General features: G+C 32.9%; 65 protein-coding genes, 1 pseudogene and 1 riboswitch (2 of these 67 only partly in view). Of the genes and pseudogenes, 57 read left to right on the forward strand and 9 right to left on the reverse strand.

Features of this window, described 5'->3' with window-relative positions; genetic code table 11:
• The 5 genes from LQ679_RS03825 to LQ679_RS03845 form a co-directional block, all read left to right on the forward strand.
• A protein-coding gene (locus tag LQ679_RS03825) for a M20 family metallopeptidase (protein ID WP_037589813.1) crosses the window boundary here: on the forward strand, positions 1-249 show its final stretch. The gene continues 939 nt to the left of window position 1, outside the view; 249 of the gene's 1,188 nt are visible here — the last part of the coding sequence; its start codon lies beyond the left edge, outside the window; the stop codon is at positions 247-249.
• Positions 246-1,439: an L-aspartate--L-methionine ligase LdmS gene (gene ldmS / locus LQ679_RS03830; RefSeq protein WP_239762104.1), complete on the forward strand. Its 1,194-nt coding sequence runs from the start codon at positions 246-248 to the stop codon at positions 1,437-1,439. The genes LQ679_RS03825 and ldmS overlap by 4 nt, the downstream gene beginning before the upstream one ends.
• 110 nt (positions 1,440-1,549) lie before the next feature.
• A complete protein-coding gene (locus LQ679_RS03835) occupies positions 1,550-2,197 on the forward strand; it encodes a DUF2750 domain-containing protein (RefSeq protein ID WP_224658883.1) in 648 nt (215 codons plus the stop codon).
• A 181-nt stretch (positions 2,198-2,378) separates the two neighbouring features.
• Positions 2,379-3,143, forward strand: coding sequence for a hypothetical protein (locus tag LQ679_RS03840; protein ID WP_196307587.1), 765 nt, complete (start codon positions 2,379-2,381; stop codon positions 3,141-3,143).
• 2 nt (positions 3,144-3,145) lie between these two features.
• A complete protein-coding gene (locus LQ679_RS03845; RefSeq protein WP_196307586.1) occupies positions 3,146-3,667 on the forward strand; it encodes a hypothetical protein in 522 nt (173 codons plus the stop codon).
• 73 nt (positions 3,668-3,740) lie between these two features.
• Here LQ679_RS03845 and LQ679_RS03850 read toward each other — a convergent pair whose 3' ends face one another.
• From LQ679_RS03850 to coaW, 3 genes are read right to left on the reverse strand one after another with little or no spacing between them, the layout of a single operon-like run.
• Positions 3,741-4,511 (reverse strand): TrmB family transcriptional regulator, encoded by a 771-nt coding sequence (locus LQ679_RS03850; protein WP_107576511.1) that lies wholly within the window; start codon positions 4,509-4,511, stop codon positions 3,741-3,743.
• An 11-nt stretch (positions 4,512-4,522) separates the two neighbouring features.
• Positions 4,523-5,152 (reverse strand): pentapeptide repeat-containing protein, encoded by a 630-nt coding sequence (locus tag LQ679_RS03855; RefSeq protein WP_239762105.1) that lies wholly within the window; start codon positions 5,150-5,152, stop codon positions 4,523-4,525.
• A gap of 18 nt (positions 5,153-5,170) precedes the next feature.
• Positions 5,171-5,968, reverse strand: a complete 798-nt coding sequence (gene coaW / locus LQ679_RS03860) for a type II pantothenate kinase (protein ID WP_239762106.1) — start codon at positions 5,966-5,968, stop codon at positions 5,171-5,173.
• Between the two features lie 150 nt (positions 5,969-6,118).
• Here coaW and LQ679_RS03865 point away from each other — a divergent pair, with 150 nt between their 5' ends.
• The 4 genes from LQ679_RS03865 to LQ679_RS03880 are packed head-to-tail and all read left to right on the forward strand — an operon-like array spanning position 6,119 to position 8,835.
• A complete protein-coding gene (locus tag LQ679_RS03865; RefSeq protein ID WP_218958991.1) occupies positions 6,119-6,727 on the forward strand; it encodes a CDP-alcohol phosphatidyltransferase family protein in 609 nt (202 codons plus the stop codon).
• A complete protein-coding gene (locus LQ679_RS03870) occupies positions 6,724-7,662 on the forward strand; it encodes a phosphatidate cytidylyltransferase (RefSeq protein ID WP_025904453.1) in 939 nt (312 codons plus the stop codon). Before LQ679_RS03865 ends, LQ679_RS03870 begins: the two co-directional genes overlap by 4 nt.
• A gap of 13 nt (positions 7,663-7,675) precedes the next feature.
• The gene (locus LQ679_RS03875) at positions 7,676-8,305 is read left to right on the forward strand and encodes a lysophospholipid acyltransferase family protein (protein WP_239762107.1); all 630 of its coding nucleotides are present in this window, start codon (positions 7,676-7,678) and stop codon (positions 8,303-8,305) included.
• The gene (locus LQ679_RS03880) at positions 8,299-8,835 is read left to right on the forward strand and encodes a YqaA family protein (RefSeq protein ID WP_126477258.1); all 537 of its coding nucleotides are present in this window, start codon (positions 8,299-8,301) and stop codon (positions 8,833-8,835) included. Before LQ679_RS03875 ends, LQ679_RS03880 begins: the two co-directional genes overlap by 7 nt.
• A 68-nt stretch (positions 8,836-8,903) precedes the next feature.
• Here LQ679_RS03880 and LQ679_RS03885 read toward each other — a convergent pair whose 3' ends face one another.
• Positions 8,904-10,502, reverse strand: coding sequence for a BCCT family transporter (locus LQ679_RS03885; protein ID WP_126477259.1), 1,599 nt, complete (start codon positions 10,500-10,502; stop codon positions 8,904-8,906).
• A gap of 152 nt (positions 10,503-10,654) precedes the next feature.
• On the opposite strand from LQ679_RS03885, the gene LQ679_RS03890 reads away from it, so the two are divergent.
• The 3 genes from LQ679_RS03890 to LQ679_RS03900 all read left to right on the forward strand — a co-directional run bounded on the left by LQ679_RS03890 (position 10,655) and on the right by LQ679_RS03900 (position 13,882).
• Positions 10,655-11,515 (forward strand): GNAT family N-acetyltransferase, encoded by an 861-nt coding sequence (locus LQ679_RS03890; protein ID WP_239762133.1) that lies wholly within the window; start codon positions 10,655-10,657, stop codon positions 11,513-11,515.
• 104 nt (positions 11,516-11,619) lie between these two features.
• Entirely contained in the window at positions 11,620-12,135 is a 516-nt protein-coding gene (rpoE, locus tag LQ679_RS03895) for a DNA-directed RNA polymerase subunit delta (RefSeq protein ID WP_037589792.1), read from the forward strand.
• A gap of 145 nt (positions 12,136-12,280) precedes the next feature.
• Positions 12,281-13,882 carry a CTP synthase gene (locus tag LQ679_RS03900; protein ID WP_239762108.1) on the forward strand — a complete coding sequence of 534 codons (1,602 nt, stop codon included), beginning with the start codon at positions 12,281-12,283 and terminating at the stop codon, positions 13,880-13,882.
• A gap of 381 nt (positions 13,883-14,263) precedes the next feature.
• On the opposite strand, the gene LQ679_RS03905 is transcribed toward LQ679_RS03900, so the two are convergent.
• Entirely contained in the window at positions 14,264-14,791 is a 528-nt protein-coding gene (locus LQ679_RS03905) for a DUF2529 family protein (RefSeq protein WP_159315413.1), read from the reverse strand.
• 60 nt (positions 14,792-14,851) lie between these two features.
• Here LQ679_RS03905 and LQ679_RS03910 point away from each other — a divergent pair, with 60 nt between their 5' ends.
• The 30 genes from LQ679_RS03910 to fabZ all read left to right on the forward strand — a co-directional run bounded on the left by LQ679_RS03910 (position 14,852) and on the right by fabZ (position 39,468).
• Positions 14,852-15,205 carry a response regulator gene (locus tag LQ679_RS03910; RefSeq protein WP_025904461.1) on the forward strand — a complete coding sequence of 118 codons (354 nt, stop codon included), beginning with the start codon at positions 14,852-14,854 and terminating at the stop codon, positions 15,203-15,205.
• An 85-nt stretch (positions 15,206-15,290) separates the two neighbouring features.
• Entirely contained in the window at positions 15,291-16,148 is an 858-nt protein-coding gene (gene fdaB / locus LQ679_RS03915) for a class IIb fructose-bisphosphate aldolase FdaB (RefSeq protein ID WP_025904462.1), read from the forward strand.
• A gap of 274 nt (positions 16,149-16,422) precedes the next feature.
• Complete coding sequence (locus LQ679_RS03920) at positions 16,423-17,679, forward strand: UDP-N-acetylglucosamine 1-carboxyvinyltransferase (RefSeq protein ID WP_239748190.1); 1,257 nt, start codon at positions 16,423-16,425, stop codon at positions 17,677-17,679.
• A gap of 72 nt (positions 17,680-17,751) precedes the next feature.
• A complete protein-coding gene (locus tag LQ679_RS03925) occupies positions 17,752-18,081 on the forward strand; it encodes a winged helix-turn-helix transcriptional regulator (RefSeq protein ID WP_025904464.1) in 330 nt (109 codons plus the stop codon).
• A 170-nt stretch (positions 18,082-18,251) separates the two neighbouring features.
• Positions 18,252-19,682: an aldehyde dehydrogenase family protein gene (locus LQ679_RS03930; RefSeq protein WP_107576517.1), complete on the forward strand. Its 1,431-nt coding sequence runs from the start codon at positions 18,252-18,254 to the stop codon at positions 19,680-19,682.
• A 215-nt stretch (positions 19,683-19,897) separates the two neighbouring features.
• Positions 19,898-21,214 (forward strand): transcription termination factor Rho, encoded by a 1,317-nt coding sequence (gene rho / locus LQ679_RS03935; RefSeq protein ID WP_239762109.1) that lies wholly within the window; start codon positions 19,898-19,900, stop codon positions 21,212-21,214.
• Between the two features lie 109 nt (positions 21,215-21,323).
• Positions 21,324-21,578, forward strand: a complete 255-nt coding sequence (locus tag LQ679_RS03940) for a type B 50S ribosomal protein L31 (RefSeq protein WP_025904467.1) — start codon at positions 21,324-21,326, stop codon at positions 21,576-21,578.
• Positions 21,579-21,696: 118 nt separating this feature from the next.
• Positions 21,697-22,296, forward strand: coding sequence for a thymidine kinase (locus LQ679_RS03945; protein ID WP_025904468.1), 600 nt, complete (start codon positions 21,697-21,699; stop codon positions 22,294-22,296).
• Positions 22,289-23,365, forward strand: a complete 1,077-nt coding sequence (gene prfA / locus LQ679_RS03950; RefSeq protein WP_037589786.1) for a peptide chain release factor 1 — start codon at positions 22,289-22,291, stop codon at positions 23,363-23,365. Before LQ679_RS03945 ends, prfA begins: the two co-directional genes overlap by 8 nt.
• Positions 23,352-24,206, forward strand: a complete 855-nt coding sequence (gene prmC, locus LQ679_RS03955; RefSeq protein WP_239762110.1) for a peptide chain release factor N(5)-glutamine methyltransferase — start codon at positions 23,352-23,354, stop codon at positions 24,204-24,206. The genes prfA and prmC overlap by 14 nt, the downstream gene beginning before the upstream one ends.
• A gap of 90 nt (positions 24,207-24,296) precedes the next feature.
• A complete protein-coding gene (locus LQ679_RS03960) occupies positions 24,297-25,343 on the forward strand; it encodes an L-threonylcarbamoyladenylate synthase (RefSeq protein WP_239748192.1) in 1,047 nt (348 codons plus the stop codon).
• Positions 25,340-25,756, forward strand: coding sequence for a low molecular weight protein arginine phosphatase (locus LQ679_RS03965; protein ID WP_025904472.1), 417 nt, complete (start codon positions 25,340-25,342; stop codon positions 25,754-25,756). The genes LQ679_RS03960 and LQ679_RS03965 overlap by 4 nt, the downstream gene beginning before the upstream one ends.
• 86 nt (positions 25,757-25,842) lie before the next feature.
• Positions 25,843-26,280: a ribose 5-phosphate isomerase B gene (gene rpiB, locus LQ679_RS03970; RefSeq protein WP_204188458.1), complete on the forward strand. Its 438-nt coding sequence runs from the start codon at positions 25,843-25,845 to the stop codon at positions 26,278-26,280.
• Entirely contained in the window at positions 26,277-26,801 is a 525-nt protein-coding gene (locus LQ679_RS03975) for a TIGR01440 family protein (RefSeq protein ID WP_048540920.1), read from the forward strand. The genes rpiB and LQ679_RS03975 overlap by 4 nt, the downstream gene beginning before the upstream one ends.
• 24 nt (positions 26,802-26,825) lie before the next feature.
• Positions 26,826-28,067: a serine hydroxymethyltransferase gene (locus tag LQ679_RS03980; RefSeq protein ID WP_025904475.1), complete on the forward strand. Its 1,242-nt coding sequence runs from the start codon at positions 26,826-26,828 to the stop codon at positions 28,065-28,067.
• A 22-nt stretch (positions 28,068-28,089) separates the two neighbouring features.
• Positions 28,090-28,719 (forward strand): uracil phosphoribosyltransferase, encoded by a 630-nt coding sequence (upp, locus tag LQ679_RS03985; protein ID WP_025904476.1) that lies wholly within the window; start codon positions 28,090-28,092, stop codon positions 28,717-28,719.
• 22 nt (positions 28,720-28,741) lie between these two features.
• A complete protein-coding gene (wecB, locus tag LQ679_RS03990; RefSeq protein WP_037589782.1) occupies positions 28,742-29,878 on the forward strand; it encodes a non-hydrolyzing UDP-N-acetylglucosamine 2-epimerase in 1,137 nt (378 codons plus the stop codon).
• Between the two features lie 162 nt (positions 29,879-30,040).
• Entirely contained in the window at positions 30,041-30,391 is a 351-nt protein-coding gene (locus tag LQ679_RS03995; RefSeq protein WP_025904478.1) for an ATP synthase subunit I, read from the forward strand.
• Between the two features lie 30 nt (positions 30,392-30,421).
• On the forward strand, positions 30,422-31,144 hold the full coding sequence (gene atpB / locus LQ679_RS04000; protein WP_025904479.1) for a F0F1 ATP synthase subunit A: 723 nt from the start codon (positions 30,422-30,424) through the stop codon (positions 31,142-31,144).
• A 52-nt stretch (positions 31,145-31,196) separates the two neighbouring features.
• On the forward strand, positions 31,197-31,415 hold the full coding sequence (gene atpE / locus LQ679_RS04005; RefSeq protein ID WP_016998905.1) for a F0F1 ATP synthase subunit C: 219 nt from the start codon (positions 31,197-31,199) through the stop codon (positions 31,413-31,415).
• A 99-nt stretch (positions 31,416-31,514) separates the two neighbouring features.
• The gene (locus LQ679_RS04010) at positions 31,515-32,039 is read left to right on the forward strand and encodes a F0F1 ATP synthase subunit B (protein WP_048540915.1); all 525 of its coding nucleotides are present in this window, start codon (positions 31,515-31,517) and stop codon (positions 32,037-32,039) included.
• Positions 32,039-32,578 carry a F0F1 ATP synthase subunit delta gene (locus LQ679_RS04015; protein ID WP_239748195.1) on the forward strand — a complete coding sequence of 180 codons (540 nt, stop codon included), beginning with the start codon at positions 32,039-32,041 and terminating at the stop codon, positions 32,576-32,578. The genes LQ679_RS04010 and LQ679_RS04015 overlap by 1 nt, the downstream gene beginning before the upstream one ends.
• An 18-nt stretch (positions 32,579-32,596) precedes the next feature.
• Positions 32,597-34,111, forward strand: coding sequence for a F0F1 ATP synthase subunit alpha (gene atpA, locus LQ679_RS04020; RefSeq protein WP_239762111.1), 1,515 nt, complete (start codon positions 32,597-32,599; stop codon positions 34,109-34,111).
• Positions 34,112-34,142: 31 nt separating this feature from the next.
• A complete protein-coding gene (atpG, locus tag LQ679_RS04025; RefSeq protein WP_037589780.1) occupies positions 34,143-35,012 on the forward strand; it encodes an ATP synthase F1 subunit gamma in 870 nt (289 codons plus the stop codon).
• An 18-nt stretch (positions 35,013-35,030) separates the two neighbouring features.
• The gene (atpD, locus tag LQ679_RS04030) at positions 35,031-36,446 is read left to right on the forward strand and encodes a F0F1 ATP synthase subunit beta (protein ID WP_025904484.1); all 1,416 of its coding nucleotides are present in this window, start codon (positions 35,031-35,033) and stop codon (positions 36,444-36,446) included.
• Positions 36,447-36,468: 22 nt separating this feature from the next.
• Positions 36,469-36,873 carry a F0F1 ATP synthase subunit epsilon gene (locus tag LQ679_RS04035; RefSeq protein WP_025904485.1) on the forward strand — a complete coding sequence of 135 codons (405 nt, stop codon included), beginning with the start codon at positions 36,469-36,471 and terminating at the stop codon, positions 36,871-36,873.
• A gap of 195 nt (positions 36,874-37,068) precedes the next feature.
• On the forward strand, positions 37,069-37,299 hold the full coding sequence (locus tag LQ679_RS04040) for a DUF1146 family protein (protein ID WP_025904486.1): 231 nt from the start codon (positions 37,069-37,071) through the stop codon (positions 37,297-37,299).
• Positions 37,300-37,449: 150 nt separating this feature from the next.
• Positions 37,450-38,745, forward strand: a complete 1,296-nt coding sequence (gene murA / locus LQ679_RS04045) for a UDP-N-acetylglucosamine 1-carboxyvinyltransferase (protein WP_126477264.1) — start codon at positions 37,450-37,452, stop codon at positions 38,743-38,745.
• Position 38,746: 1 nt separating this feature from the next.
• Positions 38,747-39,031, forward strand: coding sequence for a DNA-directed RNA polymerase subunit beta (locus LQ679_RS04050; protein WP_239762112.1), 285 nt, complete (start codon positions 38,747-38,749; stop codon positions 39,029-39,031).
• Complete coding sequence (gene fabZ, locus LQ679_RS04055) at positions 39,031-39,468, forward strand: 3-hydroxyacyl-ACP dehydratase FabZ (protein WP_025904489.1); 438 nt, start codon at positions 39,031-39,033, stop codon at positions 39,466-39,468. The genes LQ679_RS04050 and fabZ overlap by 1 nt, the downstream gene beginning before the upstream one ends.
• 706 nt (positions 39,469-40,174) lie before the next feature.
• On the opposite strand, the gene LQ679_RS04060 is transcribed toward fabZ, so the two are convergent.
• Entirely contained in the window at positions 40,175-40,612 is a 438-nt protein-coding gene (locus LQ679_RS04060) for a YwpF-like family protein (RefSeq protein ID WP_025904490.1), read from the reverse strand.
• A gap of 180 nt (positions 40,613-40,792) precedes the next feature.
• Between LQ679_RS04060 and LQ679_RS04065 the strand changes: the two genes are divergently transcribed.
• The 6 genes and pseudogenes from LQ679_RS04065 to yidC all read left to right on the forward strand — a co-directional run bounded on the left by LQ679_RS04065 (position 40,793) and on the right by yidC (position 46,085).
• A complete protein-coding gene (locus LQ679_RS04065; RefSeq protein WP_037589776.1) occupies positions 40,793-41,362 on the forward strand; it encodes a single-stranded DNA-binding protein in 570 nt (189 codons plus the stop codon).
• Between the two features lie 939 nt (positions 41,363-42,301).
• A pseudogene (locus LQ679_RS14890) lies at positions 42,302-42,574 on the forward strand (aggregation-promoting factor C-terminal-like domain-containing protein); the annotation flags it as partial.
• A 125-nt stretch (positions 42,575-42,699) separates the two neighbouring features.
• Positions 42,700-42,798, forward strand: a riboswitch (TPP riboswitch).
• Positions 42,799-42,895: 97 nt separating this feature from the next.
• Complete coding sequence (thiD, locus tag LQ679_RS04075) at positions 42,896-43,708, forward strand: bifunctional hydroxymethylpyrimidine kinase/phosphomethylpyrimidine kinase (RefSeq protein WP_025904493.1); 813 nt, start codon at positions 42,896-42,898, stop codon at positions 43,706-43,708.
• Positions 43,701-44,492, forward strand: a complete 792-nt coding sequence (thiM, locus tag LQ679_RS04080; protein ID WP_191836448.1) for a hydroxyethylthiazole kinase — start codon at positions 43,701-43,703, stop codon at positions 44,490-44,492. Before thiD ends, thiM begins: the two co-directional genes overlap by 8 nt.
• The gene (gene thiE, locus LQ679_RS04085; RefSeq protein WP_191836447.1) at positions 44,493-45,134 is read left to right on the forward strand and encodes a thiamine phosphate synthase; all 642 of its coding nucleotides are present in this window, start codon (positions 44,493-44,495) and stop codon (positions 45,132-45,134) included.
• 81 nt (positions 45,135-45,215) lie between these two features.
• Positions 45,216-46,085: a membrane protein insertase YidC gene (gene yidC, locus LQ679_RS04090; RefSeq protein WP_025904496.1), complete on the forward strand. Its 870-nt coding sequence runs from the start codon at positions 45,216-45,218 to the stop codon at positions 46,083-46,085.
• A gap of 28 nt (positions 46,086-46,113) precedes the next feature.
• Here the strand turns inward: yidC and LQ679_RS04095 are convergent, their stop codons facing one another.
• Positions 46,114-46,779, reverse strand: a complete 666-nt coding sequence (locus LQ679_RS04095; protein ID WP_239762113.1) for an HD domain-containing protein — start codon at positions 46,777-46,779, stop codon at positions 46,114-46,116.
• 64 nt (positions 46,780-46,843) lie between these two features.
• On the reverse strand, positions 46,844-48,325 hold the full coding sequence (gene cls / locus LQ679_RS04100) for a cardiolipin synthase (RefSeq protein WP_049320116.1): 1,482 nt from the start codon (positions 48,323-48,325) through the stop codon (positions 46,844-46,846).
• A 151-nt stretch (positions 48,326-48,476) separates the two neighbouring features.
• Between cls and LQ679_RS04105 the strand changes: the two genes are divergently transcribed.
• Both LQ679_RS04105 and LQ679_RS04110 read left to right on the forward strand, forming a co-directional pair.
• Entirely contained in the window at positions 48,477-48,680 is a 204-nt protein-coding gene (locus LQ679_RS04105; protein WP_025904499.1) for a copper ion binding protein, read from the forward strand.
• Positions 48,681-48,821: 141 nt separating this feature from the next.
• Complete coding sequence (locus LQ679_RS04110; protein WP_224658879.1) at positions 48,822-48,956, forward strand: Lmo0850 family protein; 135 nt, start codon at positions 48,822-48,824, stop codon at positions 48,954-48,956.
• A 46-nt stretch (positions 48,957-49,002) separates the two neighbouring features.
• Here the strand turns inward: LQ679_RS04110 and LQ679_RS04115 are convergent, their stop codons facing one another.
• Positions 49,003-50,202: an FtsW/RodA/SpoVE family cell cycle protein gene (locus LQ679_RS04115; RefSeq protein ID WP_191836444.1), complete on the reverse strand. Its 1,200-nt coding sequence runs from the start codon at positions 50,200-50,202 to the stop codon at positions 49,003-49,005.
• Positions 50,203-50,382: 180 nt separating this feature from the next.
• Between LQ679_RS04115 and LQ679_RS04120 the strand changes: the two genes are divergently transcribed.
• The 7 genes from LQ679_RS04120 to LQ679_RS04150 form a co-directional block, all read left to right on the forward strand.
• Positions 50,383-51,456 (forward strand): D-alanine--D-alanine ligase, encoded by a 1,074-nt coding sequence (locus LQ679_RS04120; protein ID WP_037589765.1) that lies wholly within the window; start codon positions 50,383-50,385, stop codon positions 51,454-51,456.
• Positions 51,457-51,467: 11 nt separating this feature from the next.
• Positions 51,468-52,817: a UDP-N-acetylmuramoyl-tripeptide--D-alanyl-D-alanine ligase gene (locus LQ679_RS04125; protein WP_126477269.1), complete on the forward strand. Its 1,350-nt coding sequence runs from the start codon at positions 51,468-51,470 to the stop codon at positions 52,815-52,817.
• Complete coding sequence (locus tag LQ679_RS04130) at positions 52,814-53,494, forward strand: alpha/beta hydrolase (RefSeq protein WP_126477270.1); 681 nt, start codon at positions 52,814-52,816, stop codon at positions 53,492-53,494. The genes LQ679_RS04125 and LQ679_RS04130 overlap by 4 nt, the downstream gene beginning before the upstream one ends.
• Before the next feature lie 173 nt (positions 53,495-53,667).
• A complete protein-coding gene (gene cshA / locus LQ679_RS04135) occupies positions 53,668-55,197 on the forward strand; it encodes a degradosome RNA helicase CshA (protein WP_239762114.1) in 1,530 nt (509 codons plus the stop codon).
• Between the two features lie 90 nt (positions 55,198-55,287).
• Positions 55,288-55,767, forward strand: a complete 480-nt coding sequence (locus LQ679_RS04140; protein ID WP_239762115.1) for a PH domain-containing protein — start codon at positions 55,288-55,290, stop codon at positions 55,765-55,767.
• Positions 55,757-57,277 (forward strand): PH domain-containing protein, encoded by a 1,521-nt coding sequence (locus LQ679_RS04145; RefSeq protein WP_239762116.1) that lies wholly within the window; start codon positions 55,757-55,759, stop codon positions 57,275-57,277. Before LQ679_RS04140 ends, LQ679_RS04145 begins: the two co-directional genes overlap by 11 nt.
• Positions 57,267-57,671, forward strand: partial view of a PH domain-containing protein gene (locus LQ679_RS04150; protein WP_159315399.1) — the 5' portion only. The gene runs 60 nt beyond the window's last position; only the first 405 of its 465 coding nucleotides appear in the window; it begins with the start codon at positions 57,267-57,269; the stop codon falls past the right edge of the window. The genes LQ679_RS04145 and LQ679_RS04150 overlap by 11 nt, the downstream gene beginning before the upstream one ends.

The raw sequence follows: 57,671 nt of genomic DNA on the forward strand, positions 1-57,671 counted from the left end.
GGTTCTACAGATACGGGGAATGTAAGTCATATCGTACCGACTATACATCCACACATTAAAATTGGACCATCTAATTTAGTCGGTCATACGAAAGAATTTTGCCAAGCTGCTGCAAGTACAAAGGGTGATAAGGCATTAATTAACGGTGCGAAAATATTGGCATCAATGGGATTAGAACTTATAGAGAATGTATCCCTTAGAAATGAAATCATTGAGCATCATCAAACATTAAGGGAGAACTTGTTATGAACAAAGAATATAGGAAACCACTCAATTTAACGTTAAGAGATTTATATGAAGAAGGTATTGTATATAATGCAAGACCTTCTTATGAAGATAATCCTTGGTTAAAAGCTGAAGAAGCACAATCTAATTTTTTAACAGCAAGAGAAATGATTATTAGTAATATGCCAATGATCGTTCATGAAGCGTGTTTAACAGATAATGTTAAACGAATTTTAAAATTAGTAAATGTGGATATTCCGAGCAATATATATACTTTTAAAGATAGAACGCAATATGAACATTTACTACAACAGTTAACATCTGACAATAAAAAAATATTCTTCCAATACATACATGGTCAACATTTATGTAAAGACGAAGAATATGCCGTTTATAAACCTAAATTTATAGATTTAAATAATAAATCTAAAATTGAACAATGGACGGGTGGTAAATATTTACCGAAACGTGAAATTGTGAAAGCAGAAGAATTTGAACAAGCTATTCAAAACTGGGATTTACCATTAGTCATTAAACCGGGAGACGAGTTACCTACAGCAGGTGGGTATGGTGTAATGATTTGTTATAATAAAGCGGATTTAAAGAAAGCAACAAATAGAATTAAAGAAGCATCAGATACAAAATACATTATCATCGAACAATTCATTGAAGAAATTGATAATTATTGTGTTCAATACGTATATAGTGAAAAGACGGGTATACAATATATAGGTGCTGTTAAACAGCTTACAGATGAATATGGCTTCTACAATGGTAATGTGAATTCAAATCATGTACCACAAAGTGTTATAGATGCTGGGTATGAAATTATGAAAAATGGTGTTGAGCATGGTTATAAAGGTGTATCAGGGTTTGATCTTCTCGTAGATAAAAACCATGACGTTTATGCAATTGATTTAAACTTCAGACAAAATGGTTCAACAAGTATGTTATTACTTAAAGATCGTTTACATGAAGGTTTTCATAAATTTCTAAGTTATCATTCAAAAGGAGATAACACGCATTTCATCAATACAATAGAACAATTCATCAAAAATGGCCACCTCTATCCACTTGCATACTATGATGGTGACTATTTCGGAAAAGACAACGTAAAATCAAGATTTGTTGGAATTTGGCATGCAAAAACTGAAGAAAAGGCATTAGAACAAGAGCAACTTTTTCTAGATGCATTAAGTAGTCAAAATAAATAAAAAATTTTTTACAATTTAACTTCTTTTATATTGACTTATACCTAATACGTATAATATATTTTATTGGGATTAAATATAAAGAAAAGGGTGGTAGAATGGCTATCCAGGATATGTCTAAATTTAAACAAATATTAACAAAAGAAAGATTTTATGTTGTGCTGAATGACCGTAAAATCTTAAGAGACGGCGATACTGATTTTCGTCTAATTTGGTCAACGAAAGAAAGTGCAGAATCATATTTGAAATCGTATGAAATTACTAAATACGATAAAATTATGGAGTTAGATTTAGATAGATTTGTTACATACGAAATGGATGATATCCTTGATGAAGGCGATCAATTCATTGTGGACAAATCAGCAGAAGATAACGGAATAAAAGTAGAAGCAATTCCATTCATAGAAGAAATCATGAGTGAACTAGATGATATCCGAATAGATGAATTTGCAGAAGACATTTGTAACGAAAACTATGTTTACGGGTTAACAGTAAAAGGACAAAAACAATTCATTATCGTATCAGAAGAAGATGCAAGTCTACCAAACATGATGACAGTATGGAGTACACGCAAATTAGCAGAAAAAGTACACCGTGATGACTTCGAAGAATACGATATTATTGAAGTAGAAACAGAAGTCTTCGAAGAATGGTTAGAAGACTTGAAACAAGAAGACATCGCATTAGGAATCAACTTAAAATCAGGCATGATCGGTACAGTAACAGATCCAAAAGCCATTTTAAACGCAATGCCTTGTTAAATTATTAAATAAATAATTGTAATTACAAAAGACGCTCGCTATAAAGCAAGCGTCTTTTTTTGTCTTTCGAATTAATTGCAATTAATTAATAATATAATATTATTCGATTGTTGTAAAAATACTAACTGGAGGTTATAATAAATCAAAAAATGGTAAATTATAGTAATTGGAGGCGATTGATATGCTTAAGCACTTAAAATTAATCATTTATAAATGGCAATTTATAATTTCTTTTCTACTTTTATGTTCAATATCCATTATTCATTTGTGGAATGTCAAAATAGAGCATGGAGAACATCAACTACTAGAGTATACGCCTTACACAGAAAATATCATGATTAATGGTGGCTCATTATTATCTATTTTATATGTATGGATTATGCCATTGCTCATTTCAATTGGCGTTAGTACGTTATTTTATAAACTAAATTTGAAATCAAAGTTTAAAACATTAATTTATTCGAGTGTTGTATCGTTTATTATGGTAACTATACCACTTTTAATAAATTTTTTAGGAATGTTTATGATTTTACCGAATATAAAACCTGATATTGTATTTAAACAATTCGGTGGCATTTTTTCAGATAATCCAATGATCATTTCTATGTATTATGATTATCCAACAATATTTATATTATCGTTAATTGTGTTTGTAGGTTTATGGGGCATAGTAACAAACGTATTCTCAATATCATTACTATTATATTTTGGTGAGAAGGTTATTGTTAAGTTCATACCTTTCATTCTTCAAACACTATTTTATGCAATCACAGAATTCATGATAGTCGATATAATTGTATCGCCTATACATTTCTTATTAATATCATATGGTATATATAATTCACAATTTTTACCGAGTTTATTCTGTATATCGATTTATCTTGTATTGATTACATACATATATAGATTAAGCAGCGAAGAAAAAGTCATCAAAGTAGGTGAATAACTATGAAAAAAACACTCATCATTACCGTTTTAGTCGTTCTATTTTTAAGTATTGGTTCAGTAGGGTACCATCAATATGTAAAGGCAAATGAAAAATTTACAGATTACGAATTAAAAAAAGAGGAGATTCAATTAAATCATAATCATGAAATAAGTGTAGGCAAGTTAAAAATCAGTAATTTAGATGCGTATACTGTTAGTAATGAAATAACAATAGATATGGATATGACGATTTTAAAAAATAAAGGATCAAAATATGAATTTGAAAAAAACATAGATGGAGCTTTCATTTTACTTGTTGATGATTTATATGATACAAGTAGCGGAAAATATGAATTGAAAAATAGTAAATATAAAACAGCTAGTGAGACTTATGATAAATACGAAGCTCGTTTAAGTTTTAGCACTAACCTTGATAATATTAAAGGTAAACATAAATTGGAAGTCGTTTACCTCGACCGTAATGGTCATAAGTTGAAGAAATTATATTTACCGATTCGTGTTGACGGTGGGAAGATTGTTTGATACATTATTAGTAACTACTAAGGTAGTTACTACATCCCAACGTAGTAAAATCATTTATCCCAAATAATAACCCTTAAGAGAAAAAGGTTTTTCTCTTAAGGGTTATTTCGTCTTCTATATCTTCTTCAAATTTACTAATATATTTATTGACTAAGACGTCATGCCAAATGTAGTCTTTCATCATTTTTATTTGTGTATGGTCATAACTGATATAAGCGCGCATATTTGATTCTGCTGTTTGTCCGTAAATCATGTGTTCATCGTCTACGATTACGACAAATGGTTTAAGTGCTAATGAACTTTTGACGTAGTTTGTATAACGGTGATTAATGAGATCATAGCCGGGTTGGTCGACTTGGAATGTAATCCCTTGAATATGAATATCTTCTGAGACATGATTTGTTAAGATGTCATATAAGTCTGGCCATATTGAAACGGTGATTTGTCTTTTAGCTTGTTTAATGGCAGATGTTACGGCATCGATGATTGTTGATTCATTTGTTAAGACTTCTATTTGAATAGGCGCATTGTCTGTTACGATATTTAATTTATTGATTTCTTGTTCGAGTTGAAGGAGTTCTTCATTTTGCTTTTTTTCAAATAGTTGAATGGTTTGTTTTGGTGATAGGGCATAGTAGTATTTCTTTTGGTCTTGTAAATTGAAATAAGCGAGTCCTTGTTCATCAAGTTTATTGAGTGCTTCATAAATTTTTGAACGTGGTACGCTTGATATTTCACTTAGTTTATAAGCTGTTATGCCTGGATTTTGAACAAGGGCGATATAAGCTTTAGAGCCATACTCACTTAATCCAAAGCGTTTTAAAATGTCTATCATTTGATTCATAGTGTCACCTTCTAGTTTGATGTTACTTTAACCCCGAATAACGGAAGTATATCATATGCTTGATATTCAGAAACTGTTGCACCTTTTAAGTCATTAGGTTGTACAACAAGTTGTTCGATTGTATTGGACGATAAATCAATGTCTTTTAGTGATGTTTCAACGACTTCAAGAGATTCTAATGCACATCTTTCAATTGCGACAGATTTTTGAGTACAGAATGAAAGGTAAGTTTCTGACATTTGATTATCGTTAAATAAAACGTGATCTAAGTTACAATTTTGAAATTGACTCATTTTTAACTGACAATTAGAAAATTGTACATGCTTGAGTTTAACGTCTGTAAAGTTAGCACCAATCATACGACAATCTTTGAAGTGCACTCTATTAAGAGAAGCTTCACTGAATATACAGTTTGAAAGGTCGCATCCTTTAAATATAATATCTAATTCGTGAATTTTAGTGAAATCAACAGATTCAAATGTACATTGATTGAAATACATTGTATCGATTTGACTCGTTTCTTCATCTAATTGAATTAATGCTTTATCAAAGTACAAGTCATACGAAGACTGATAGAGTGTTACGTCTTTTTCTTCTTCATATTCAAAATCATTGTGTAGTTTAGGTTCTATAATTTTCATATTAATACTCCTTAATGTTTAACAATATATTGAACCGAGCGCTCCTGAATATTCACCGTTTTCAATGAAGTATGGTTTTAGACCTCTTAAAATCGTGTAATCAACGACGATATTTTTGAGTAGTTCATTTTTAACAAATGAAGATCCTATAAACACAACGTTTTCTGTATTATACTCTCTTGCGGCATGAATGGATACGGTTGTGACTGTTTCTCCTACAATACCCATTACAGCTGCTAATCGATCAGCATTTGGAAATGCATCGTTCATATGTTGTAATACATGTCCAAAGTTAGCAGCAGTTAATTCTCCAGAAATAGGCGTGTTATCACCTTTATAAATATGTTTAACTTTTAAATCTATTTTATCTCGATCCCCATTTAAAGCTGTTTGAACAAGTTCATCATAATCACTAATTTGAGTCAGTAAATAACTTAAACCTTGTATCATACCGCCACCAGCTCCTGTACCGCCTGCACGTTCTTGATGATCAGTAGTAGCATAATGGATAGAAGTACCAGTACCGACATTCGAGAATATATATGTTTCAAGGTCTATATTGTTTTCTTTTAAAAATATTTGAATCCCTTTATAAGTCGCATCAAATTCAATACTACGTTTCGCTTGATGTTTAATGCATGAGTCTAAGTATTGTGCTTTACCACCTGTAATCGATACTTCAACATCATCTAATTGATTTAACCAAACTGCAACTTGATCAATGTCAGTTGCTAACCATTTTTGATACGTTCTTTCTTTATTTAATTCAGTTACGACTTTAATTAAAGTACCACCTGCATCAATACCAATTTTCACACGAACACCTCATCTAGAAAAGTAAATAATTATCGTTATTATACTATAAAAAATTGTATATGATAAATTAATGATTTTTAGAAATATATTGTAAAAATTGTATAATTACATGATAAGATGATAACAAGTATAAATGAGGGAGGTTATATTTTGATTAGTATATATGAAATAAAACCGAAATTTCAGCAACTATTAATGCCTATCGTTGACTGGATGAGAAAAATCGGTATGACCCCAAATCAAGTTACAATATTAGCACTACTGCTCTCTATCGTAACGGGAATTATTATAAGTATATTTCATGAAAACAAATGGATTTATATTTTAATGCCTATCGTGATGTTTGTGAGAATGGCTTTAAATGCAATTGATGGTGTAATGGCAAAAAAATATCAAATGAAATCTCATTTAGGGTTATTGTTGAATGAATTAGGGGATGTTATAAGTGATTTATTTCTATTTATACCATTCGTGTTTATTGCTGAAGATTATGGAATAGGTATTATGTTGTTTATCAGTTTATCAATCATAAGTGAAATGGCTGGTGTGACTGTTCAAGTGATAGGTAGTTCAAGAAGATATGATGGTCCGATGGGTAAAAGTGACCGAGCATTTATTGTAGGTTTCATCAGTTTCTTGATTTTTGTTCATTTAAATATCATTCCTTATTTACATTTTGTGTTTTATGGTTGTTCAATACTCATGTTAATCAATATTTATAATCGAATAACAAAAGGATTAAAGGAGGTTAAATCATGAACTTAGGGAAGATATCTTCAGAAATGCTGATTGTTATGATTGGGGTATTTATCGTACTCGTATTATCCAGTTTGATTAGTATTTATTTAACGAAACGATATCCTGAAAAAGACTTCACTGAAATTAGATTGAGAATTAAATCATGGTGGAGTATGTGTATTATCTTTACAATTGCCTTAGTCATTCACTCTACTGTGTCATTGATTTTTCTTGGCTTACTTTGTTTTTTAGCTTTGAAAGAGTACTTTTCTTTAATACCTACGAATCGTAGTCATAGAGCTGTATTATTCTGGGCGTACTTATCTATACCAATTCAATTTACATTTATCTATTTTGGATTTTATGGCATGTTTATTATTTTTATACCAGTATATATGTTCTTATTTATACCGATTCAAGCAATATTGATAGGTGAAACAAAAGGGTTTTTACAATCAATGGGATCTGTACAATGGGGCATGATGCTGATGGTGTTTAGTTTAAGTCATTTAGCATACTTAATTGTCTTACCTGGCGAAAAAAGTTCAGTACCCGGTGCGAGCCTTGTTTTATTTTTAGTTATATTAACGCAAGCAAATGATGTCTTTCAATTTCTGTTCGGTAAAGCATTTGGTAAACATAAAATTGTACCTAAAGTAAGTCCGAACAAGACTTGGGAAGGTTTTGTTGGAGGGATTATTTCAACGACAATTCTATCTTTATGTTTAGCACCATTATTAACGCCGTTCACATTATTAGGCATGATTGTAGCAGGTTTATATATTAGTATTATGGGATTTGTGGGAGATGTGAATATTTCAGCTTTAAAAAGAGATTTAAATATTAAAGATACTTCTCAAACAATACCTGGTCATGGCGGTATTTTGGATAGAGTAGATTCTTTAACATACACAGCGCCACTCTTCTTCCACTTTGTAAGGTTCTTTTACTTTTAAGGGGTGAACCGATATGTTAAGACTCATTATATTTACATGTATCATTAAGCCAATTATTTTAATTGTTCTAGGATTAAATATACGTAGACGAGAATGGTTACCTAAAAAAGGTCCTATCGTGATTATTGCCAATCATAATTCACATTTAGATACACTTGTACTACTTTCATTGTTTCAAGGAGAAGGGTTTAAGAAAGCACGACCTGTAGCTGCAGGTGATTATTTTCTGAAAAACAAACTATTAAAATGGTTTTCTATGAATATTATGAGAATTATACCAATAGAGCGAAAAATGACGCGAGATATTAAAGGATTATTTGAACCAATTGTAGATGCTTTAGATGAGGGCAGTATTATCATCTTGTATCCGGAGGGAAGTAGAGGCGAACCTGAAAAGTTATCAAAATATAAATCCGGGATTTATTATTTAATGAGAGAACGTCCAAGCATTCCGATACAACCTTTGTTTCTACATGGTTTAGGCAAGTCATTACCGAAAGGCTCAAAACTATTTGTACCATTCTTTATTGATATTTTTGTAGGACGTCCATTTTTATTTAATGAGAATAGAAAAGTATTTATGGATGAGCTTAATGAACGAATGAATGAACTCAGAAATGAAGGTGATTTTAAAGAATGGTAATCATATTTATATGGGCTTTTCTTGAAGCAATTGTATTCTTTATTATCCCTGATGTAGCTTTAACTTATTATGCAATCAAACAAAAAAGTAAATTTAAATTATTATGTGCAAATTTGATTGCAATTATAGGTGCAGTTCTAGGTGGTATCATCGTTTACATTATTTCAATTCAACATTTGAACTTTGTTGAAATGATCATGGTTAAGATTCCTGGTATTCATCCTTATATGATAGAACATGTGATACATTCATTAGAAGATAAAGGAGTGCTCGGATTAATAGAAGCACCATTGTTTGGTGTTCCATATAAACTTTATGCAATGATGAGCTATCACGAAGGTATATCATTTATTGTATTTATACTCGTAAGTTTCATTGCAAGACTTTTGAGATTTATATTAACGAGCTATCTAGCATATGTACTCAGTCATATTGTGTTTAAAAACGTTAATCGATATATCAAAATATTACTATGGTTAATCGTATGGATCATCGTCTATTGGGTATATTTTTCGATACATGCGTTTTAGTTTATGAAAATAAGACAATCAAAAAGGCACCATTCATTGATTTAAACAATGAATGGTGCCTATTTTAATTATTTTTCTTCTTCTTCACGTTCTTCTAATGATTTAGAGAAATCTGTGTCATCATCTATATAAGTCATTTTGAAATGTTTAGATGGTTCTCTACGTAATGCTTTCATAATAGAGAACATCATTAAGAATAGTATAAATGCGAATGGTAGGCCGGCTACGACAGAAGCGGTTTGTAAACTTTCTAAACCACCTGCTAATGTCATGGCAACTGAAATGGCACCAATTAATGTTCCCCAAACTAATTTATACTTGAATGGCGGTACGATTGAACCTTTATCAGACATACTTGATAAGATAAAAGTAGTTGAATCCGCACTTGTAACAAGGAACAAGAAGATTAATATTATTGCTAGAATACTTGTTGCTTCGTAAAATGGGAAGTTTGATAATAGGGAGAATAGTGCAACTGTATAATCTCCTTTAACATCTTCCGCAATAGAAGCACCTTTATTAATAACTAAATACATGGCCGTTCCACCGAAAGTGGCAATCCAACTAAATGAAATAAGTGGTGGAATAATTAACACGCCAATTACAAATTCTCTTATCGTTCTACCTCTTGATACTCTGGCTACAAATCCTCCGATAAATGGAGACCAAGCAATAACCCATGCCCAATAGAACACAGTCCATTGTTGAATCCAAGAATTGTCGCCTTCATAAGGATTTAATCTTAAACTATATTGTACAAAGTTTGTAATATAGTCACCTATTGCAACAGTAAATGTTTCAAATATAAATTGTGTCGGTCCTAAAATAAGTATAAATATAAGTAAAGCAAAACAAATAAATATGTTAGCATTACTTAGCCATTTAACACCTTTATTAAGACCTGATGCTGCTGATCCAAGAAATAGTAAAGTCATAATGACGGTGATGATAATTTTAGTCCAATTATTATTAGGAATATCAAAAACATGATGAAGTCCGCCACCAATTTGCATTATTCCTAGACCAATTGATGTTGCAATACCCATGACAGTTGCGACTATCGCTAAGATATCGATAACATTTCTGTATGGTTTCTTATAAGTTTCACCGAATACAGGTTCCATTGCTGTAGATATTAAACCGTCTCTTCTTTTTCTAAATTGGAAGTAAGCTACGATAAGCCCTGCCATTGCAAAGATAGACCATTGTGAAATGCCCCAATGGAAGAATGTATATCCCATAGCAAGTCGAGCTGATTCTAATGTAGAGCCATCTACTTCATTTGGAAGTGGTGATTTTAAGTAATGTGTCATTGGTTCAGCAACGCCCCAGAATACAATCCCGACACCGAGTCCAGCAGAGAATAACATGCCGACCCATGAAATAAATGAGAATTCTGGTTCTTCGTCGTCTCTACCGAGTTTAAATCGACCAAACCTCGTAATAGCCAATCCGATTAAAAAGATATCTAAAACGAATACGATGATTAAGAATAACCATCCTGTACTGTTCGATATAAATGTATATAATATATTAGCGTATTTACCAAAACCTTTTGGAAAAATTCCAGCAGTTAAAGTTACTAATAATATAATAGACATAGATACCCAAAATACTAATGTTGTCTTATTATTTTGCCTGTCTGTATTTTCTTTTGACTGTTTCATTAATATCCCCCTTTAAATTATGCAGTCTTAATTCTATTACCCTCATCCAAATCAAACTAACATGTGTACGATAATTACGTTTTATAAGGTTCTTAATTGCGCAATGAATGTAAAATTCGTTATGATATATATAAACAAACGGGGGGATATCAATCATGAAAGCTAAATCATTCGGTGAAATCGTCATTAAACCATTTGAAGAACATATGAGAACGGCACTATATGGTTTTGAATTAAACGAACGACAACAAATTTATTCTTCATTGCCTAAAGAAGTGTTGGATGGTGCTATCGAAGATCCTGATAGAAGACCTAATGTTGTCGTAAACGATCAAGACGACATAGTTGGTTTCTTTGTATTGCATAAGTATTATCAACACGAAGGTTATGATACACCTCATAATGTTGTATATATACGTTCATTATCAATTAATGAAAAGTATCAAGGTAATGGGTATGGCACGACTATAATGATGAATTTACCTGAGTACGTTCAACATGTGTTCCCTGATTTTGATCATTTATATTTAGTAGTAGATGCTGAAAATGAGGCAGCATGGAATTTATATGAAAGAGCTGGCTTTATGCATACAGCTACAAAAGAAGAAGGTCCATTAGGTAAAGAACGATTATATTATTTAGATTTAGATTCAAAATATGTATCTTCATTGAAACTTGTATTAAATGAAGATGATTTAGATAATGAATTTGTCGATATACATTTAATGAAAGATAATCAAAAAGTAGGTATCATCGTATTAGAAGATAAAGATCATTATTTTGATATTCGGAGTATAGAAGTTGAAGAAGACGAAAGAAAAGAAGGTATTGCAGAGAGTGCTTTAAGACAGTTAAGTACTTTTGTTAGAAGAAGGTTTGAAGATAAGAAAGAAATACACATCACTTTATTCGGTTCAAACAATAAATTGAAACCTTTATGTGAGAAAGCAAGATTTGTAGAAATACAAAAATCTGAGGACTATATTAAACTCATGAAATATATTAAGTATTAACTAACATTTGCTAAAAATCATCTTGTCAATTATAATCGTAAACTGTTATGATTATAAATATTAATGTGCGACAATAGTTCGATTGTTGAAAGGAAGAGTAAAGCATGAAATTAAAAGATTTCACAAAAGAAATGGTAGATGAGCATTCATTTATCGAAATGGCTTATATTTTATTAACAGAGAACGGTAAAGAAACAAACTTATATGATATGATAGACGAATTCAAAAGCTTAGGTAATTATAATGATTCAGAAATTGAGAACCGTATTTTACAATTCTATACGGACTTAAATACTGATGGACGCTTCTTAAGTGTGGGTGAGAATATTTGGGGACTTCGTGACTGGTATTCAGTTGATGATATCGAAGAAAAAATCGCACCAACAATTCAAAAATTCAACGTTCTAGATGAAGACGATGAAGCTGATTCAGAAATTTCATTATTAGGGGAAGAAGATAAATCTAAAGATCTTGATATTACAATTGATCAAGATGATGAAGAAGGTTTAAATGATCCTGAAGACCCTGAAGATGAAGACGTAGAAGATGAATTAGATGAAGCGGGTCTTGTTGTAGATGAAGAAGACGAAGATGAGGAAGACGAAGAAGACGAATTTTAATTGACTTTTCTTTAAAAGATGGTAATATTTTATTTGGGCTCCTTTAAATAGGACAATCGTATAAATATAGCGCTCCCTCCTTACATTTTAAATAATGTAAGTGGGAGCGTTTTTTATTTTTTAAAAAATAAATGGAGGTACAAACATGACAAAGTTCATTTTCGTAACAGGTGGCGTAGTATCGTCTCTTGGTAAAGGTATTACAGCAGCATCACTAGGGAGATTACTTAAAAATAGAGGATTAAATGTAACAATTCAAAAGTTCGACCCATACTTAAATGTTGATCCAGGTACAATGAGTCCATATCAACACGGTGAAGTTTTTGTAACTGAAGATGGTGCAGAAACAGACTTAGACTTAGGACATTATGAAAGATTTATTGATATTAACCTTAATAAATATTCAAATGTAACAGCAGGTAAAGTTTATTCTCACGTACTTAAAAAAGAAAGACGTGGAGATTTCTTAGGTGGTACTGTCCAAGTTATCCCACATATTACAAATGAAATTAAATCAAGATTATTAATGGCTGGCGAAAGTACAAATGCTGATGTTGTTATTACTGAAATTGGTGGTACAACAGGTGATATTGAATCTTTACCATTTATAGAAGCAATTAGACAAATCAAGAGTGATCTTGGTCGTGAAAACGTTATGTACATCCATTGTACGTTACTTCCATACATTAAAGCTGCTGGTGAAATGAAGACTAAACCAACACAACATAGTGTTAAAGAATTAAGAGGTTTAGGTATTCAACCAGATTTAATTGTGGTACGTACTGAATATGAAATGACTCAAGATTTAAGAGATAAAATTGCATTATTCTGTGACATTAACAAACGTGCAGTCATTGAATGTAGAGATGCTGATACGTTATATCAAATTCCATTAGCATTAAAAGAACAACATATGGATGATATCGTCATTGAAAGATTAGATTTAGAAGCTACACCAGAAGCGGAATTAACAGAGTGGAACCAATTATTAGACACTGTACGTAATTTAGAAGGTTCAGTGAAAATTGGTTTAGTAGGTAAATATGTTAGTTTACAAGATGCATACTTGTCAGTTGCAGAAGCTTTAAAACATGCTGGTTATGATTTTATATCAGATGTTGAAATTAAGTGGATTGACTCTGAAAAATTAAACGAAACAAACTATCAAAAAGAACTTGCAGACGTAGATGGTATTTTAGTACCTGGCGGATTCGGTGATAGAGGTGTAGAAGGTAAGATATTAGCCATTCAATATGCACGTGAAAACAACGTACCATACTTAGGTATTTGTTTAGGTATGCAATTAGCAACAGTTGAATTCGCTAGAAACGTAGTTGGATTAAACGATGCACATTCAGCAGAATTAGATCCAAACACACCATACCCAATTATCGATTTATTACCAGAACAAAAAGACATCGAAGATTTAGGCGGAACATTAAGATTAGGTGTTTACCCATGTAAAATTGAAGAAGGAACAATTGCACATAAAGTCTATGGTGAATTAGAAGTAGACGAAAGACACCGTCACCGTTATGAATTTAATAACGAATATCGCGAAAGATTAGAAGAAAAAGGCATGAAATTCTCAGGAACAAGCCCAGATGGTAGATTAGTAGAAATCGTAGAATTAGAAAATCACCCATGGTTTGTAGCATGTCAATTCCATCCAGAATTCTTATCTAGACCAACACGTCCACAAAAATTATTCAGAGGATTTGTAGAAGCAAGTATTCAAAATAAATAATATATATATAAAGCGCCCTTTATCCTAATACTTTTTCAAGTATTTAAGATAGAGGGCGCTTTTTTGTATAAATATGTGTGGGATATAAAGTGCTGCGTTGTGAACACTTCTGGGCAAACTTGTTCATAACGGGTGGCGTTGTGAACACTTTTCGCCAAACTTGTTTATAACGAGTGTGTTGTGAACACTTCTGGGCAAACTTGTTTATAACGGGTGCGGTAATTACAAAACTCAACGGAATTGTAACTAAGGAGGCCTATAGTAACAAAAGTCGGCGGAATTGTAACTAAGGAGGCCCATAATTACAAAACTCATAAGAAGTGTAACTAAAACCTCCATTATCCACCAACACGTAAAATTCAGACCCGTTATCTACTATTACTAGATTTCTTCATTTAAATCTTGTGTAATCTCATGCATTTCAGCAAACATGATATAATATATATAATTTAAAGCCATAAGATGAGGGGTAATAATTTTACTGTAATCAGCGGTTGGAACGATTGCTCTTGGTGTTGATAAGTCAATATAATGCATGAGTGATTCGTGTGTCTTATTGTCTTTATCTTTGTTTGCTATTACGACAAAATCTATATCGTGGTCGTTTAATTTTGTAATCCATTCGTTGAGTTCTTCAGTAAAGGAAGTACCGGCTAATAATACGCGGTCAGTAGAGTCAATTTTTTCGATTTCATCTAAAGTATTGAGTGTTTCTGCATGTGGAAAGCTTTCGTTACTGTCAGTCATAAATGTTTGGAAATGATTGATTTCGTCGAAAGTTTTGATGCGTATTTTGCCTTCACCGTTTGCTGCTTGCATAAGCAGTTGTGATGCAATTTCAATTTCTTCAATTTGGGCATCTATTTTACTAAATATGCCGTTTAATTGTGTATTAAAAATTTTAAGCAATTTGTATTCTCCTTATTAACGTCATTAAATTTATTTTATAGAAAAAGTGGGGTATCTTCAATGGATGTACTTATTATAGATGATGAAAAGAATATTAGACAATTATTAAAAGAAATTATGGAATTAAATCAATTTAATGTAGATACTGCTAAAAATGGAGCGGAGGGTATTGAATTATTTCATAAAAATACTTATAAATTGATTTTTATAGATAAAAGAATGCCTGGAATTTCTGGGGAAGAAGTATTTGCCGAAATTAGAAAATCTGACAAAAATATTCCAGTTTATATCATTTCAGCATTTCAATCATCTACCGAGTTAGAAGTTTTAAAAAAAGGAAATATTACAGGCGTGCTAATGAAGCCGTTTACAATTGAAGAAGTTATGAAAATTGTAAGAAAACATTTAGGATAGGGCTTTCAAAAGGTGCATATATTCACAAAGTTTGATATAATAATCTTGTAAATAATTCGTGCCTTGCACATTAGGAGGAAACTCAATGCCTTTAGTTTCAATGAAAGAAATGTTAATTAAAGCAAAAGAAAATGGTTATGCTGTTGGTCAATACAACATCAATAACTTAGAATTTACACAAGCTATTCTTCAAGCTTCACAAGAAGAAAACGCGCCTGTTATCCTTGGTGTATCTGAAGGAGCTGGACGTTATATCGGTGGTTTCAAAACTGTCGTTAAAATCGTTGAAGGTTTAATTGAAGATTACAACATTACAATTCCAGTTGCTATTCACCTTGACCACGGTTCAAGTTTCGAAAAATGTAAAGAAGCTATCGATGCTGGATTCACTTCAGTAATGATCGATGCATCTCATCACCCATTCGAAGAAAACATCGAAATTACTTCTAAAGTAGTTGAATATGCTCATGCTAACGGTGTTTCTGTTGAAGCTGAATTAGGAACTGTTGGTGGACAAGAAGATGACGTAGTTGCAGAAGGCGTTATCTATGCTGATCCTAAAGAATGTCAAGAATTAGTTGAAAGAACTGGTATTGATACTTTAGCACCTGCATTAGGTTCAGTACACGGACCTTACAAAGGTGAACCAAACTTAGGTTTCAAAGAAATGGAAGAAATCGGTGCTTCAACTGGTTTACCATTAGTATTACACGGTGGTACTGGTATCCCAACTCACGATATCAAAAAAGCTATCACTTTCGGTACAGCTAAAATCAACGTTAACACTGAAAACCAAATCGCATCTGCTAAAGCAGTTCGTGAAGTGTTAAACAACGATAGCGAAGTTTACGATCCACGTAAATACTTAGGACCTGCTCGTGAAGCAATTAAAGCAACAGTTAAAGGTAAAATCCAAGAATTTGGTACTTCTAACCAAGCTTAATTTTAATTAAATTCTAACTACTACAAGCATCGTGCTTGTAGTAGTTTTTTCTGTTTTTAAAGATAAATTGAATATTTATTCAATACGTTTACTCAATTTATTTTAATGTCAAAAATTTAAAATTTGATACTTCTTTCGTAGTAAATTATGTCATTTCTATTTACTTTTTATGTTTTTGCGTTTATCTTATTGAATAGTATATAATGGAAATAATTATCTATTCATGTTGAGAGAGTATGCATTCTCTAAGACGATGAAGTAAAGGAGTAAACATATGTCTCAAGAAGTTATAAAAATAAATGGTGGCAAAAAATTAAATGGTAAAGTGCAAATAAGCGGTGCTAAAAATAGTGCAGTTGCACTTATTCCAGCAAGTTTAATGGCGAATGATGTTGTGACATTAGATGGCCTACCAGATATTTCAGATGTCAAAACTTTAATGAGCCTACTTGGTGATTTAAATATTAAAACAGAATTAAATGGTGATCAGCTTGTCGTTGATTCAAGCGATGCAGTGAATCTACCTTTACCTAACAATAAAGTACAATCTTTAAGAGCATCTTATTATATGATGGGGGCTATGCTCGGACGTTTTAAAAAATGTGTGATTGGTTTACCTGGTGGCTGTCCTTTAGGCCCTAGACCAATTGACCAACATATTAAAGGTTTTGAAGCACTAGGTGCAAAAGTAACAAACGAACAAGGTGCGATGTATTTAATAGCTGAAGAATTAGTTGGCGCTAAAATATTTATGGATGTTGTGAGTGTTGGTGCAACGATCAATATTATGTTGGCAGCTTCTTTAGCAAAAGGTAAAACAGTAATTGAAAACGCAGCGAAAGAACCTGAAATTGTTGATGTTGCGACATTATTAAATAATATGGGCGCTAAAATTAGAGGTGCAGGTACAGATACATTGAAAATTGAAGGTGTAGAATCCTTGCACGGTACGAAACATACAATTATTCCTGATAGAATAGAAGCAGGTACATACATGTGTGCAGCAGCAGCCATGGGTGAAGAAGTGTACATCGAAAATATCATTCCTTTACATTTAGAACCATTAATCGCTAAATTAAGAGAAATGGGCACTGAAATCGATTTAGGTGAAGATTCAGTTGTTATTAAAGGTAAAGACGAATATAAACCAGTTGATATACAAACTGCAGTTTATCCTGGCTTTGCAACAGATTTACAACAACCATTTACACCTTTATTATTAAAAGCAAATGGTCAAAGTAAAATAACAGAAACGATTTATCCTGCAAGATTTAAACACGTTGATGAACTGATTAGAATGGGTGCAAATGTGAATTTAGAAAATGGCACAGCTATTTATTATCCATCTCAATTGACAGGTGCAAGTGTAGCAGCGAGTGATTTAAGAGCAGGTGCATCTTTATTAATTGCTGGATTAATGTCTGAAGGCGTTACAACGGTTTATAATGTGAAGCATATTCATAGAGGATACAGCGGAATTGTTGAAAAATTAAAAGTACTAGGTGCTGATATTTGGACTGAAACCGTATAACAAGTATAAATTATATACTTTGTATATAAAGTGTAGTATAATGGCAATATAGAAGTTAAAGAGGTGAGTAACATGGAAGTATGTCCTTATTTGGAAGAAACTTTTAAAGTAATAGGACGCAGTTGGAATGGTTTAATACTTAATTATTTATCACGTTGTGATGAACGTTCGGCTCACTTTTCTGATATGAAAAGAGACTTAAGACGTATTACACCTAGAGCATTATCTCTTAAATTAACTGAATTAAGTGATTGGGGATTAGTTGAGAAGAAAGTTGTTACAACAACGCCTCTATCAGTTGAATATCATTTAACAACTAAAGGATACGAATTAGCACAAGCGCTTGTACCATTAGAAGAGTGGGCGCAAAAAAATGTGGAATTGCAAGAGAATCATTCCTAAACAAATTGAATATTATAAAGTACCCGTCAATGCGATGAAACCCATTTCGTTGGCGGGTATTTTATTTGTTTGAAATTTAAAATATTCAATTCTCAAACAGATTATTTTAATTATGACTATCATCCATACTATAATAACCAATGTAACAAATATAAAGGAGTAGATAATTCATGAGACAAGATATCAAGCAATATATAAATGGCGAATGGGTTGAAAGTCATAGTGGACAAACATTAGATGTTATTAACCCTGCTACAGAAGAAGTAATGGGTAAAATTGCTGCAGGTAACAAACAAGATGTTGATGACGCTGTAGCTGCCGCTAAAAAAGTGTACGTGAAATTTAGAAATACTTCTTTAGAAGAAAGAAAAGCTTTATTAGAACGAATTGCAGATGAATATGAAAATAGAAAAGAAGATTTAATAGATGTAATGACGGATGAGCTTGGCTCACCAATTGAAAAATCAGAATCTGTTCATTATCAAATGGGCTTAAATCATTTTAGAGAAGCAAGTAAAGCGATCGATTCAATTCAATTTGAAGAACGTCGTGGTGATGATTTAGTTATTAAAGAAGCTATCGGTGTTTCTGGATTAGTAACACCATGGAACTTCCCAACTAACCAAACATCATTAAAATTAGCTGGTGCATTTGCTGCAGGTTCACCTGTAGTCTTAAAACCATCTGAAGAAACACCATTTGCAGCGATTATTTTAGCTGAAATATTTGAAAAAGCTGGCGTGCCTAAAGGTGTGTTCAACTTAGTAAATGGTGATGGCCAAAGTGTTGGTGATCCATTAAGTTCACATCCTGATGTACGTATGATGTCATTTACGGGTTCAGGACCAACTGGTAGAAAAATTATGGAAAACTCAGCTAAAGACTTCAAAAAAGTATCATTAGAGCTAGGTGGAAAATCACCATTAGTAGTGTTAGATGACGTTGATATCGAAGAAGCAGCTAAAGGTGCAGTTGCTAAATTCGTACAAAATACTGGTCAAGTTTGTACAGCAGGTACACGTACATTAGTACCAGAAAGTATTAAAGATGAATTTATCGCAGCAGCTAAAAAAGCAATTGAAAATGTTAAAGTTGGTAATCCTAGAGAAGCTGGCCAAGATGCTGGTCCAGTTGTATCTAAAAAACAATTTGATACAGTTCAAAGCTACATTCAAAAAGGTATCGATGAAGGTGCAACATTATTACATGGTGGTGTTGGTAAACCAGACGGTCTTGAAAAAGGTTACTTCGTTAAACCAACATTATTTACTGATGTAACAAATGATATGACAATTGCTCAAGAAGAAATCTTTGGTCCAGTAGGTACAATTATTACTTATAAAGACTTAGATGAAGCAATTGAAATTGCTAATGATACAATTTATGGTTTAGCAGCATATGTATATGGTAAAGATACAGAACGTGTAAGAGAAGTTGCTAAAGCGTTAGAAGCAGGTACTGTGGAAATTAATGATGCAGGTAGAAAACCTAATTTACCATTCGGTGGTTATAAACAATCAGGTATTGGTAGAGAATGGGGCGACTACGGAATTGAAGAATTCTTAGAAATTAAAGCAATTCCAGGTTATTTTAAAGAATAGTAAAAATACAAAATACAATATATTTTTAAGACTGAAACATTTCGATGTTTCAGTCTTTTTATATGATAGTTATAATTGAATAAAAAAGTGAAATATTTTAACATAATTTATATATAACTTATTTTGTCATCTTCATAAAAAAATGCTATAGTTTAAAGGCAGATTATAAATCTGATAAAAATGAATGAGATTTTTAAGAAATGGGTGTCATAAATATGGCTGAAAGAGTTAGAACAAGTCCTCAGTATGAATCGTTTCACGAATTATACAAGAACTATACAACTAAAGAATTAACATCAAAGGCAAAAGAACTAAGAATAACAAATTATAGTAAATTAAATAAAAAAGAACTTGTCTTAGCAATTATGGAAGCTCAAATGGAAAAAGACGGCAACTATTATATGGAAGGTATCTTAGATGATATTCAACCTGATGGTTATGGCTTTTTACGTACTGTTAACTATTCTAAAGGTGAAAAAGATATTTATATATCTGCTAGCCAAATTAGACGCTTTGAAATTAAAAAAGGTGACAAAGTAACTGGTAAAGTTAGAAAACCTAAAGAAAATGAAAAGTATTACGGATTGTTACAAGTTGACTTTGTAAATGATCAAAATGCAGAAGAAGTTAAAAAAAGACCACACTTTCAAGCGTTAACTCCTCTATACCCACAACAACGTATCCAATTAGAAACTACAAGTAAAAATTATTCAACTAGAATCATGGATTTAATTACGCCAATAGGTCTAGGACAGCGTGGAATGATTGTAGCACCACCTAAAGCTGGTAAGACATCATTACTTAAAGAAATTGCAAATGCTATCGCAATTAATCAACCAAAAGCGAAATTATTTGTATTATTAATTGGGGAACGTCCAGAAGAAGTAACGGATATTGAACGTTCTGTTGAACAAGCTGAAGTCGTTAACTCAACATTCGATGAGCCGCCAGAACATCATGTTAAAGTGGCTGAATTATTACTTGAAAGAGCTAAGCGTCTTGTTGAAATCGGTGAAGACGTCATTATCTTAATGGATTCATTAACAAGATTAGCTAGAGCATATAACTTAGTTGTACCACCAAGTGGTAGAACATTATCAGGTGGTTTAGATCCAGCGTCACTTCATAGACCTAAACATTTCTTCGGAGCTGCTAGAAATATTGAAGCGGGTGGAAGTTTAACAATATTAGCGACAGCATTAGTTGAAACAGGTTCTCGTATGGACGATATGATTTATGAAGAATTTAAAGGTACAGGTAACATGGAACTTCATTTAGATCGTAAATTGTCTGAGAAGAGAGTATTCCCTGCAATTGATATTAGAAGAAGTTCAACACGTAAAGAAGAATTGCTATTAGATAAAGAAGAACTTGAAATGATTTGGCAACTACGTAATTTATTTACTGATTCAAATGATTTCTCTAAAAGATTTATTAGAAAGTTAAAACGCACGGATTCTAATGAAGAATTCTTTGAAGTCTTAAGAAAATCTATGGTCGATAGTGCGAAGACTGGTAAACCAATTATATAAATTTAAGGTTGCATTTTAATTCTTCAACATATATAATATGTAAGTATTGAGTGAATAAGTCACAAATAAACTCTGTTCCAGATGGTTCAGGGCAAAGGAGCTGAAAAAAATGAAACAAGGAATTCATCCAGAGTATAATAAAGTTATCTTTTTAGATACAACTACAGACTTCAAATTCTTAAGTGGTTCAACACGTACTTCAAATGAAACTATGGAATGGGAAGATGGAAACGAATACCCAGTTATCCGTTTAGATATCTCTTCAGATTCACATCCATTCTATACAGGACGTCAAAAATTCGCATCTGCGGATGGTCGTGTGGAACGCTTCAACAAAAAATTTGGTTTCAAATCAAACAACTAATTATGAAGCGAATCAAGCATCCTTTTATAAAGGGTGCTTTTTTTTGTAAAAATTAATAAATAAGTAAAAATAATATGATATAATTAAGCGATTATGTTGAAAAAGGTGGATAAGTAATATGTACGAAAATTACCATTCCGGATGGATAGAATGTATTTGCGGAAGTATGTTTAGTGGTAAGTCTGAAGAGCTTATTAGACGTCTGAGAAGAGGTTTATATGCGAAACAAAATGTAAAAGTATTTAAGCCATCTATTGATAATCGATATAGTGAAGAAGCTGTAGTATCTCATAATGGAAATCAGCTTGATGCAATCAGCATAGAACATTCTAGTCAAATATTAAAATATGATTTACAAGGCATCGATATTATTGGAATAGATGAAGTCCAATTTTTTGATAATGAAATCGTAAGCGTAGCACAAAAGTTAGCAGAAGAAGGCTATCGTGTTGTTGTAGCTGGATTAGATATGGACTTTAAAGGTGTGCCATTTGAACCAATGCCTGAAATGATGGCAGTTGCAGAAATTGTAACAAAATTACAAGCGGTATGTGCAGTATGTGGATCTCCATCAAGTCGAACACAAAGACTTATAAATGGTGAACCAGCACATATTGATGACCCGATTATATTAGTTGGTGCAGACGAAAGTTATGAACCAAGATGTAGAGATCATCATATAATTAGAACTGAAATAAGGAGTGATATAAATGTTTGATCAATTAGAAATTGTTGAAAATAGATATGAACAATTAAATGAATTACTTAGTGATCCAGATGTCGTTTCGGATACAGACAAGCTAAGAAAATATTCAAAAGAACAATCTGACTTACAAAAGACAGTTGATGTATATAGAACTTATAAATCTGTTAAAGGTGACATTGAAGATGCGAAATTAATGTTAAACGAAACAACAGATAAAGAAGAACAAGATATGTTGAAAGAAGAAATTAACAGTCTTACTAAACGTGTACCTGAATTAGAATCTGAATTGAAATTCCTACTTATTCCTAAAGACCCTAACGATGATAAGAACGTTATTATGGAAATTCGTGGCGCAGCAGGTGGAGATGAAGCAGCTATTTTCGCAGGTGACTTATTCAGAATGTATTCAAGATTTGCTGAAGCACATGGCTACAAAATTGACGTCGTTGAAGAGAATATTAGTGACCATGGTGGCTACAAAGAAGTCAGCTTTTCAATTCAAGGAAACGGTGCATTCAGTAAACTTAAATATGAAAATGGCGCGCACCGTGTACAACGTGTACCAGAAACTGAATCAGGCGGACGTATTCATACTTCTACAGCAACAGTTGCAGTATTACCTGAAGCTGAAGATGTTGAAATTGATATTAGAACTGAAGATTTAAAAATTGAAACTTACCGTTCTAGTGGTTCTGGTGGTCAGCACGTCAATACGACAGACTCAGCTGTACGTATCACGCATTTACCAACTGGTATTGTTGCAACATCATCTGAAAAATCTCAAATTAAGAACCGTGAAAAAGCATTTAAAGTATTGAAAGCCAGAGTTTACGATATGATGGTTCAAGAAGAAAATGCTAAATACGCTGAAAAAAGAAAGTCAGCTGTTGGTACAGGAGATCGTTCAGAAAGAATTAGAACGTATAACTATCCTCAAAACAGAGTAACTGACCATCGTATTGGATTAACTTTACAAAAGTTAGATCAAATTATGGAAGGTAAAGTTGACGAAATTATCGATGCATTAACGTTGCATGAACAAACGGAAAAATTGGAAGAATTAAATAATGGCCAATTATAATTTTCAACAGTTACTAAATGAAACTTATGATGGATTATCAGCACGAGGGTTTGAAACCTCTCGTGCTGATTGGTTATTAGAGGATATTTCAGGCATGTCTAGAACGCAAATTGCCATGAATTTAAATCAAAATGTACCTGATAATATTTTAGATGCTTACTTAAAAAGTAGAGAACGTATGTATGAAGGTGAGCCTGTACAATATATTGCAGGTTTTGCAGAATTTTATGGTAGAAAGTTCAAAGTGAACCAACATGTATTAATACCGAGACCTGAAACAGAAGAACTTGTCTATCAAACATTACAAATGATTCAGAACGAGCAAGTAGTCGTATGTGATATAGGAACGGGTACAGGAGCTATCGCAATTACACTGAAAAAAGAGCGTCCTGATTTATCTGTTATCGCGACTGATATTAGTGAAGAAGCATTATTAATCGCTCAAACAAATGCATCGACACTTGAAGCACCGATAAAATTTCTAAAAGGTAAATCATTAGAACCACTAATTAAAAAAAATATTAAAGTGGATGTACTCGTCTCAAATCCACCGTATATTTCATATGCAGAACAAAAAGAAATGTCTAATACTGTCTTAAATTATGAACCACATTTGGCTTTATTTGCAGAAGATGATGGCTTAGCGATCTATAAAGATATTATTCTAAATTTAGAACATGTTATGTCGGATAATGGACTCGTCATTTTTGAAATTGGCCATTTACAAGGTGAACTATTAAAAGACTTTATTGAAACCCATTTGAATGTTGAACATGTAAAAATCATTCAAGATATAAATCAAAACAATCGTATGATACAATTTAATTGGAATAATCAATAGAAGTTATGCACATTTAACGGGAGTTATCCACGTTGTGTGGATAACTTTTGTTTTAATACAATAAATGCTTTAAAGAAGGGAAGAAATGCATTGGAAACAAATGTTTGGGATGTGCGTAAGTATGTTCATAACTTACAAAGTTATCCACAAATCGATGAGATTATTGCAGGATATCATCAAAATAAATTGATTGCTTTACCAACTGAAACGGTATATGGATTAGGCGCTAATGCAAAAGATGAAGAAGCGGTTAAAGAAATATATGTAGCAAAAGGTAGACCGTCTGATAATCCACTTATCGTACATATACATGATAAATCTCAATTAAATGACTTCACCCAAAATATATCTCAAGAAACTGAAATTTTAATGGATGCTTTTTGGCCAGGACCAATTTCATTTATTGTTCCTTACAAGTCAGGATTTTTAAGTGATCGCGTTACCGGTGGATTACAATCTGTTGCTGTACGCATGCCAAGTCATCATGTTGGTAGAGCAGTTCTACAATTAACGGATTTACCAATTGCGGCTCCAAGTGCAAACATTAGTGGACGTCCTTCGCCAACTAAATTTGAACATGTTAAACATGACTTGGATGAAAGAATATATGGCATCATTCAAGCAGAAGATATTGATGAAGGCATAGAAAGTACTGTATTAGATTGTACAAGTTATCCATTTAAAATTGCACGACCTGGTTCTATAACAATAGAGATGATTAATAAAGTTCTGCCAAACAGTGTCATTAACGAAAAGTTAGATTTGGAAAAACCAATTGCACCAGGTATGAAATATAAACATTATGCACCTTCGCAACCTGTAACATTAATAGAAGGTGGTATTACAAAACAAATGAGTTTGTCAGATAATACTTCTAAAAAGATAGCAGTAATAGGTCCTAAAAGTATTGAGCCATTAATCTCAGAACAAATGACTTTTATACCGCTTGGTAGAGATATTGCAGATATTAAAGGTGCTCATCATGATCTGTATGATGCTTTGCGAATAGCAGATCAACTCACAAATATTGATGAAATTTATATAAGTGGCTACGAAAGAAATGACGATACAATCGCATTAATGAATAGAATTGATAAAGCAAGTGGTCACAATATTAAAGGAGAAGATGAATTGTGAAAATAGTTTTTGTATGTACAGGCAACACTTGTAGAAGTCCTTTGGCTGAAGCGATAGCCAAAGATATTAAACCTGAATATAATATTCAATCTAGAGGCATTTCAGCTTTTGATGGGACACCAATATCTCCGCAATCAATGGAAATCATCTTTAAAAATGATTTGCCAATACCTGATACTGCTAAACAATTTTCTGAACAAGATTTAGATGCTGACATTATCTTAACTATGACTGAATCTCATAAAATGATTCTAGAATCGCAATTTACACATCACAACATTCATTCAATAAAACAATACGTAAGAGGCGAAAAAGGAGATGTTTCAGATCCCTTTGGGCAGTCACAAATCATTTATCAAAATACTTACGAAGAACTTCGAGCACTAATTGAAGATTTATTACAAAGTAATTAAGAATTCAAATAATTTGCAGAATTGCTATAACAGACATAGAAAATAAGTTATAATATTATAGTATAAACAAATTGGGAGGTGGGAAGATGAAAGTAGCTATTGCAGCAGACCATGGTGGCTATGAATACAAAGAAGCAATCAAACAATTACTTGATGAAATGAACATTGAATATAAAGATTTTGGTACACATAAAGGTGAGTCGGTAGATTATCCAGATTATGCAAGACCAGTATCTGAAAGTGTTGCTGATGGAACGTTTGATAAAGGAATTTTGATTTGTGGAACTGGAATTGGTATGTCTATCGCTTCAAATAAAGTAAAGGGGATTCGTTGTGCACTTGTGCATGATGTTTTTACTGCTGAAGTGACGAGACAACATAACGATTCTAATGTATTAGCAATGGGCCAACGTGTTATAGGTGAAGGTTTAGCACTTCTCATCGTCAAGACTTGGTTGACAAGTGAATTCGAAGGCGGTAGGCACCAAAGACGTATAGACAAGATTGAAGGCGGTTATTCATGAAAGAAGATTTAAAACAATTGTTGAATGAACTAAAGTCTATTGATTTTTTTAACAATCAAGAACTATGCATCATTGGGTGTTCAACTTCAGAAGTTAAAGGTTCAAAGATAGGTTCAGATGGTTCGATTGATGTTGCTAAGGTTATATATGAAAGTCTTGATTTTATACATAAAGAGACAGGTGTTCACTTTGCGTTTCAAGGTTGCGAACATATTAACCGAGCTATAACAATCGAGCGAGAAATATTTGATCCTTATACAATGACTGAAGTTTCTGTTGTACCACAAGCCAATGCTGGAGGTAGTTTGTCAACTTATGCATATCAACACATGAAAGACCCAATAGTTGTTGAACACATTCAATGCGATAAAGGTATTGATATTGGTCAGACACTAATTGGTATGCATTTAAAGCACGTCGCAGTACCTGTATCAATTGAAACTAAGCGCATTGGAGAAGCTATTGTTACAATAGCTAAGAGTCGTCCTAAATTAATAGGCGGCGAAAGAGCAAAGTATTAAATTCTTAAAAGTGAGGGATTGTACATGTCATTAATTAAAAAGCAAGACGAAGAACTTTTCAAAGCAATGGAAAAAGAGTTTGATAGACAAAATAATAATATCGAACTTATAGCATCAGAGAACTTTGTTTCTGAAACAGTAATGGAAGCACAAGGTTCTGTATTAACTAACAAATATGCAGAAGGTTACCCAGGTCGTCGTTATTATGGTGGCTGTGAATACGTTGATATCGTTGAAGATTTAGCGCGTGATAGAGCTAAACAACTTTTCGGTGGAGAACACGTAAATGTACAACCTCATTCAGGATCACAAGCAAATATGGCTGTATATTTTGTAGCTTTAGAACCGGGTGATACTGTACTTGGAATGAACTTAAGTCATGGTGGACATTTAACTCATGGAGCAAAAGTTAACTTCAGTGGTAAGTTATACAACTTTGTAGAGTATGGTGTTTCTGAAGAAAATGAACAAATTGACTATGAAGAAATCTTGAGAGTTGCAAAAGAAGCACAACCTAAATTAATCGTAGCAGGTGCTTCAGCTTATCCAAGACAAATTGATTTTAAGAAATTCAAAGAAATAGCAGATGAAGTTGGCGCTAAATTAATGGTTGATATGGCTCATATCGCTGGTTTAGTTGCAGCAGGTTTACATCAAAACCCTGTAGATTATGCAGACTTTGTAACAACGACAACACACAAAACATTAAGAGGACCAAGAGGCGGTATGATTTTCTGTAAAGAAGAATATGCTAAAGAAATTGATAAAACAATTTTCCCTGGTATTCAAGGTGGTCCATTAATGCATGTTATCGCTGGTAAGGCAGTTTCATTTGGTGAAGCATTACAACCAGAATTTAAGGAATATCAAAAACAAGTAATTAAGAATGCTCAAAAATTAGCAGCAACTCTAGAAGACGAAGGTTTAAGAATTGTATCAGGCGGTACTGATAATCATCTTATCTGTGTAGATGTTAAAGGTTCTCTTGGCATTACTGGTAAATTAGCTGAGAATGCTTTAGATGAAGTTGGTATTACATGTAACAAGAACACAATTCCATTTGATCAAGAAAAACCTTTCGTAACAAGTGGTATTCGTTTAGGTACACCAGCAGTAACATCTCGCGGATTTGATGAGGAAGCAGTTGAAGAAGTAGGTAGAATAATAGCACTTGTGCTTAAAAATCCAGAAGATGAACAAACATTAAAAGAAGCACATGAACGCGTATTATCACTAACTTCTAAGTTTCCACTTTACAACAAATAAATATTTATTGGAGGCTAGACTTATGGGTAAAGTACACGTTTTTGATCATCCATTAATTCAGCATAAGTTGAGTTATATTCGTGATCGTAAAACTGGCACTAAAGAGTTTAGAGAGCTTGTCGATGAAGTCGGTATGCTTATGGCGTATGAAGTTACGAGAGATTTTGAAACACAAGATGTTGAAATCGAAACACCCGTAACTAAAATGAACGCTCAAAGATTATCTGGTAAGAAATTAGCACTTATTCCTATTTTACGTGCTGGCCTTGGAATGACAGATGGTATTATGAAACTCGTTCCAGCTGCTAGAGTAGGACATGTAGGGTTATATCGTGATCCAGAAACTTTAGAAGCGGTAGAATATTTTGTGAAATTACCACAAGATATTGAAGAAAGAGAAATTATTGTAGTAGATCCTATGCTTGCTACAGGTGCATCAGCAATCGAAGCGATTCAATCATTGAAGAATCGTGGAGCAAATAAAATACGTTTTATGGGCTTAATTGCTGCACCTGAAGGGGTTAAAGCATTACAAGAAGCACATGAAGACGTAGATATTTATATTGCTGCATTAGACGAAAAATTAGATGACCATGCATACATTACACCTGGTTTAGGTGATGCAGGTGATCGATTATTTGGCACTAAATAGATAATAGGAGGATTTTATTACAATGAAGAAAATTATGACGATATTTGGTACGCGACCTGAAGCTATTAAAATGGCACCTTTAGTTTTAGAATTAAAAAATGATCCGGAGTTACAACCAATTGTTGTAGTAACAGCACAACATAGAGAAATGCTAGACTCAGTTCTAGAAACATTTGATATTACACCAGATTATGATTTAAATATTATGAAACAAGGGCAAACACTTTCAGAAGTAACATCAAGAGTATTAGGTGGACTTGAAAGTGTTATTCAAGAAGCTAAGCCAGATATGATATTGGTACATGGAGATACAACAACTACTTTTGCAGGCAGTTTAGCAGCATTCTACAATGAAGTTGCAATTGGCCATGTAGAAGCAGGGTTAAGAACTTGGAATAAATATTCTCCATTCCCAGAAGAAATGAATCGACAAATGACGGGGGTCCTTGCTGATTTACACTTCTCACCAACTGATCAGTCTAAACATAATTTACTTCAGGAAAATAAAAAAGACGAATCTATTGTTGTGACAGGTAATACAGCTATAGATGCGTTATCAACTACTGTAACTGACGATTATGAAAGTGAAATTATTAAACGTCACGAAGGTAAACGCATCGTGCTATTAACTGCGCATAGACGTGAAAACATTGGTAAACCGATGGAGAACATTTTTAAAGCTGTGAGACAAATTGTTGAAGAGCATGAAGATGTTGTTGTCGTTTATCCAATGCACAAAAATCCTAAGGTTAGAGAAATTGCTAACCAAATATTGAGTGATCATGATCGTATAGAATTGATTGAACCTTTAGAAGTAATAGATTTCCATAACTTTGCAGCTAATTCTCACTTGATCTTAACAGATTCAGGTGGTGTTCAAGAAGAAGCACCTTCATTAGGTAAACCAGTACTTGTCTTAAGAGATACGACTGAGAGACCTGAAGGCGTTGAAGCTGGAACATTAAAACTTGTAGGTGTAGAAGAAGAGAACATCTATAACGAAACTAAAGCGTTATTAAATGATCAATCATTATATGAAAAAATGAGTATCGCTCAAAACCCTTATGGGGATGGTCTCGCTTCTAAGAGAATATGTGAAAATATTAAATATTATTTTGATATTCTGAAAGAAGCACCGGAACCATTTAGAACAAAATAATTAAAGTGGTGGTTTGTGTCAATTCTGTGACAAAAAAATGACAAAAATTTGTTTTCTATTTTTGTCATAGCATTGACACTATAAGTCCACTATATTATCATGAAAATTGTGTGATGAAACGGTTTTCAAAGATATGCCACTTATCTAAGGAGTTTCAGCTGAATGTTTGATATAAAGGGCTTTTTTAAGTCTTATTTACAGTATTTTATTTTCTTTATTATTATTCTAGTTGTAGTGTATTTCTTCTTGAAACATGAGTTCGTTTTAGGACTTATTATTGGAACAATAGCATCAGCTGTTAACTTGTTTTCATGGGAAGTTTACCTCAATCGAGCTAAAAATGCTGAATCATTACAATTATCAACAGGAAACTGGGTCAGATATCTTGTGACAATCGTTGCTTGCTGTTTTTGGCTTAAATATCCACTAATCGTTGATATTATCGGGATTTTATTTGGTTTGATGATAGCATATGTATTAATTATGTTTAAATCACTGAAAAGTCTCGATTAAATAATTAAAATTGTGAAAAGAGGTGAAGATATGGAACACGAATCACCTATGTGGTCCATCAATTTGGGAGGATTTGATTTAGTATTCAATCTTTCAAGTATGTTAATGTTGTTAGTTTCTGCAGTTATCGTCTTTGTAATAGCTGTTGTCTGTACTAGGAATCTAAAAATTAGACCTACTGGTAAACAGAACTTTATTGAATGGGTATTTGACTTTGTAAAAGGTATTATCCAAAGCAATATGGCATGGAAAGACGGAGGAAGATTTCACTTCTTGGCGGTTACACTTATATTCTTCATATTTGTATCAAATATGCTAGGATTACCGTTCTCAATTGTTGTAGGACATACACTATGGTGGAAATCACCTACAGCAGATCCAACAGTAACATTAACGTTAGCAACATTGATGGTTCTTTTAACACATTACTATGGTGTTAAAATGCGTGGTACTGGCGCGTACTTGAAATCATTTGTACAACCAGTAGCATTTATGGTGCCATTCAAAATTGTTGAAGAATTTGCTTCAACATTAACGCTTGGTCTACGTTTATACGGTAATATATTCGCAGGTGAAGTATTACTTGGTTTATTAGCAACATTAGCAGCTGGAGGCGTTTTAGGCGCGTTCGGAGCAGTTTTACCAGCGATAGTATGGCAAGGATTCTCAATATTTATTGGTTCAATTCAGGCTTACATATTCGTAATGTTATCAATGGTTTATATGTCCCATAAAGTGGCAGACGATCATTAATATATAATTTAAAAAAACAATTAATATTTTTATTTCTAGGAGGAAAATTATAATGAGTTTAGGTGTATTAGCAGCAGCAATCGCGATTGGTTTAGCAGCATTAGGAGCAGGTATCGGTAACGGTCTTATCGTATCAAGAACAGTAGAAGGTGTTGCACGTCAACCAGAAGCACGTGGTCCATTAATGACAATCATGTTTATCGGTGTTGGTTTAGTTGAAGCCCTTCCTATCATTGCAGTAGTAGTAGCATTCATGGTAATGAATCGATAAGCTAAAATATTTTTAGAACAGGCGGAGTCTATCTAAAAAGGATTTCGCCATTCATTTATGAGATGTTATTCATCTTTAATTGCAGTGAAAGGAGTGTAGTTGGCAGTGGATCAAAACGTATTAGTTTTAGGAGCAGCAGGTGGCGGTGTCGAATGGGGAACAGTCTTATTTACATTGATCACATTTATTATCCTGCTTGCCTTATTAAAAAAGTTTGCTTGGGGACCATTAAAATCAATTATGGATGAGCGTGAGAACGCTATTAATAAAGATATTGATGATGCTCATGAAGCAAAAGTAAACGCTAAGAAATTAGAAGAAGAAAATAGAAATCTATTAAGAAAAACTCAAGAAGAAGTACAAACAATTCTTGATGATGCTAAACATCAAGCTAAAGTACAACAAGAGCAAATTATTAATGATGCAAATGTTAAAGCAAATGGCTTAGTACAATCAGCTCAAGCAGAAATTCAACAAGAGAAACAAAGAGCTATTGCAGATATTAATAATAGAGTTTCAGAACTTTCTGTATTAATTGCTTCTAAAGTAATCAATAAAGAAATCTCTGAACAAGATCAAAAAGACCTTGTTGAAAAATACATTAAAGAGGCAGGGGATAAATAATGGCGAATATTAGTCAGAAATATGCCCAAGCCTTATATGATGTAGCTGAAGCGCAAGATTTAACAGACAGCGTCTTAGATGAACTTACTCAAGTATCAGAAAGTGTTAAAGAACAAATTAGTGATTTAAAAGCAATTGATAACAATCCTAAATTAGCAAAAAACGACAGACAACAATTTGTTGACAATGTATTTAAAGGTGCTTCTAAACCTTTGTTAAACACATTATACCTACTTGCTAATAACAGTAAATTGTCACTAATTCCAGAAATTCATAAAGATTTTAGCAAAATATACAATCAGGTACATAGCCAAGATTTAATGAAAGTTGAATCTGTGTATCCTTTATCTAATGAAGAATTAGACGAAATTGGTAAAGCATTTATTAAAAGAACAGGTTTGAAAAAACTTATTTTAGAAAATCAAGTTAATGATTCTTTAATTGGTGGTATTCGTGTTTCCATAGGTACAAAAGTATACGATGGTTCCATTCAGAATGACTTAAATCAATTAGCAAAATCATTTCAACAAATGAAATAATATTAAGGAGTGACATAGATGGCCATTAAAGCTGAAGAAATCAGTGCTTTATTACGCTCTCAAATTGAAAACTATGAGTCAGAAATGTCAGTTACCGATGTTGGTACAGTTATCCAAGTCGGCGATGGTATTGCATTAGCTCATGGTTTAAATGACGTTATGGCTGGCGAACTATTAGAGTTCCATACTGGCGTTTTAGGGTTAGCACAAAACTTAGAAGAAAATAATGTAGGTATCGTAATTTTAGGACCTGCAGAAGGTATTAAAGAAGGCGACGAAGTTAAAAGAACTGGTCGTATTATGGAAGTACCTGTAGGGGAAGAATTAATTGGTCGTGTTGTAAATCCATTAGGTCAACCATTGGATGGACAAGGTCCAATCAATACACCTAAGACTCGTCCTGTAGAATCACCTGCAACAGGTGTTATGGATCGTAAATCAGTTGATGAACCATTACAAACTGGTATTAAAGCGATTGACGCATTAGTACCTATTGGACGTGGACAACGTGAGTTAATCATCGGTGACCGTCAAACTGGTAAAACAACAGTTGCGATTGATACAATTCTAAACCAAAAAGACGAAGATATGATTTGTATCTACGTTGCGATTGGTCAAAAAGAATCTACAGTTCGTACAGCGGTAGAAACTTTACGTAGACATGGTGCTTTAGATTATACAATCGTTGTATCTGCGTCAGCAGCTCAACCAGCGCCATTATTATACATTGCACCTTATGCTGGTGTAAGTATGGCTGAAGAATTCATGTTTAACGGTAAACATGTATTAATCGTTTATGATGATTTAACAAAACAAGCAGCAGCTTACCGTGAGTTATCATTATTACTTCGTCGTCCGCCAGGTCGTGAAGCTTACCCAGGTGACGTATTCTACTTACACAGTCGTTTATTAGAACGTGCTGCTAAATTAAATGATGACTTAGGTGGCGGTTCTATTACTGCATTACCATTTGTTGAAACTCAAGCAGGGGACATCTCAGCATACGTTCCAACAAACGTTATTTCAATTACTGACGGACAAATATTCTTACAATCAGACTTATTCTTCTCTGGTGTAAGACCTGCGATCAACGCTGGTTTATCTGTATCACGTGTAGGTGGTTCAGCTCAAATTAAAGCGATGAAAAAAGTAGCAGGTACATTACGTTTAGATTTAGCATCATACCGTGAGTTAGAATCATTCGCTCAATTTGGTTCAGATTTAGACCAAGCTACGAAAGCTAAATTAGAACGTGGTAAACGTACAGTAGAAGTACTTAAACAAGATCAAAACAAACCATTGACTGTAGATCGTCAAGTTGTTATTTTATATGCTTTAACTAAAGGTCATTTAGATGATATCCCAGTTGAAGATATTACACGATTCGAAGATGAATTCTTAAATTGGATTGATGCAAATGCAAGCGATCTATTTAAAGAAATTCGTGAAACAAAACAATTACCATCTGATGATAAATTTGTTTCAGCAATCGATGCATTCAAAAAAGTATTTAATAAATCTCATGTAGAGTAATATTAAGCTTTAAATAAAAGGTGGTGAAATTGTGGCTTCACTAAGAGAAATCAAAGGTAGAATTACTTCTACTCAAAAGACTAGTCAAATTACAAAAGCAATGAATATGGTTTCAAACTCTAAATTGCGTAAAGCAGAAGAGAATACGAAAGCATTTCAACCATATATGGATAAGATTCAAGATGCTGTAACAGCTATTGCTTCTAAGAGTACAGATGTTAATCATCCAATGCTTAAAACAAGACCTGTAAAACGTTCTGGTTACTTAGTTGTTACTTGTGATAAAGGACTTGCAGGACCATATAGTGCTAACATTTTGAAAAATGTCGTTAACGATATTAAAGAAAAACATAACAACAATAGTGACGAATACGGCATTATTGTTGTCGGACGAGTAGGCCGAGACTTCTTCAAAGCTAGAGGATATAACATCATTGAAGAGTATGTAGGTTTACCTGACCAACCAACATTTAAAAATGTACAAGCCTTAACTGAGAAAGCTGTAGACTTGTTTAATGAAGAATTTTATGATGAGTTAACAATTTACTACAGTCATTTCGTGAGTGTGCTTGAACAACAAGTTAAATCTAAAAAAATCTTACCATTATCTGATGAAGATACTGGAAAAGGTTCTAGTATGATGGCTGGTTATGAATTTGAACCAGATAAAGAAACGATTTTAAAAGTTATCTTACCGCAATATGCAATTAGTTTAATTTATGGTGCATTATTAGATGGTAAAGCTAGTGAACATGCATCAAGAATGACAGCTATGAAGAATGCAACAGATAACGCTTCAGAATTAATTGATGAATTATCATTACAATATAACAGAGCTCGTCAAGCTGCAATTACTCAACAAATTACTGAGATTGTAGGCGGAGCAGCTGCACTCGAATAATGATTAGGAGGAATTTACATGGGATTAGGCCGAGTAACGCAAATTACAGGGCCAGTTATTGATGTACGCTTCCCACATGGTGAATTGCCAGAACTTAATAATGCTTTAACACTTAAAGTTGAACGTCCAGACGGATCAAGCTTTGACTTAGCATTAGAAGTTGCATTACACCTTGGTGATGATGTTGTACGTTCTATAGCAATGGCATCAACTGATGGTGTTAAACGTGGACAAGAAGTTACTGATACAGGAAGACCTATTTCAGTACCAGTTGGTGATGCTACATTAGGTCGTGTTTTCAATGTATTAGGCGAAAAAATTGATTTAGGTGAAGAAATTGATGAAAGCGTACGTCGCGATCCAATTCATCGTTTAGCACCTAAATTCGAAGATTTATCTACAAAAGTAGAAATTCTTGAAACTGGTATTAAAGTAGTAGACTTATTAGCACCTTATATCAAAGGTGGTAAAATCGGTTTATTCGGTGGTGCCGGAGTAGGTAAAACAGTACTTATTCAAGAATTAATCAATAACATCGCGCAAGAACATGGTGGTATTTCTGTATTCGCAGGTGTAGGTGAACGTACACGTGAAGGAAATGACTTATACTATGAAATGAGCGATTCAGGTGTTATTAAGAAAACAGCGATGGTATTCGGTCAAATGAACGAGCCACCTGGTGCACGTGCTAGAGTTGCACTTTCTGGTTTAACAATGGCAGAATACTTCCGTGATGAGCAAGGACAAGACGTATTATTGTTCATCGATAACATCTTCCGTTTTACACAAGCAGGTTCAGAGGTATCAGCATTATTAGGCCGTATGCCATCTGCCGTTGGTTACCAACCAACACTTGCTACTGAAATGGGACAATTACAAGAACGTATTACATCTACTAATAAAGGATCAGTTACATCTATCCAAGCAGTATTCGTACCTGCCGATGACTACACTGACCCAGCGCCAGCAACAGCTTTCGCTCACTTAGATGCTACTACTAACTTGGAACGTAAATTAACGGAAATGGGTATTTATCCAGCCGTTGACCCATTAGCTTCAACATCACGTGCTTTAACTCCTGAAATTGTTGGAGATGAACACTATGATGTTGCGCGTCGTGTACAACAAACGTTACAAAAATATAGAGAGTTACAAGATATCATTGCCATACTTGGTATGGATGAATTATCAGATGAAGATAAGAAAACAGTTGAACGTGCTCGTCGTATTCAATTCTTCTTATCTCAAAACTTCCATGTAGCTGAACAATTTACTGGTCAAAAAGGTTCATACGTACCAGTTAGTCAAACTGTACAAGATTTCAAAGCTATTCTAGAAGGACAATATGACCATATCCCAGAAGATGCTTTCCGTTTAGTCGGTGGTATTGAAGCAGTTCTTGAAAATGCTAAAAACATGGGTGTAGAGGTCTAATAATAATTAGGAGGAATGGAAAATGAATACATTTACCTTAGATGTTGTCACTCCTAATGGATCTGTTTACTCAGCAAAAGAAGTAGAACTTGTTGTTTTACATACTGAAACTGGTGAAATGGGTGTAATGGCTGGACATATTCCAACTGTTGCAGCTTTGAAAACAGGATACGTTAAAGTAAACAAAGCAAGTGGTACGGAGTATTTAGCTGTTTCCGAAGGATTTGTTGAAGTAAGAACTAATAAAGTTACAGTCCTAGTTCAAGCGGCTGAAACTGCCGATGAAATAGATAAAGACCGTGCGATTAATTCTAAAGAACGTGCTGAAGAACGATTGAAAATGAATCGTGATGAAGTAGACTTTAGACGTGCTGAACGTGCACTTCATCGTGCAATTAATCGAATTGAAGTGGCTAAATTTAGATAAAATACAAGAGTCTGGGACATAACGTAATGTCTCAGACTCTTTTAGTATCTTGGCAGTAGATGTCTGAATTGAAAATGCGCTTGTATCAAGCTTTTTTCAACTCTAGTCATCCTTGCCGGGGCGGGACGACGAAATCTTTTTATCTAAATTAGATTTCTGTCCCGCTCCCTTATATTTTTAGAAGGAGTTGTTAATATGGAATATTATGGTCAATTAGGTATTATCGGACTTTTACTACATGTCATCTGTGTATGCTTAGCATTTTGGGCACTCCAAGGCGTACGATTAGAACAAATTTTTAAGAAAAATCATGTTGCGCAAGCTCAAACATTTATTATCATCTTATCTATCATATTAGGTACGGCTGTAAGTCGTTTTATTTTAGATATACTCCAATATTCGCTACAATTAAGATTGCTATTCTAATAATAAGAAAAAATTACATAAATATATGAAAAAAGAACAAAAAAGTAGTATAATATTTTGGTGATGTTTATGAATCAAGAAAAATGTGTATTAAATAAATATATACATTTGTAAAATAAATAAAAGTGAAGTTTTTTGGAGGATAATTATATGGATAAAATCGTCGTGAAAGGCGGAGCAAGTCTTAATGGCACAGTTGTAGTCGAAGGGGCAAAAAACGCAGTATTACCAATATTAACAGCTACACTTTTACCAAGTGTTGGTCAAAGTGTATTAACGAATGTACCTAAATTAAGTGATGTAGATACAATTAACACAGTACTTACGCATTTAAATGCAGATATAGAATATGATGCAGATCATAACACTGTAAAAATAGATGCATCAAATACATTAAAAATCGAAGCACCATATGAATACGTAAGTAAGATGAGAGCGAGTATTTTAGTTATGGGTCCTTTATTAGCAAGAGAAGGTCATGCTAGAGTCGCTTTACCTGGTGGTTGTGCAATTGGTTCAAGACCTATTGAACAACATTTAAAAGGATTCGAAGCTTTAGGTGCAGAAATTGAACTACATAACGGATTTATTGAAGCAACAACACCTAATGGCTTAAAAGGGGCTAAAATTTATTTAGATTTCCCAAGTGTAGGTGCTACTCAAAATATTATGATGGCAGCAGTCCTTGCAGAAGGAAAAACTGAAATTCAAAACGTAGCAAGAGAACCAGAAATTGTAGATTTAGCTAACTATTTAAATGAAATGGGTGCACAAGTACACGGTGCTGGCACAGATACAATTAGAATCACAGGTGTTAGTCAATTACACGGTGCAGAACATGCTATTATTCCAGATAGAATTGAAGCTGGTACATTTATGATTGCAGCAGCGATTACTAGAGGAAACGTTAATGTTATTGGAGCAATTAGAGAACATATGACTAGCTTAGTGTCTAAATTAGAAGAAGCTGGTGTTCAAATTACGGATATCGAAGATGGATTAAATGTTCAAGTACCTGGTGAAATTAAAGCAATTGATGTTAAAACAATGCCACATCCAGGATTCCCTACAGATATGCAATCTCAAATTATGGCTTTATTATTAACAGCTAATGGTACTAGTAAAGTAACTGAAACAGTATTTGAAAACAGATTTATGCATGTAGAAGAATTCAAACGTATGAATGCAGATATTTTCATTAACGGTAGAAGTGCAATGATTACAGGTAACAGTAAATTACAAGGTGCAGATGTAAAAGCTACAGATTTAAGAGCTGGTGCATCATTGATTCTTGCTGGACTTGTGTCTGACGGATATACAAACGTTACAGAACTTAAACATTTAGATAGAGGTTATGTTGATTTTCATGGTAAACTTAAAGCATTAGGTGCAGATGTTGAACGCATCAATGATAATGGCAAGTTAAACGATAAAGCGAGGGTTTAGTATGGCTGAAACACAATCATCAAGATCTGACGATAAAAAAAGAAAGTCAACTTATCAATCTATTAAAGAGAAACTTCAAAGAAATAGAGTAGAAACAATTCAAGGAGTGGAAGTAGAGCATCGTGTCATTCCATTATGGATTAAATTACTTATATTATTAGGATTAATGATTTTATTATTTATTGTTGGAACTATGATTGGATACGGTATACTTCATAATCCATTTGGGGTGTTTAATCCCGAAACTTGGCAACACATCTTTGATTTAACTGGAAGGAGCTCATAATGGAAACTATTTATGACTTTAACGAAATTAAAAAAATTATACCTCACCGTTACCCATTTTTATTATTAGATAGAATAGTAGAATTAGAAGACGGTAAACGTTGTGTAGGTATTAAACAAGTAGCAGGTAACGAACCATTTTTCCAAGGACATTTTCCTGATTATGCAGTAATGCCAGGCGTATTAATCGTAGAAGCATTAGCACAAACAGGTGCAGTTGCAATGTTACGCTTAGAAGAAAACCAAGGAAAACTAGCAATGTTTGCAGGAATTGATAAATGTCGATTCAAAAAACAAGTTACACCAGGTGACACTCTAAGACTTGAAGTAGAAATAAACAAAATAAAAGGTCCAATAGGAAAAGGAACAGCAAAAGCAACAGTAGATGGAGAAGTTGCATGTAGTTGTGAAATCAGCTTTGCTATTGTTGATCAATAAATAGAAAAGAGAAAACAGGCGACTGTTTTCTCTTTTTTTCTGCTTATAAATGGGATTTGATTTTGTTAGGGACAGAATTCAGAGAAATGTCTCTAAGAGAGCGCCCACCTAACTACCAGAATTCAGAATAATGGAAGTTACAGCGTTCTAATTACCAGAATTCAGAAAAATGGAAGTTAGCGGATTCTAATTACCAGAATTCAGAATAGTGGTAGTTACAGAGTTCTAATTACCAGAATTCGGAATAGTGGTAGTTACAGCGTTCTAATTACCAGAATTCGGAATAGTGGTAGTTACAACGTTCTAATTACCAGAATTCGAAATAATGGAAGTTAGCGGATTCTAACTACCAGAATTCAGAAAAATGGAAGTTAGCGAGCTCTAACTACCACAATTCGAAATAATGGTAGTTACAGGATTCTAACTACCACAATTCAGAATAATGGAAGATACAGTATTCTAACTACCAGAATTCAGAATAATGGAAGTTACAGCGTTCTAATTACCAGAATTCGAAATAATGGAAGTTAGCGCATTCTAATTACCAGAATTCAGAAAAATGGAAGTTAGCGGATTCTAATTACCATAATTCAGAATAATGGAAGTTACAACGTTCTAATTACCAGAATTCGAAATAATGGAAGTTACACACCCAAATACACACCTAACAAAAAATCTAGGACCACAAACTGTCCTAGATTTTTCTTTATATATTGCTTTTTTCGTCTTTTAATTTTGGTTTAGATTGCATCAATCTATTAAATGATGTTTTAAGCTCATCTCCTGATAAGCCTTCATCTATGAGTTGCTCTAATAATCGTTCTGCATATACTTGTCGTAATGTATAGATATGACATTCAAATACGACGGATATTTTATCTTCTAGTTGTTCTATGTATTTGATGGTTGCATCAAATAATGCTGGGTCGTTTGAAGGTCTTGTTATAACGACACGTGTATCTAGTAAGGTTTGGTTATCGTGATATTCTTTCATTTGTTCATAATGAATATCTGAAATTAAGATCTCTAATAGCCATCCTGTACCACTATTTTCTTTATTTATAATGATACCATCTAATAATTCATACTCTGTAATCTGTTCATCATCTACAATTTGAAAGCGTACGGCTTTAAATGTTTTCATAAACATCCCCCTTATCGTTAAATCTACGAATGTTTAACTTTGTTATCTATTATAAAGCACTTTTGCATGAAATAACAATAATCATAAAATAAAGTGAAGAATAAGTGTTTATTTTATGATTTATCGGACTTTGACTGAAAAAATTGACTCATTATATTATAAGTATAAGGAGGTGAGAATATGTTAAATAAATCTGTATTAGTTGGACGTTTAACTAAGGACCCTGCATATTATAAGAAAGGCGAAATTATCATTTCTACATTTTGTTTAGCTGTTGAACGCGGATATAAGACTAAAGATGGCACGATTGCTGTTGATTTTATTGTATGTAAAGCATTCGGTAAACTTGCACATAATATTCATGAATATACTAAGAAGGGACAGCTTGTTGCATTAACTGGGCAAATTCAATCAAGAGCATATGTTAAAGATGATAAGAAACACTATATAACAGAAATTATATGTGAAACGATTAAATTCTTAAATATGCCTGCATCAAGTAAATCAACGATCCCTCAAACGAAAGAGGAAATGAGTGAATTAATTAGTGAAAGTGCTGAAAGTTATGCTAGTGACCTTTCATCTAAAGTAGCAAAAGAAAAATTACGAGCTGAAGCATTAGCTAAAGAAAATGGTGAAAATAACTTAGATGAAAAGTTATATAGCGAATATCATAATGTCGTTGACGTTATTAAAGAAACTGAACAACAAACTCCTGATGCTGATGCATCAAAAGTAACAACCTCGTAGCATTAAACTTCAATAAAAACTGTTTATAGAAATACTTCCGAAAATAAATATTCTTGATTCTAAATTCCGAAACTTGCTGTCTTGCTGTAGGGCAGCAAGTATACATAATTACAAGTAATTGTTTAAAAAATTACATGAATATGACAAATTGTCTGATAATTAATTTTGTTCAATCTTTATAAATCCCTTTGTTAAGGTGTTTTAATGATTAATATTCAGAATATTGTCTGAAAATTAACGTAATCTAACTGTAATATTAGCTGTAATTTTTTCATATAGCTGTAACCTATGACATAAAAATAAGTGGTATAGTTTAAACAGTAAAAATCATATAAAAAGTGAAAACCTTACAGGAGGAAACATTCAATCATGAAAAAATTATTAGCAGTTTCAACTGCGGCAGTTGCAGTTACTACAGGGGTAACAGCTACAGCCGATGCAGCAACACATACAGTAAAATCTGGTGATACTTTAGGTAGTATTTCACAACAATACGGTACTTCAGTAAGTGCTATTAAAGCAGAAAATGGTTTAAAATCTAACTTAATCTTCCCTAACCAAGTAATCAAGGTTAACGAGAAAAGTTCAGAATCAACTACAGAATACACTGTAGTAGCAGGAGATACTTTAGGTAAAATCGCAGCTAAATACGATGTAACTGTATCTCAATTAAAAGCATGGAACAACTTATCTTCAGATCTAATCATTGTTGGACAAACTTTATCATTACAAGCTCCAGCTCAATCAGCTGAGCCAGCTAAAGCGCCTGTAGCACAACAAGCGCCAGTTCAACAAACTCAAGAACAAGTTGCAGCTCCAGCTCAACAACAAAGCTACCAAGCGCCTGTTCAATCTTACCAAGCGCCAGCACAACAAACATATAAAGCACCAGCTCAACAATCATACCAAGCACCAGCTCAAAAAGTTAGAACTACTCAAACTTCAACAGCTAGCACTGGTGGATCTACTAAAGCTCAATTCTTAGCTGCTGGTGGTTCAGAAGCTATGTGGAATGCAATTGTATTACCAGAATCAAGCGGTAATCCAAATGCAGTAAGTCCAAATGGTTACCAAGGTCTTGGTCAAACTAAAGAATCTTGGGGTACTGGTTCAGTAGCTACACAAACTAAAGGTATGTTAAACTACGCTAAAAGCCGTTACGGTTCAGAATCAGCTGCTATTGCTTTCCGTCAAGCTAACGGATGGTGGTAAGCCATACACTTTAATCTAAAGTGGTTATAAATTAATTTATCCAATCGCCTAGGAAATATCCTAGGCGATTTTTTAATTTGACCACAATACGTCTATTTGATAATCTTAAATAAACTGAATATATGAGTGACTGCTAGGGGCGCCATTTGGCTGAGATGAATTAATTCAGTCCCTTAACACCTGATTTGGATAATGCCAACGTAGGAAAGTGGTCGATGAACGTTTTTACAACTATTAATTGACCTCTTTCTTATGAAAGAGGTCATTTTTTATGAAGTTATCAATAATAGAATTATAAATATAAATTTGAGGTGGATTACAATGAAAAAACCGAATATAGCATTAACGATTGCTGGAACGGACCCAAGTGGTGGAGCAGGTATTATGGCAGATTTGAAATCATTTCATGCATCAGGCGTTTATGGAATGGCAGTTGCTACTAGTATCGTTTCTCAAAACAGCCTAGGTGTACAAGATGTTTACCATTTACCTGTTGAAGTTATTGAAAGCCAGTTAAGAAGTGTCTTTGATGACGAAGTACCACATGCTATCAAAACAGGTATGATCGCATCAGAAGAAATGATGCAAACGATTAAACCATTTATTGAACAATCTGGTAAGCCGTATGTTATTGACCCAGTCATGGTTGCTAAAAGTGGTGATGCGCTAATGGATGATGAAGGGAAAGGGAAACTTAAAGAAATATTATTACCATTAGCTACAGTTGTTACACCTAATATTCCAGAAGCAGAAGATATTACTGGATTTAAAATTCAAACTGAAGAAGAAATTAAAAAAGCTGGTGCATTTTTCTTAAATGAAATTGGATCTAAAGGTGTAGTTATAAAAGGTGGGCATCTGGAAGGTGATGCAATCGACTATTTATTTACTGAAAATGGTGTGAAAAGCTGGAAAAGTGAAAGATTCAATACGAAGCATACACATGGAACAGGTTGTACATTTAGTGCAGTAATAACAGCAGAATTAGCTAAAGGTCATACAATTGAAGAAGCGGTAGAAGTAGCTAAAAGATTTATTACGTTAGCTATTCAATATACACCTGAAATAGGCAAAGGTAGAGGTCCAGTGAACCACTTTGCATACCAAAAGATAGAGGGATTAGATTATGAGTAAATTAACAAATATTAGAGAAAATAGTCCATTAATCGTATGTTATACAAATGATGTCGTTAAAAACTTTACAGCAAATGGTTTAATTTCATTAGGTGCAAGTCCAGCAATGAGTGAAGAACCTGAAGAAGCAGAAGAATTTTCAAAAGCAGCAGGTGCTTTTCTTCTTAACATAGGCACGATTACGACTGACAAAGCCTATGATATGAAACAATATGCTGAAATTATGCATAGAAATGGTGTTCCAGTAGTTCTAGATCCAGTTGCTGTTGGTGCATCACAATTAAGAAAGACTTTTTGTACGACATTATTAAATGATGAAGTAGTTGATGTTATAAGAGGCAATGCATCAGAAATATTAGCGCTTATAGAAGAAGATACAATTATGAAAGGTACAGATAGTGATGATACGCTTGATGCTGTTAAAATTGCGAAAAAAGCACATCAACAATTAAAGCTACCGATTATCATAACTGGTAAAGTCGATGTCATTGCATGTCATAATAAAATCATCGAATTGCACAATGGTAGTGAGATGTTAACGAAAGTAACTGGTGGAGGTTGTTTATTAGGTGGGGTAATAGCTGCATTCTTATCTCATGAAAATACCATCACAATAGACTTATTAGAAGAAGCGTTATCAACATATAATATTGCAAGTGAGTTGGCATATCAACAACCTGGTGCACATTTACCAGGTACATTCCAAATTTCGTTTATAGATCAACTGAATGTTATAACAGAAGACATTGTTAAAGAGAAAAAGATTGTGAAAGAAGTGAACTAAATGTTTGATCCAAAAACGTTAAAAGTATATTTTATAGCAGGCAGTCAAGATATTGCTGACGGTAATCTTATAAGAGTTGTTGAAGAAGCTTTAAAGGCAGGCATCACGATGTTTCAGTTTCGTGAAAAAGGTGAGACGAGTAAAAAAGGGGCAGAAAAAGAAGCCCTTGCGCAATCATTATTTGAGCTTTGCAAGCAATATCAAGTTCCATTTATCGTCAATGATGATGTAGATTTAGCAATTAAATTAAATGCTGATGGTATTCATGTTGGACAAGATGACCGAAATGTATCTGAGTTTAAAGATAAGTTTAAAGATAAAATCATTGGCTTAAGTGTTGCAAATAAAAGTGAATATGATCAATCTGATATATCTGACGTGGATTATATTGGAACCGGACCTATACATTCTACAAATTCTAAAGCTGATGCAGGAGAAGAAGGTGGGTATCAACAGATTGAAAATATGAGAAAAATCAATCAAGATATTCCTATCGTTGCAATCGGCGGCATTACTGAAGTTGATGTACAACCACTTATTAAAGCTGGCGCAAATGGTGTAAGTGTTATCTCTGCTATAGCGAAAAGTCAAAATATTGAACAAACTGTGAAGGGCTTTCATAAACAGTATAAAAATATTTGATAAAATTAATATATTGATTTATGTTGTCGCTATTCTATGATAGAATGAGTTTTATGTGAGTATATCAATAGAGGTGGAAAAATGAAGAAAAAAGCTTTATGGCCATTATTATTTGGTGTAATGGTTGTGCTAGCTGGTTGTGATTATTCTAAACCTGAGAATAGGGATGGATTCTTTTATAATACATTCGTAAAACCAATGGATAGTGTTATTCATTGGCTTGGTACAAATTTGAATCACGATTATGGTCTAGCTATTATCGTTATAACATTAATTGTTCGTTTTGCGTTATTCCCATTTATGATGAAGACGTATAAGAATCAAAAGTTAATGCGTGAAAAAATGAAACTTGCTAAACCTGAAATGGAAGCAATTCAAGAAAAAGTTAAACGTGCTCGTACTCAAGAAGAAAAAATGGCAGCCAATCAAGAAATGATGGCATTATACAAAAAACATGGTATTAATCCAATGAACATGGGTTGTTTACCAATCGTTATACAAATGCCAATCGTCATGGGATTATTCTATGTATTAAAATATCCTACTGAAGGCGGAATCACAGAATATCCGAATTTCTTATGGTTTAATTTAACTGAACCTGATTTAATTATTACGATCATTGCAGGTATCATTTATGCATTACAAGCATTCGTTTCTATGAAGTATGCGAATGTTCCAGATGAACAGAAAAATATGATGAGAATGATGATGTTTATTTCTCCAATTATGATTATTTGGATGTCATACATTTCAGCATCTGCATTAGGTTTATACTGGGCAGTCGGTGGTGCATTCTTAGTTGTTCAAACATGGTTAGGTAATGTCTTCTATAACAACAAAGTTGAAGAAGAAATGAAACCAATCATTGAAGCACATGAAAGAAATCAACAAGAAGCTAACAAAGAGAAGAAACCAGCTAAACTCGTTTCTAATAAAAAGAAAAAGAAATAAAACCAAAAAAACAAACTAATCATTGTGATTAGTTTGTTTTTTTAATTACATCCCATTCTTTATAAAATTGTTCTAAAAATTTTTCCATAAATAGATGACGTTCTTCAGCGATTTGTTTGCCTCGTTTAGTATTCATTAAATCTTTTAATAATAATAATTTTTCGTAAAAATGATTGATTGCCGTATTCGGTTCATCATGATATTGACCTTCTTGTAGATCTTTTAAATTACGCGGTTGTTGAGAAGAGATATGCATAGGTTCTTTAAAATGACCGGCATATTGAAAAGTTCTAGCTATTCCTATCGCGCCAATCGCATCAATACGGTCTGCATCTTGAACGATCTTTCCTGCTAAGCTTGTAAGTTTACCTTCATTTTTACCACCGTTATAACTAACATACTTTAGAATATGGATAATCTCTGTTTGAATCGTTTCGCTAATATCCATGTCATTCATCCATTGATAAAGTTGTTGCCACGCTGTATCGGCATCTTTAAATAATTTCTTATCAACAGCATCGTGTAGTAAACTTGCTAATTCAACTACGAATAAATCCACTTCCTCAAACTGTGCAATATCTAGAGCATGATGTCTTACTCTTAGAATATGCTCAAAGTCATGACCAGTCGTATCGTTTTGGTGTAATGTACTAACATATGATTCTGCTTCTTTAATAATTTGTTCTTTATTCATATCTTTCTCCTTAAAAAAACAGGTAGAAAAGTTTGAACAATCATCTCTTCTACCTGTTTAGAATTTATAGTAAAGGTGATAGTAATCGTGCTATACCTTCTTTTAATTTAATCCACGTGCTTCTATTTTCATATCTTTCAACTGTTAATAATGATGAATGCGTCATATCATTCTCATAAGCTAATCGTGAATTCTTTGCGATTTCTTCGTCGTAAATAAAGGCATTAACTTCGAAGTTTAATACGAAGCTTCTATTATCCATGTTTGCTGTACCAATACTTACAACTTCATCATCTATAGCTACCATCTTCGTGTGTATAAAGCCTTTTTCATAAATATGAACTTTAACGCCTGCTTTAATTAATTCACCGACATTGGCAAATGTTGCCCAATAAACAAATGGGTGATCAGGTTTATTAGGAATCATCACATTAACATCTACTCCTGAAAGGGCAGCTATTTTTATCGCATCTAAAAATGATAAATCTGGAATGAAATATGGCGTTTGAATGTAAATATGTTTTTTAGCTTCTGATATCATTTTTAAATAACCATACTTGATTTGTTCCCATTCTTCATCGGGACCACTTGATGCAATTTGAATACCAACTTTACCGCCAGACTCAACATCAGGGAAGTATTTAGATTCATAGCGCATCTTGTCACGTGTAGATTGTGAGTTCCAGTCCAACATAAACCTAAGCTGTAATGCATTGACTGAGTCGCCTTCTAATCTTAAGTGCGTATCTCGCCAATAACCAAATTTTTTATCTAAACCTAAATATTCATCTCCGACATTAAAGCCACCTACGTAACCAACTTTTCCATCAATCACAACAATCTTTCTATGATTACGGTTGTTCATTCTAAAATTAATGAGTGGGAGTTTAGAAGGGAAGAAACTTGCTACTTCTCCACCTTGAGCTCTAAATTTCTTAAATGAAGATAAATTTAATTTACGTGAACCCATGTCGTCATATAACATTTTAACTTCTAAACCTTCTTGAAGTTTCTTTTCAAGTTCAAATAAGATCTTTTTACCTAAGTTATCCTTCTTAAAGATATAATATTGAATATGAATATATGACTCAGCTTTTCTAATATCTTCAATAAGTGCATCGAATTTATCATGTCCATCTGTAAACATTTCAACTTTGTTATCAGTTGTTAAGAAGGCTGAGTTATTGTAAAGCAACATATGAATCAGATGCTTATAATTAGAAATTTCAGGCTTATCAATTTCGAAATTATTTTCATCAATTGCTTTGATTTGTTCATTTATGATGTGCTCAAGACCTATTTTATCTTGTTCATCTAAGTTGAAAATACTCTTTCTTTGAATTTGTCTCCCAAATAGCAAGTAAAGTATAAATCCTAATATCGGAACAAATAAAAGCACTAACAACCAAGCCCAAATCGCACCAGCTTCTCTTGGTTCTAAGAATATGATAATAAATCCAAACACAACATTCAGAATAAATGCTGTAATAAGTAGCACTGATACTATGATGGAAAAATCAAATGAAAAATATGAAAAGTAGTTCATACCAATGCCTCCGTTTCTTTATCTTAAACTAGTATAATACATTTAAATTAAAATTGAAAAGGTTGTATTTGACCGTTCTAAAACATATGCATATAATGATTATGAAATGGCATCAATTAAAATATCATTTAAATATATAGGAGTGTTATAAATGAAAGAACAAATCATTAATGTTGAAGGTATGTCTTGTGGACATTGCAAACAAGCAGTTGAGGAATCAGTAGGTCAATTAATCGGTGTTAAAGAAGTTGTCGCTAGTCCGGATGATAATCAAGTACGTGTCGTATACGAAGATCCTGCAAGTATCGATAATATTGAAAATGCTATTTTCGATGCTGGATATGAAGTTGTTTAAGTTATCATTCATATAATTATTATAAAAAAATAACAAATTAAACAAAAAAATAACAATATAGGCCGAATGAACTATAGTCAAACTACTTAATTTAGAGTAGAATGAACTTAAGGTAATTAAATTGAATAAGAGGTGGTACCCATGAATCAACCTAAGTCAAAGGTAAAGAATGTGGTCAAACTTTTATCATCATTAGGCGTAAACATAACAGAAACTAAGTCACGAATAGAAATAATGCGTAGTTTGCCGAATGTCGCAACTAACAAGTTGAAATAAATTGGTAAACTAAAAAACCGCGTCCTCAAATTGAGGATGCGGTTTTTTATATGTCGGCTTTTTGGTCTGATTCAGTAAATTTCTCTTTTTCGTGGTAATAGATAGATAGTAATATACCAACACCTGCCATTAATGACCATAACGCTGATCCACCATAACTTATAAATGGTAATGGGATACCTGTGATAGGTAGTAATTGAATGGTCATACCGATATTTTGTACAACGTGGAATAGTACGAATGATAAGTATCCGATTATAAATACAACATTAAAAGGATGACGTGTCGTTGTTGCCATTCTAATTAAGTGTATGAATAACGCTAAGAAAATAATCAGTACAGCCATCGTTCCAATAAATCCAAATTCTTCACCAATGATTGAAAAAATAAAGTCAGTATGATTCTCAGGAATATAAACTTCACCGTTATTTAAACCTTTACCAAATATTTGACCAGAACCAATGGCTTTTAAGGATTCTGTTAAATGGTATCCGTCACCTGAGCTGTATGCATACGGATCTAGCCAAGAATTAATACGTCCTAATTGATACGTCTTAATACCTGAAACTTTCTCAATCACACTTGGTTTAAAAATCATTAATAAAATGATACTTGAACCAATTCCAAATAGGGCGATAAATGCTGGTGCGAGTATTCTCCATGTTACGCCTGAAACAACAACGATACCAAGAATGATCGCAATTAATACAAGTGTTGTTCCTAAATCATTTTGCAAAAGTATTAATAACATTGGTACTAAAGAAGTTAATCCAATTTTTAGTAATAAATTAAAGTCTCTTGATAATGATTTGTTGTAAGTAAATCTATTATGTTGATAGATAACGTTAGCTAGCGCAATAATTAAAATGATTTTCATAAACTCAGATGGTTGAATACTGATAGGTCCTAGTCTATACCAACTTTTAGCACCATTAATAATAGGTGTAAAGCTAGATTCAGGCAGGATTAATAGTCCAACTAATGATAAGTTTCCAATTATGTATATAACCCAAACATATTTTCTAAGTGTCTTTGGAGATATGAACATTAAGGCAATGGCTAAAATAAAACCAAGCACATAGTATAAGACTTGTTTAAGTAAAAAGTTTGTTTCATATTGTCCGCCAGACATTGCAGAATTGATTATTAAACAACTCGTTCCAAATAAGATAAGAATAATCGTAATTAATCGCCAATCTATTCTTTCTAGAAACGATTTATTTAATGTACGAGTAGAAGTTTCCATTAAAAGACTCCTTTAATTAACACTAAATTTCATAATTTTCATTATAACTTGATTGTACATAAAGTGATACATTTTTGCTATTCAGAAAAGCGTTATTTTTAAAATAGTCATGTTGATACGTGCAACAATAGCTAAAAACATGATAAAATATAGGCTAATAATCTACTTGGAGGCTTATATATGTCTAAAAAAAATATTTGCATTATATATGGTGGGAAAAGTGCAGAGCACGATGTATCAATTTTAACGGCTCAAAATGTGATCAATGCAGTTGATCTATCTAAATACATAATTGATATCATTTATATTACAAATGATGGGGATTGGATTAAAAGCGACCAATCTATCGATGGAAAAGTCGAAGATATTGAACAATTAAAATTATCAAGTGAATCATTAACACCAATATCTAAATTATTAGAAGCGAGTAATGATGGCAACGCATATAGCGCAGTATTTCCATTATTACACGGTCCAAACGGTGAAGACGGTACAATTCAAGGTTTATTTGAAGTATTGGATATTCCTTATGTTGGTAATGGTGTGCTTGCAGCATCAAGTTCAATGGATAAATTAGTGATGAAACATTTATTCGCTCACAGAGGATTACCTCAATTACCATATGTAAGTTTCTTAAAAAGTGAATACGAGAAATATGAACATAATATAGTGGAGCTTATTCAAAATAAACTTGAATATCCTGTATTCGTTAAGCCAGCAAATTTAGGTTCAAGTGTTGGTATTAGTAAATGTACGAATAAAGAAGAATTGATTTCTGGTATTGAAGAAGCATTTCAATTTGACCGTAAACTTGTTATCGAACAAGGTGTTGATGCTAGAGAAATTGAAGTAGCCGTATTAGGTAATGATTACCCAGAAACAACTTTACCTGGTGAAGTTATTAAAGATGTACAATTTTATGATTATAAATCTAAATATAAAGATGGCAAAGTTAAACTTCAAATACCTGCTGATGTAGATGAAGAAACAGCAACAACTTTAAGAAATATGGCTATTGAAGCTTTTAAAGCAACAGATTGTTCTGGATTGGTAAGAGCAGACTTCTTCTTAACAGAAGATAATACAATTTATATTAACGAAACAAATGCAATGCCAGGATTTACACAATACAGCATGTATCCATTATTATGGGAGAACATGAACTTAAGCTATACAGAGCTTATAACTAAGTTAATTGAACTTGCTATTGAACGATACGATAACAAGAAGAATATCAAATATAAAATTGACTGAGGGTAAATAGAATGAATATTAATTTACGTAAAATTAAAGAATGGATTGATTGTGACATTCAAGACGAATATCTTGATGTCGTTGTTCAAGGTACATGTATAGACTCAAGAAAAATTGCTAAATCAAATTTGTTTATACCATTTAAAGGTGAAAATGTAGATGGTCATAAATTTGTACGTCAAACACTTGACGATGGTGCAGGTGCATCATTTTGGCAAAAAGACGTACCAAATCCGCCAGAAGGACCTATTATTTTTGTTGATGACACTTTAGCAGCATTACAAAGTTTAGCTAAAGCATATTTGAAATATGTAAATCCTAAAGTTGTCGCAATTACAGGTTCAAATGGTAAAACGACAACTAAAGATATGGTTGAATGCGTGTTGAATAAATCATTTAAAGTTAAGAAGACACAAGGAAATTATAATAATGAGATTGGTTGTCCATTAACGATACTCGACTTAGATGAAGATACTGAAGTATCCATTCTAGAAATGGGTATGAGTGGTTTTGGTGAAATTAGTGAATTAACACATTTAGCTGAACCTGATGTTGCTATTATCACGAATATTGGTGAGTCTCATATGCAAGATCTAGGTTCTAGAGAAGGTATTGCAAAAGCCAAATTTGAAATTACAGAAGGTCTTAAAGATAAAGGACTATTCATATACGATGGTGATGAGCCATTACTTAAACCTTTCGTATCTGAAATGAAACATGACAAACTATCTGTAGGGGTAGCGAATGATAATGATGTGATTATCAAAACGAATCAATCATCAAGTCATGGCATCAATTTTCAATTGAATAATAGTCATTTCATTTATCATTTAAATATATTAGGTGAACACAATGTTAAAAATGCAACATATGCAATTCAAGTGGCTAAACATTTAGGTGTAACGGAAGATGTTATTCAAAGTTCTCTAGATGATCTTGTATTAACGGATATGCGCATGCAAAGAATTGAAACTGAACAATATGGTTTACTTATTAATGATGCATATAATGCAAGTCCAACAAGTATGAAAGCAGCAATTGATACACTGCATAATATGGAACAAACGGATAAGACACTTATTCTTGCGGATGTATTAGAGCTAGGCGAAATGAGTCAAGAAATGCATGAGCAAGTTGGCTATTATTTAGAACATAAAGCTATACAAACGTTAATCACATATGGTGAAGAAGCGGCTCATATATCAAATATTGCGAAAGCATATATACCTGAAACTTATCACTTTGAGCATAAAGAGGAAATCACAGACTATTTAAAAAATCAATTAAATGAAGACTCTATCACTTTGTTTAAAGGTTCTAGAGGTATGTCACTCGAAACGATTATTAACGCGCTTACATGAAAGTAGGTATCCTGTTTTTACATGGTTATACAGGTGGTCGTTATGAGTTATTACCATTAATTGAATATTTGAGTAGTCGCTATGATTTTATACTTGAAGCGCCGGAATACCCAGGACATGGCTTAAATTTATTGATTAAAGATACAAATGAAGATATGTGGTTTGAGCGAGCGAAACAATCTTATGAAATATTAAGAAAGAAAGCAGATAAGGTCATTGTTATTGGATTTTCAATGGGTGGCATTATTGCTGGTTTGTTAGCTAAAATTAAACAACCTGATCAATTAGTGTTAATTGCACCAGCTTTTGAAAATATCAATATACAATACTTGGTTAAGTCTCCATATGCATTTATCAATAATATGAGATATGCAGATTTGAAGATTCTTGATTTTATGGTGAGACGTACAATCAAAATAAACTATAAATCATTTGTGGCATTTAAAAAATTACAGCAAAGTGCGCTATATGTTCCAGAACAAATAGCAGCGAAAACGTTAATCATACATGGCACAATAGATGGTCTCGTTCCAATAGAGAAATCGAGAAACTTAGTGAAGAGAATAAAGCATGCACGTCTAGTTGAAATTGATAAAGGACCACATGAAATATGTTTATCAAAAGTAAATTATAAAGTTTTTTATGAAGTTGAAAAATTTATATTTAAAAATAAATAAAGAAGTGAAACTGTACTAAATCCCTTTTTAGTGCAGTTTTATTATGTTTTTGTTTATGAAAATTAAATGTAAACGACGATTTAATCGCATTGCGCTATTGGTAAAAGGGTGGTAGTATATAGAAGTTGAATAAAAAAGACGAGATGAATTAACTATATAAAAGGAGAATTATTTTGCAAAAATTTAAAGAATTAGGTATTTCTGAAGCTACCTTAAATGCTTTGGACAAAATGGGATTTACTGAACCAACACCAATACAAATCGAAAGTATTCCATATACATTACAAGGTACGGACGTGCTAGGACAAGCACAAACTGGAACAGGAAAAACTGGTGCATTTGGTATTCCATTAATTGATAAAGTAGCAGATAAACAAGGTGTACAAGCATTGATTCTTGCACCAACACGTGAATTAGCAAACCAAGTGGCAGAGCAATTACGTAGTTTCAGTAAAGGACAAAATGTAAGTGTCGTAACTGTATTCGGTGGTATGCCAATAGACAGACAAATCAAATCACTTAAAAAAGGTCCACAAATCGTAGTAGGTACACCAGGACGTGTGATTGACCACTTAAATAGAAGAACATTAAAAACAGAATCAATTTCTACATTGATCTTAGATGAAGCAGATGAAATGATGAACATGGGCTTTATAGATGATATGAGATTTATAATGTCTAAACTTCCATCTGAAAATCGTCAAACATTACTATTCTCAGCAACAATGCCAAAAGCTATTCAAGAATTAGTTCAAAAATTCATGAAGAGTCCAAAAATTGTTAAAACAATGTCTAACGAATTGTCAGATCCACAAATTGATGAATTCTACACAATCGTTAAAGAATTAGAAAAATTCGAGACATTTACGAATTTATTAGATGTTCAAAATCCTGAATTAGCAATTGTATTCGGTCGTACGAAACGTCGTGTTGACGAATTAACAAGTGCTTTAATCACTAAAGGATACCGCGCTGAAGGTTTACACGGTGACATTACACAAGCTAAACGTTTAGAAGTATTGAAAAAATTCAAAAATGATCAAATCGATATTTTAGTAGCTACAGATGTTGCAGCTCGTGGATTAGATATTTCTGGCGTAAGTCACGTGTATAACTTTGATATCCCTCAAGATACTGAAAGTTATACACACCGTATTGGTCGTACAGGTAGAGCAGGTAAACAAGGTGTTGCCGTTACATTTGTAAATCCAATCGAAATGGATTATATCCGTCAAATCGAAAAAGCTAATAAACGTCAAATGAGCGCTTTACGTCCACCAACACCAGGTGAGGTTATGAAAGCTAAAGAATCAGATGTTAAAGATAAAGTTAAAGGTTGGGTAGAAAGTCCAATCGAAGGCCGTATTGAAAAAATTGCTGAATCATTAATTAAAGAATACGGTGACCAAAAATTAGTTGCTGCATTATTACAAGAGTTAATTACTTCTAACAACGATGCAGAAATTCAATTAACATTTGAAAAACCATTATCTAAAAAATCTAATCATAGAGGCAAACAAGGTAACCGTGGTGGTAACTCACGTGGTAAATCTAGAACTAGATTTGATGGTAAAAACAACAAACGTCGCGGTAATGATAAAAACAATCAATTTGACCGTAACAAAGGTAAAAACAATAAACCAAACAAACAACGTTCAAAAAAACAATTCTCAGGTAGAACATTTGCTGAGCATTCAAAATAAAAACTAAACAAGAAGTGTGTGTAATCTCTAAGGTTACGCACACTTTTTTTATGATATAATACACGTAAATTGAACGATAGAGGAGATTATATGTATAAACCAATACTCGAACACAAAATGCCAAAACAGTCTATAAAATATGAGTATGTAAATCATATTATAAATGTCATAGTTATCTTAGTTTTGTACATTGTATTTGTATTTTTATGGCATGAATATGATTGGTGGACATTTCTCATTTATATTGTGACACCGATTGCGCTGTTGATCATTGCGATAGGATTTATAAGCCCGATCATACGACTTAAAAAAACATCGTTCGAAATTGGAGAACGGTATATTGAAGTACAAAGTGGGCTTTATTATCAAAAACGATTTGTACAACCTTATGACAGAATACAATATGTAACGATAAAGCACGGACCAATTTCAAGATTGTTTAATATTTACTTTGTCGTTGTTGTAACAGCAGGTAATTTAGAAGTGTTACCAATGGTCAACCGAGAGATAGCTGACCAAACGAGATTAAATATCATGACTAAGGTTAAAGAGGTGACTGATGATGTTTGATCCTCAAAAATTACATCCAATATCTTATGTTAGTGGCTTTTTAGCCAGTTTAAAAGAAAATGTATTTCCATTAATAATCGCTGTGTTTATTGTTGTAACACGCGGACTTGATAATTTTTGGGACCTTACATTTCCAATTGTTCTATTAATTTTTTCATTTATAAGTAGTATTTTTAAAGCAATTAAGATTTACAATACACGTTATTGGATTGAGAATGATCAATTGATTATGACTTGGGGTGTCTTTTCAAAAAATCGTAAAGAGTTAAATATTGAAAGGATTCAGTCTGTTGATACTTCTCAAAATATTGTACATCAGTTGTTAGGTGGCGTGAGTTTAAGTATTAAAACTCCGAGTGATGGTATTGAATTAGATACAATTACGAAGTCTCAAAGTGATAGTCTTTCAAAATATTTAAAAGAAAGAAAATATGCTATTAAAAATAAAGAGCAAAGCGAAAATGAGTTAAACGAGGAAGATGGAACGTCGTCTGATTCTGATCAATATGATGTTATTAATGAAAAAGAAGAAGTTGTGTTCTTTAGATTATCAACTAAAGATTTATTGAAGATGAGTTTTACAAGTGGTGGCATTTTGATTGTATTTGCAGCACTTGGCTTATTACTTGGATTTTTCACACAAATAATCGATATCGAGGATTACATCAGTCCACTGATTAATCAAGTTGTTAATTTAACATTTGTTATCATATCAATTACACTTTTATTTATTATATTGAGTTATGTCATTGGATCTCTCATTGTATTTATTAAAAATTATAAATATCAATTAACATTTGATGGGGAACTTTTAACGGTTAAATATGGTTTGTTAACTGTTCAAAAGCGTACCGTTCCAATTAGAAGAATACAAGCATTAAAAGAAGAAGAATCTATATTCAGAAGAGTGATCGGATACACTAAAATATCAGCGATTATTACTTCAGATGGACATTTTGAAAATGGAGAAGATACTGATGTCGGTACTGTGACAATTTTGCCATTTATGAAGAAGAAAGAAGCATATCAATTACTTGAAGATATTATTCCGCAATTTCAGTTTCATTCCGTTAAAAAAGGCTTACCTAAACAAGGTATTCGTAGAAGAGTGTTCATCCCTACCATTATTTTATTGTTAATTGTGATACCTATCCAAATATATTTATGGTCTTATACTTGGATGATCGGATTAGTAATATTCTTGGTTATGCTATTATATGCAAGTATCATTACGTTGAAATCTGGATATAAAATTTATGACGACTCAATTGTCATACTGAATGCAACACCGTTTGAATATACAACAATTTGGGCGAATAGAAATAAGATTTTAACTTTTGAATTACATGAAAATCCAATTATTAAACGTAAAGATATTGCACATTTCACAATTCAAATAGCATATGGAAATGGTATGTTGTCCAAAGGATTAAGATTTATTAATAAACAAGATACGTTAAATATTTATAAATGGTATAAAGATAAAGGAGGTCACATAGATGCTTCCTAGATATAGAATGGATAAAAAGGGAATGGTCGTTGAACGTATTGGATCGCTCATTACAATTTCAATACTCATCATTATATTAATTGTTATGGCAGTAATTTTTAATTTATGGTGGACGACAGCTTCAAAATGGTTTCTGCTTATTCCAGTCGTGCTCATCTTGGTAATAGCTATATATGGTTTAATCATCCAGCCTTATTACATGTATAGAAATTTCAGGTATGAAATAAATGATGATGAAATAAACATTAAATCAGGTATTTTTATGATTAGAGAAACAACGATACCTATGGGTAGAATTCAAAATGTTGATCTATATGAAGGATTCATAATGAGAAAGTTTAACCTGGCTAATATTACGTTGTCCACAGCTGGAGGAAATCGAACGATTCAATAT

Source organism: Mammaliicoccus sp. I-M35 (genome assembly GCF_022386455.1).
Classification (GTDB): Bacteria; Bacillota; Bacilli; order Staphylococcales; family Staphylococcaceae; genus Mammaliicoccus; species Mammaliicoccus sciuri_A.

What these genes read in the sequence shown, in the direction of transcription:
- atpA (WP_239762111.1), top strand. Translation starts at nt 32,597, where the DNA reads ATGGCCATTAAAGCTGAAGAAATCAGTGCTTTATTACGCTCTCAAATT.
- LQ679_RS03845 (WP_196307586.1), top strand. Translation starts at nt 3,146, where the DNA reads ATGAAAAAAACACTCATCATTACCGTTTTAGTCGTTCTATTTTTAAGT.
- LQ679_RS04120 (WP_037589765.1), top strand. Translation starts at nt 50,383, where the DNA reads ATGTCTAAAAAAAATATTTGCATTATATATGGTGGGAAAAGTGCAGAG.
- rpoE (WP_037589792.1), top strand. Translation starts at nt 11,620, where the DNA reads ATGAAATTAAAAGATTTCACAAAAGAAATGGTAGATGAGCATTCATTT.
- LQ679_RS04105 (WP_025904499.1), top strand. Translation starts at nt 48,477, where the DNA reads ATGAAAGAACAAATCATTAATGTTGAAGGTATGTCTTGTGGACATTGC.
- LQ679_RS04035 (WP_025904485.1), top strand. Translation starts at nt 36,469, where the DNA reads ATGAATACATTTACCTTAGATGTTGTCACTCCTAATGGATCTGTTTAC.
- ldmS (WP_239762104.1), top strand. Translation starts at nt 246, where the DNA reads ATGAACAAAGAATATAGGAAACCACTCAATTTAACGTTAAGAGATTTA.
- atpD (WP_025904484.1), top strand. Translation starts at nt 35,031, where the DNA reads ATGGGATTAGGCCGAGTAACGCAAATTACAGGGCCAGTTATTGATGTA.
- atpE (WP_016998905.1), top strand. Translation starts at nt 31,197, where the DNA reads ATGAGTTTAGGTGTATTAGCAGCAGCAATCGCGATTGGTTTAGCAGCA.
- wecB (WP_037589782.1), top strand. Translation starts at nt 28,742, where the DNA reads ATGAAGAAAATTATGACGATATTTGGTACGCGACCTGAAGCTATTAAA.
- LQ679_RS04065 (WP_037589776.1), top strand. Translation starts at nt 40,793, where the DNA reads ATGTTAAATAAATCTGTATTAGTTGGACGTTTAACTAAGGACCCTGCA.
- LQ679_RS03945 (WP_025904468.1), top strand. Translation starts at nt 21,697, where the DNA reads ATGTACGAAAATTACCATTCCGGATGGATAGAATGTATTTGCGGAAGT.
- LQ679_RS04060 (WP_025904490.1), bottom strand. Translation starts at nt 40,612, where the DNA reads ATGAAAACATTTAAAGCCGTACGCTTTCAAATTGTAGATGATGAACAG.
- LQ679_RS03855 (WP_239762105.1), bottom strand. Translation starts at nt 5,152, where the DNA reads ATGAAAATTATAGAACCTAAACTACACAATGATTTTGAATATGAAGAA.
- fabZ (WP_025904489.1), top strand. Translation starts at nt 39,031, where the DNA reads ATGGAAACTATTTATGACTTTAACGAAATTAAAAAAATTATACCTCAC.
- fdaB (WP_025904462.1), top strand. Translation starts at nt 15,291, where the DNA reads ATGCCTTTAGTTTCAATGAAAGAAATGTTAATTAAAGCAAAAGAAAAT.
- LQ679_RS04050 (WP_239762112.1), top strand. Translation starts at nt 38,747, where the DNA reads ATGGCTGAAACACAATCATCAAGATCTGACGATAAAAAAAGAAAGTCA.
- prfA (WP_037589786.1), top strand. Translation starts at nt 22,289, where the DNA reads ATGTTTGATCAATTAGAAATTGTTGAAAATAGATATGAACAATTAAAT.
- atpB (WP_025904479.1), top strand. Translation starts at nt 30,422, where the DNA reads ATGGAACACGAATCACCTATGTGGTCCATCAATTTGGGAGGATTTGAT.
- LQ679_RS03975 (WP_048540920.1), top strand. Translation starts at nt 26,277, where the DNA reads ATGAAAGAAGATTTAAAACAATTGTTGAATGAACTAAAGTCTATTGAT.
- prmC (WP_239762110.1), top strand. Translation starts at nt 23,352, where the DNA reads ATGGCCAATTATAATTTTCAACAGTTACTAAATGAAACTTATGATGGA.
- upp (WP_025904476.1), top strand. Translation starts at nt 28,090, where the DNA reads ATGGGTAAAGTACACGTTTTTGATCATCCATTAATTCAGCATAAGTTG.
- LQ679_RS03930 (WP_107576517.1), top strand. Translation starts at nt 18,252, where the DNA reads ATGAGACAAGATATCAAGCAATATATAAATGGCGAATGGGTTGAAAGT.
- LQ679_RS03920 (WP_239748190.1), top strand. Translation starts at nt 16,423, where the DNA reads ATGTCTCAAGAAGTTATAAAAATAAATGGTGGCAAAAAATTAAATGGT.
- LQ679_RS04125 (WP_126477269.1), top strand. Translation starts at nt 51,468, where the DNA reads ATGAATATTAATTTACGTAAAATTAAAGAATGGATTGATTGTGACATT.
- thiE (WP_191836447.1), top strand. Translation starts at nt 44,493, where the DNA reads ATGTTTGATCCAAAAACGTTAAAAGTATATTTTATAGCAGGCAGTCAA.
- murA (WP_126477264.1), top strand. Translation starts at nt 37,450, where the DNA reads ATGGATAAAATCGTCGTGAAAGGCGGAGCAAGTCTTAATGGCACAGTT.
- LQ679_RS03925 (WP_025904464.1), top strand. Translation starts at nt 17,752, where the DNA reads ATGGAAGTATGTCCTTATTTGGAAGAAACTTTTAAAGTAATAGGACGC.
- LQ679_RS03940 (WP_025904467.1), top strand. Translation starts at nt 21,324, where the DNA reads ATGAAACAAGGAATTCATCCAGAGTATAATAAAGTTATCTTTTTAGAT.
- LQ679_RS04110 (WP_224658879.1), top strand. Translation starts at nt 48,822, where the DNA reads ATGAATCAACCTAAGTCAAAGGTAAAGAATGTGGTCAAACTTTTATCA.
- thiD (WP_025904493.1), top strand. Translation starts at nt 42,896, where the DNA reads ATGAAAAAACCGAATATAGCATTAACGATTGCTGGAACGGACCCAAGT.
- LQ679_RS04095 (WP_239762113.1), bottom strand. Translation starts at nt 46,779, where the DNA reads ATGAATAAAGAACAAATTATTAAAGAAGCAGAATCATATGTTAGTACA.
- LQ679_RS04145 (WP_239762116.1), top strand. Translation starts at nt 55,757, where the DNA reads ATGATGTTTGATCCTCAAAAATTACATCCAATATCTTATGTTAGTGGC.
- LQ679_RS04115 (WP_191836444.1), bottom strand. Translation starts at nt 50,202, where the DNA reads ATGGAAACTTCTACTCGTACATTAAATAAATCGTTTCTAGAAAGAATA.
- LQ679_RS03875 (WP_239762107.1), top strand. Translation starts at nt 7,676, where the DNA reads ATGTTAAGACTCATTATATTTACATGTATCATTAAGCCAATTATTTTA.
- thiM (WP_191836448.1), top strand. Translation starts at nt 43,701, where the DNA reads ATGAGTAAATTAACAAATATTAGAGAAAATAGTCCATTAATCGTATGT.
- yidC (WP_025904496.1), top strand. Translation starts at nt 45,216, where the DNA reads ATGAAGAAAAAAGCTTTATGGCCATTATTATTTGGTGTAATGGTTGTG.
- LQ679_RS03885 (WP_126477259.1), bottom strand. Translation starts at nt 10,502, where the DNA reads ATGAAACAGTCAAAAGAAAATACAGACAGGCAAAATAATAAGACAACA.
- LQ679_RS03870 (WP_025904453.1), top strand. Translation starts at nt 6,724, where the DNA reads ATGAACTTAGGGAAGATATCTTCAGAAATGCTGATTGTTATGATTGGG.
- rpiB (WP_204188458.1), top strand. Translation starts at nt 25,843, where the DNA reads ATGAAAGTAGCTATTGCAGCAGACCATGGTGGCTATGAATACAAAGAA.
- LQ679_RS04140 (WP_239762115.1), top strand. Translation starts at nt 55,288, where the DNA reads ATGTATAAACCAATACTCGAACACAAAATGCCAAAACAGTCTATAAAA.
- LQ679_RS04130 (WP_126477270.1), top strand. Translation starts at nt 52,814, where the DNA reads ATGAAAGTAGGTATCCTGTTTTTACATGGTTATACAGGTGGTCGTTAT.
- rho (WP_239762109.1), top strand. Translation starts at nt 19,898, where the DNA reads ATGGCTGAAAGAGTTAGAACAAGTCCTCAGTATGAATCGTTTCACGAA.
- LQ679_RS04015 (WP_239748195.1), top strand. Translation starts at nt 32,039, where the DNA reads ATGGCGAATATTAGTCAGAAATATGCCCAAGCCTTATATGATGTAGCT.
- LQ679_RS03900 (WP_239762108.1), top strand. Translation starts at nt 12,281, where the DNA reads ATGACAAAGTTCATTTTCGTAACAGGTGGCGTAGTATCGTCTCTTGGT.
- LQ679_RS04040 (WP_025904486.1), top strand. Translation starts at nt 37,069, where the DNA reads ATGGAATATTATGGTCAATTAGGTATTATCGGACTTTTACTACATGTC.
- LQ679_RS03835 (WP_224658883.1), top strand. Translation starts at nt 1,550, where the DNA reads ATGTCTAAATTTAAACAAATATTAACAAAAGAAAGATTTTATGTTGTG.
- LQ679_RS03840 (WP_196307587.1), top strand. Translation starts at nt 2,379, where the DNA reads ATGCTTAAGCACTTAAAATTAATCATTTATAAATGGCAATTTATAATT.
- LQ679_RS03850 (WP_107576511.1), bottom strand. Translation starts at nt 4,511, where the DNA reads ATGAATCAAATGATAGACATTTTAAAACGCTTTGGATTAAGTGAGTAT.
- LQ679_RS03995 (WP_025904478.1), top strand. Translation starts at nt 30,041, where the DNA reads ATGTTTGATATAAAGGGCTTTTTTAAGTCTTATTTACAGTATTTTATT.
- LQ679_RS03980 (WP_025904475.1), top strand. Translation starts at nt 26,826, where the DNA reads ATGTCATTAATTAAAAAGCAAGACGAAGAACTTTTCAAAGCAATGGAA.
- LQ679_RS03910 (WP_025904461.1), top strand. Translation starts at nt 14,852, where the DNA reads ATGGATGTACTTATTATAGATGATGAAAAGAATATTAGACAATTATTA.
- LQ679_RS03880 (WP_126477258.1), top strand. Translation starts at nt 8,299, where the DNA reads ATGGTAATCATATTTATATGGGCTTTTCTTGAAGCAATTGTATTCTTT.
- cls (WP_049320116.1), bottom strand. Translation starts at nt 48,325, where the DNA reads ATGAACTACTTTTCATATTTTTCATTTGATTTTTCCATCATAGTATCA.